Raw genomic sequence first — 45,430 nt, 5'->3', positions numbered from 1 at the left:
ATAAGCTCGCTCATGTTTATCTGGCTACGGTCTACATTGCCTCAATTTGCATCTTACTTAAGTAGTTTTAAGACGGACCCTAGTATTATAAATCTAAAGTTGATATACTAGCAAAGTTTGCTTGTCTGGCAAAGCGCCAAGAAAGCGATTACAAGTACGTCATCTTAATTAATGAAAGGAGTGCGAAAATGAACGATTTAACAAAGGGAAAACCGCTAAAATTAATTTTTTGGTTTACGATTCCGTTACTAATCGGTAACATTTTTCAGCAATTTTATAGTTTATCGGACACGTTGATCGTTGGTCAGACGTTAGGGGTTAAAGCCCTAGCGGCGGTTGGATCAACTGGGAGTGTTCAGTTTTTGATCATTGGCTTTGCGCAGGGGTTAACCGCTGGCTTATCCATATTAACAGCCCAACATTTTGGGGCACGTGATTTTAAAGCAGTGCGGCGCAGTTTTGCGATTAGTATCGTAGTTAGTCTAATTGTTGGGATCATTTTGACGATTCTGTCGTTGATCTTCGTTGACCATATCTTGTTGTTAATGCAAACGCCAACGGATATCATTGCGGATGCGCGGACATTCTTACAAATTATGCTTGGCGGGATGCTGGCACCAATTGCGTTCAACCTGTTGTCAAACATCATTCGCGCACTCGGTGATAGTCGCACGCCTTTATGGTTTTTGATTATCAGCGCGTTAATTAATATTGGCTTGGAATTGTTATTCATTTTGGTTTTCAAATGGGGCATTGCCGGGGCGAGCTGGGCAACCATTTTAGCACAAACCATTGCAACGCTCATGTGTGTGGTTTACATCATCGTCAAAGTACCCATCTTGCACATTGGACGGCGCCACTTCAAGTTAGTTTGGTCGGAAGTGAAGGCTCACCTGAATGTTGGGTTACCCATGGCTTTTCAGATGTCGATCATTGCGATTGGAACGATTGTGTTACAAGCGGCACTGAATAGTCTTGGCACTAATTCAGTGGCGGCGACGACTGCCGCTCAGAAAATCGACCAAGTCGCGACTCAGCCATTAATGTCTTTTGGGGTCACCATGGCGACTTTCGCGGCTCAGAATTATGGTGCTCATCAGTATGAACGGATTATCACGGGAGTCAAACAGACCATGTGGCTGTCGGGGAGCTTTAGTGTGGCTGCCGGTTTGATTGAAATTATTTGGGGTAAACAGCTTGTGGGATTCTTCGTCGGTCATCAGGACATGGCGGTATTGAACTTATCCCAGACGTATTTTAACGTCATCGGGAGCACGTATATCCTATTATCAATGTTATTTATTATGCGTAATACCTTGCAAGGGCTTGGACGCAGCGCAATTCCAACTTTGGCAGGCGCGGCGGAACTCTTTATGCGGGTGTTTGCAGCGCTGATCTTAGTTCGGATCTTCGATTACGCCGGTGCTTGTAGTTCGGAACCGTTAGCTTGGTTAGGGTCGTGTGCCGTGCTTTTGCCTGCTTATATTAAATCAGTCCACGATTTACGACAACAGGCCCGCATGACAAACACGGTCGCAGAAGGGGCCGAACCAATATTAAACGATTCTGAAAAATTGTAATTAAGGCTTGCAACCAAGTGGATTATTTGATAATATTTGTTATCAATTTTATTTTAAAGTCACTCATATAATCTCCCGGACACCTGTGGACGGGGCATGAATTGAAAAACGTTAAGGAGTTTACAAATGGCCGTAGAATTAAAAATTGGCGATTACGTCGCTGGTAAGAAGTTTGCTTCGTTGGAACATGATTTCAAGGGTGAAATTGAAAAAGTGTATGAAAATTCAGTCTTGATCTTAATTAAGGAATTTCAAAAAGCTGACGAACCAATTGTTAACGAGTATAACCACCGCGCAGTTGTTCGTAAGGATGATGCTAAGCTCATTAAAGCGGCTCCAAAGCCGAAAGTCGTCCCAGAAAAAGAAGACTAAAAATTTATAAATAACCATGACAACAGAAAAAATGTATGCTATACTAATTTCTGTTGTCAAATGCGGGTGTAGTTTAGTGGTAAAATTCAAGCTTCCCAAGCTTGCGTCGCGGGTCCGATTCCCGTCACCCGCTTTGCTATTAATCATTTCGGTTAGTAGTCATTGTATTCTCAAGCTCCTTGAGCGCATGGTCCGTTGGTCTAGTTGGTTTAGGACGCCTGCCTGTCACGCAGGAGATCACGAGTTCGAGTCTCGTACGGACCGTCAATAGATGATGATAATCAAGAACGTTAGTCAGCAATGACCCGTTCTTTTTTATTGAGTAAAAATCAAGATGACTAAATAGTTGACCGGATGGGTGATCAACAGTAATCGTTAAGGAGCGCAAATGCAATTTATAACAACATCTTTCGATGAGTTAACTGTTCGGCAGTTACAACAGATTTACAAGTTACGAGTGGCGGTTTTTGTCGTCGAACAGGCCTGTCCGTATCAAGAAGTCGACGATACGGACTTGATGGCTTGGCATTTACGAGGGCTGAATTCAACGGAACAGCTGCTAGTATATGCGCGATTAATGCGTGAAGCCAACCAGCAGGCCCGTATCGGCCGGGTGATCACCAATCCGGCGGTGCGGGGGCACGGCTACGGTCAGCAGTTGCTCCAACAGGCGATTGTGCAGATTCAAGCGTTGTGGCCTTCCACGACGCAAATCAATATTCAGGCCCAGCATTACTTAGATCGCTTCTACCGTGGATTTGGTTTTCAACCAGTCTCTGGCGTTTATTTAGAAGATGGGATTCCGCATCAGAATATGATTTTAACGTTGAACTAGTCAAAACGGCTGAATTCTGTTATACTAACGCATGGTAAAAATATATACGTCTAATGAGAAAGAATAGTACGATGAACGTTTAGACCAGCGAGTTCGGGATGATGGGAGCCGAATCTAAACATTATTGGAAGCGCGCTTTTGAAGACGACAATTCGATAATAAGTGGATGTCATATCAATTAGAGTGGTACCGCGGGCACGTCTCGTCTCTTACATGTTTTTAAATATGTGAGGGACTTTTTTTGTCCCGTAAGACAATCAAGGAGGACAATATGGATTATAAACAACTCGTCGCAGCGGCCTTAGCGCCAGCACTACCAGATTTAACGCAGGAAGTGATTCTAGATAAGATCGAACAACCAAAGACGTCTAAGCAGGGGGACTTGGCCTTTCCGACCTTCACCTTAGCCAAAACGTTACACAAGGCACCTCAAATGATTGCCATCGACATCGTCGAAAAAGTCGATGGCAGTGACTTTGAAAAAGTTGTTGCAATGGGCCCGTACGTTAACTTCTTCTTCAAGAAAGATGCGTTTGCAGCCGATATTTTAAATCAAGTGTTGTCGAATGGTGGCCATTTTGGTGATGCTAAGCTCGGTGAAGCGGGTCAAGTTCCCATCGATATGTCATCGCCAAACATTGCCAAACCAATCTCAATGGGGCATTTGCGGTCAACAGTGATTGGGAATTCTTTGGCAAATATTTTAAGTAAGTTGGATTACCAACCCGTTAAGATCAACCACTTAGGTGACTGGGGCACGCAGTTCGGTAAGTTGATCACGGCCTACAAAATGTGGGGAAGCGAAGCTGAGGTCAAGGCTGATCCAATCAATAACTTATTAAAATACTATGTACGTTTCCATAAAGAAGACGTCGATCATCCTGAAATGGATGACGAGGCGCGTGAATGGTTCAAAAAATTGGAAAATGGTGATGAAGAAGCCACCCATCTGTGGTCATGGTTCCGCTCAGAATCATTGAAAGCGTTCAAGAAGATTTACCAACGCTTGGATATCGACTTTGATTCCTTCAAGGGTGAGGCCTTCTACAATGATAAGATGCAAGAAGTTGTCGACATCTTGGAAGACAAGCACCTCTTGCAAGAAAGTCAAGGCGCCGAAGTGGTGGACTTAAGCAAATATGACTTGAATCCGGCATTGATTAAAAAATCAGATGGCGCGACCTTGTACATCACGCGGGACTTGGCCGCTGCGATCTACCGGAAACGGACTTATGATTTCGTGCAGTCCCTCTACGTCGTTGGGAATGAACAGACCAACCACTTTAAGCAATTAAAGGCTGTGTTGACCGAGATGGGCTTTGACTGGGCTGACCAGATCCACCACATTCCATTTGGTTTGATTACTTCTGGTGGTAAGAAGTTGTCAACTCGGAGTGGCCGGGTCATCCTGCTTGATAAGGTCTTGGACGATGCGGTTGCGTTAGCTCATGAACAAATCGAAGCCAAGAATCCGGACTTGCCTAACAAGGATGAAGTTGCGGATGCGGTTGGGATTGGCGCTGTGGTCTTCCATGATTTGAAGAACGAACGGATGAACAGCTTTGACTTTAACTTGGAAGAAGTTGTTCGTTTCGAGGGTGAGACTGGGCCATACGTGCAGTACGCCCATGCACGCGCTGAAAGTATCTTACGTAAAGCTGGTAGCCCAGAAATTGCGGCAACCGAGCAAACGTTAAGCGACCCAGCCGCTTGGGATACCTTGAAGTTATTGAGTGAATTCCCAGCGACTGTAGTACGTGCCAGCACGGAATACGAACCATCCGTTATTGCTAAGTATGCGATCCACTTAGCCAAGGCATACAACAAGTATTATGCTAACACCAAAATCTTAGTTGAAGATGATGAATTAAACGCTCGTCTGGCTTTGGTCAAGAGTGTCAGCATCGTCCTGAAGGAAGCCCTTCGCTTACTTGGCGTTAAGGCTCCCGATGAAATGTAATTAGAATTAATTAACAACTGTTCAAATTTGAACGCCACGCATACTAAACCGGCCGTTAAAGCCGGGCGAGAATGCGTGGCGTTTTTTTGTTGCGGCCGTAGAGGCACGGAACTCGATATACAACCGATGGCGAACGCAAGTTGTGAACCAATCGCAGAAATCGCAAGTAGGTAGCGGAGGCCCACTATTGTAACTGGAACCAGACTTATCGTGTGAAGTGGATTATCAGTCGACGGATCAAGGCTTTACCGCCCCGGCCGAGTAAAATAAGCCCGATTAACGGCCAAGATAGTAACAATAGGCACCCATGAATGACAAAGGAAACGCTGATCGACATCATATCGTCACGATATTCATTCTGAGAGAGCAACATATCACGGCTACTGACGGGATTGACGGCGTTATGATAAATTTGAGTGATTGTTTGATGTTGACCGGTCGCATCATTCAAGGCACGTGAAGCGACTGAAATCATTTGAAAAGGGTTATGGGTAAGTCGTGGCAATAGGCACATTAGGAGTGGATGGCCGAAGAAGTATGCAGAAGTCAGATAGAGGTTGGTTAACGTCCAATGTAGGTGAAAACGGCCGCTGGGATCTGCGGTGACGGCATAAAAAGCAATCACGAAAAAAATCGCGCAACGAATATAGTCGGAACCGATTAAGCTGAAAGCCTTTTTCATGGTTATCCCTCCGTTTGAGGCTTGGCTGTGTTTTCTTCAGATAAATGCTCAAACTGGGTTGCGGGCGTCATGATGCTTACAAATGACCGCCCATCCGAGTTAGTGAAACCAAGCATGATTTATGTCTGATTATAAGTCGGTGTGATGATCGAAACAAACATTAAAATCTTAATAAGGCAACTTCCAATACTAAAATTTTAATGACCTGTTTAGTCGTCCGGGGTGGTATTCTGAAAACTAATTCAAAATGCCATATTGGGGGCTTGGTGATGAGCTACTTAGAACTAACGAATATTTGTAAGAACTATCAGGTTGGCAAACAAACATTCAACGTCTTGAAGGACATTAACTTGCAGTTTGAACTCGGTGAGTTTGTGGCGATTGTCGGTGAATCAGGTGGTGGTAAGACAACCTTGATGAATATTATTGGGGGACTAGACCATGATTTCACGGGAACCGTCAGTATCGCTGGACAACCACTTGATTATCATTATGAGCGCCAGCTGGATCGGTACCGGCGCGAAGTCATTGGCTATATCTCACAGACCTACAATCTAATCGGTCATTTGACCGTGCTTGAGAATGTCATGCTAGCCTTAGATATGACTAAATTAAGCCATGGTGACCGATTGCGACGGGCACACGAGCTCCTAGCAAACGTTGGCTTGACGGCACAAATAAAAAAATACCCGCAACAATTATCAGGTGGTCAAAAACAACGGGTGGCAATCGCTCGAGCATTAGCCGGTGATCCTAAAATTTTGATTGCGGATGAGCCGACTGGTGCGCTGGATGCAGACAATACCGCCGATGTCATGGCCATGCTTCAAAAAATCGCACGGGAAGGGCGCTTGGTGATTTGTGTGACCCATTCACAGCGCGTGGCGGGTGCGGCGACCCGGATTGCCGAGTTGGTGAATGGACGAATTAAGTCACAACCAGTGACCACCCAAAATGTCGGCACCACGCAAACAGTTGCGTCACTACCTGCGCGGCCACTTTCGTATTGGGTATCAGTCATGATGGCCTTCAAGCATATGCGGCATACGTGGATCTGGAATACGCTAATTGTCGTTGGCACAGCGATTGGATTATTCGCCGTCATGCTTTTCAATGGTCTGGGGACCGGCATAAAAGGGTATATTAACCACGAAATGAATGCGTTGGTGGACCCACAATCAATTATGGTCATGCACCAAGCGGATAACGCGAAGGATCGTGATGAACAGGCTGCGGCCGTCTATGATCCAGCTGTAGCCGGCGGTATCGCAGCCCGGATGCCGGTGTTCACCGACTCACAACTCACAGCGTTGCGTGACCTTAAGCACGTGACCAACGTGGAACCCGGGATTTCAGCTACAAACGCAACGATTGCGATTGGACAACAAAAGTATGCCGCACCTGAACTGACGACCTGGACGAGTAGTGATCCGACCCGGCAGTTGAAAGCAGGCCACGTGGCGGGTGACAATCAAATCGTATTAGATAAGTCTTCAATCGCGCAGAAATGGTCGGCAACGCGTTGGCGTCAGTTAGTGGGTCGGGCTGTGACTGTGAGTTATCAAACCTTCAATCAAAAAGGGCAACCCGTGACCGTGGCGCGCGTGTTGACGGTTGCCGGAATAGTAGATAGTACCTCTGAGGTCGGTTTGAATGCAGTTAACTACACCACGATGCAGTCGATGCGTTCAGCGGCACGTGTCTCAACACAACCAACGTTTGTGAGCGTTAGAATTAAGAGTCGGGTGCAAAATCAGGTCGTGGTAAATGAAATTAACCACTTATCAATTAATGGCAAGCACCCATTTGCCGCGACTAGTATTGCGGCCACTTTGGATTCGTTCAATACTTACGTTAATATTGCCACTAAAGTGTTGGCGGCGATTGCGGGGATTTCATTAATCGTTTCCGCATTAATGATTATTGTAACGATGTTCATGTCGGTCAGTGCTCGGATGCGAGAAATTGGTATTCTGCGGTCGCTGGGGGAGCGCCGGCGTGATATTCGCCGGCTATTTACTAGTGAAGCGCTGATGTTAGGCATTATCAGTGCCACGTTAGCGACTGGGCTGTCCTATTTAGCTGAACGAGGGCTCAATCATGGTCTGGCTAAGCTAACTGGCGGGTATGCGCTAGTTCAGATTCAGCTCGGCAACGTAATTGCAATTTTTGTAATCGCAATTATTATCGCCTGGCTTGCGGCTATTTTACCAGCAAGGCGGGCTGCGCGGGCTAATCCGATCAAAGCCTTGGCCGCTGAATAACAAGTGATTGGATAATTGTCGTGATGGAAAAGTTATGTTAACCAGTCAACTTGTTTGAAGGAGTGGTTAAAAACTGTGCGAGATGTCGCAAAATAGTCGTTTTATTCAGGGGTGGGGGTCATTAATTCATTAGGGCTGGTATTAACGACAGCAGCCAGTTCTAATATTGGCTCGCCCAGGGTACGCAGAAACTTCTGATTGAGAAAAGTAAATTAGCTCGGCTAGGTTCTGCGTTACTAGTCGAGCTAATTTTGATTAATATCTTCTGGTCTTAGGTAACTGGGGATGGTTATTTGGCAGTTAGCGTGTACTTGAGACGTCGATGATGGTTCTTTACAAACCGGTGCTAGTTAGTTAATTGACATAACTAAACATTATTAGTAAAAACTAATTTTTGAGAAGATAAGTAGCAATGGCAAAATTCAATTGTATCCGTTTAAATTGATTACCATACATGTTGGCGCTTACTTTTTATGGCCAAAACCGTGTCTTGTCAACCCTATGCAGAATTAATCCATCGCCCACTTGACTTATTCAACGAGTGAATTAATTCGCCAACAAACTTATCAGTGACTTCTCATAAAAAGCCCAAAGTCCCCCCTGTTATACATGCAAAACACTAGTAATTCAGCGACTGTCCGGGTATGCTGTTGGTGTAAATTAAGCTAAGGAGGGTTTTGTTTTGAGGAAACAACCACAGACACTAGTCATTGGTGGAACGCAGGTTGCTAGTGGCAAGAGCTTGTTGACACTGGCGTTAGCGAACGTATTGACTAATTGGAAAATGACGGTCACCATCGTTAGTTGCAATTATCAAACCGTTACGTGGCGGACCATTCAAAAGCATCACTGCCATGAGTGGCAGTCAGATATTCGAACGGCTAACGAGCTCAACAACTTTTGGATAGCGTTGCAGGGTGTCCAGACGGATTATTTATTGATAGATCTTGATTCTACGGGTCCGAAACACGATAACTATACTTGGTTACTCAACGAGTGCTGGTTGCCATTAGCGCAACAAATTATTTTAACCTATTCGACTGAAACGGATGTCAACACGTTGTTGTATCAAGATTTAGGGGCCTTACAGTTTAGCATGGAATACACACTGACCAATCCTAAAATCTACACCGTTTTGAATCGTTATCCAGCACCAGTAGCTGTTAGGTCAGCGATGACGGCCAGTGACTTACTCCCATTCCATCGTCAATTTCAAACTCGGCACGCAGAATTTGCTGCAATGAATTTAGAGCCATTGGGTATGTTGACCGACGCCCGCCAGCACCCAGAAAAAGTTTTGGCGGATGCCACGCAAATTTTAACCAAACTTGTGGCGTAATTATGGCTAATTATTGATCAAAACGACACGCGCTGTGATGAGCAACGGGTGCTTTTTTGCGGATGCCAATCACAGCGAAATATGTACAAATCTGGTATAAATGTAGTGATGCGAATTTTGTGGGGGAAATCTAATGGAAACGACACGAGAGCTTATTTATGATACGGTACGCAAATTGGTTTTAACGGATACGCGGTATCACGATGGTGTGACAGCAATGGTCATTGCTACACAATTGAAAATGCAACGCACAAATGTTAGCGCGGCTTTGAATGCCTTAGTGCGCAAACAAAAATTGGTCAAGACTAAGACGCGGCCAGTTCAATTTTTATTAGCTGCGTCCCACCTCCAAGAGCCATTTACGGGACTAATTGGTCGTTTAAATAGCTTGCAACATGCGATCAAACTAGCAAAAGCGGCTGTTTTGTATCCGAGTGGTCCTTTGAATATTCACATTGTGGCAAACGGTGGGGCGGGCAGTACCACGTTTGTACACGAAATTCAGAATTTTGTTGAGCAACGGGGTATATTAACGGCAGCTAGCAGCCCCATCATTGTTAAGTGTCGTGATTATGCAGACGATATTCACCAACTTGATAGTCAATTATTTGGTGAGCATGGCCAGCTAGCGCACAGTCTTTGGGCACACTCCGAGGGCGGTATTGTTGTGATTGACCATTACGACTATTTAGATGGCCCGCAACGCGCACAATTGACGAGTGTCATGGAAGCCGTGGCGTCCCATAAGCAACCACTGTTAATCATTTTAGTGAGCGGGATTGATCAGGAAATTCTTAGGACGCAGCAATTGATAATGAAAATTGAATTACCTGATTTTAAGCAACGACCGTGGTCAGAAAGATGGGCGTTGATTCGTCGTTTTTTGACGATTGAAGCTCAACAATCCAAGCGGACGATTCGATTGGAACTAGCCGTTGCCCAGGCGCTCATGCTGGCAAATTATGATCAGAATTTGAAAACGATGAAAGCGACCATCACGATGGCCTGTGCGCAGGCTTATGTCCGATTTATGGCTGATGCTGACCGTGAAGTTCGCGTGTACCTTGCGGATCTATCGCCCGCCGTTCAACAAGCGTTAGCGCACGAACGGGACTATCAACAAGAATTGGCGGCCGTGTTGGCAGCAGCTGATTTATCGTTTGCGGCCAAGTCGTCTTCGGGTTTGAGCTCAGATTCATTGCAAGCGAGTCGGCAACAAGTTGAGCCGGGAACAAGTCCTCGCAGTGTCCAAGTGCCAAGGTCAGTTGAACAATCACCGTCAGTGATAAAACCGAGTATCGTCCAACAGCGTGCGTCCAATACGCAAAATTTAGCACAAATCGTTGCGCCACTAATTATTAAGATTGTCAAAGACTGGCAACCAGATTGTGAACGGTTATTGGCACGGCCGTTGACCGAGAGTGTGTTTAATGGATTATGTTTACACATTAATGGGATGTATCGCCAAATGCCAACGACCAAACCTGCATCAGCGACAATGATCACGCAATTACAGTCACAACATGTGGCCGAATATGAGGCTGCTGTTAAATTAGCACAGGTCTTAGCGACAAAACTAGATTTGACCATTTCACCGGCTGAAGTTGCTTTATTAGCAACGTTTTTAGTTGCACAATCACCAGTGACGCGTCATCACCCGGTTGTGCTTTACGTCATGCAAGGAATGGGGACTGCCCAGGCCCTGATGCGAACAACGAACACGCTCAGCGCTGTCAGCAATACTTATGCTTATGATGTTGACTTATCAGCCGATAGCACGATGGTGATGAAGGCACTGAAGCATAAAATCAGCGAGATTGATTGCGGTGCAGGTGTGCTAGTCATTTATGATATGGGGGCAATCAAATGGATGTTGACGACCATTCAAGGCGAACTCGCGACCAAAATTCGGATGATTCAAGTCCCAGTGACTTTAGTCGGAGTCGATGCTGCTCGAAAGAGTGCGCGCGTAATGGACGTGGACGATGTTTATCATCTAGTGCAAGTCGATCTAAACCAACTGAACGCCGAAAAGACAACAAAAGATGAATTGATTATTACGCTGTGTCATACGGGTGAGGGGGGTGCTGCGCAATTAAAAGATTATATTGACCAATATTCACGGTTACAGATGCGCGTCAAAGCGTTGGCAATTGGGCATCGTGATGAGTTGGTGGCAACCGTACTTAGACTACAACAGGTTTATCAGATTCATGCATTTGTCGGCACCTTTGATCCTCAATTATTCGGCATTCCGTTTATTTCGATGGCAGCAATTTTTGAACATTCACATCAGCAGTTAGATCAAGTGCTGATGTTTCGGCCGGAAGCTGGTCGCTGGGATACTTATAATCAGATCTATCAGTATTTTAAGACGCAGTTCGAATACGCAGAAGTTGCTAAGTTGCAGCGTGTGTTACCACCACTCATGGATGATTTGACAACCTTATACCAACTAACTGAGGATCAACAAATTGGCCTGTTTGTTCACTTGGGTAGCATGATTGACCGTATTTTGGCTGGCAAGATTGTGACGACAACGGCGCAAACGCGGAAATTAGTGACCCAGTATTCGCAAGATTATCAGCAATTACGACGGTGTCTACGGCCGGTCGAGCAGACATTTAAACTGATTGTGAATGATGAGATGATTGGGACGCTACTGGTCATCTTAAAGCAATTACACTAATCTTAAGTGCCACGGATAATCGTTTGAGATTGATATCAGGAAGGTGTCAGCTTTGATTTTGATGGGGAGATGATGGTTGGTTCTAGCATTGACGGAGCAGTTTTTAAATGAGACTTAAATAAGTCGCTTCAAGCAGTGGCGATTGCTTGAAGCGACTATTTAGATGGTCAGCGATTCGTATGAATTTAAAGGCCTAACCGTTGACAAAGTATCTATGGTTGGCTCGGTTTGCAAGTTGTTGTTCGGTGAGCAATGATTTGTTGTTCGAGTTGCAATAACTTGTCAGACATCCGTCCGAGTAGCAGTGCTTGACTAAAATTTCTGAGTAGCCAATGGTGTTGTTGTGGCCGATAACTGTCAACATCTTCTAGAAAGGTCACGGTTGTTTTGGTGCCTTCAGCAATGGTCGAATAGGTCACGGTTACGGTATCCAGTGGTGAAATAGCTGTCATTTGGTACTTAATCCCACGCTGATAATCGTCAATCGTAATTTTAATCTGAGCGGCCGTTTTGGCGGTCGTTTTTGTATATGTCAGTCCTTTCTTGATTGACGTTGCTGTGAGTATTTCACCAGTAGCGGCTTGAATCTCTATGAGTAGTTGTTTTTCTAACCAGTCATAAAATTCCGTGTTTGTGACGGCAAGTGTGCGAATGATTTTCATGATTCGATTATAGCGAGACATTTTCGACAGTTCAAGGCTGAAAAAAACGCGTTAAAATGAGTAAGCTATACAACCCGATGAATCAGCTATACACAATACATAAATTGGTCATTAAACCTATACACTAATAGTGATGAAGTTGGATATTTAGTCTAATTCAGCTATTATGACGCCACGTGTGTGTTGATACTGCTAATTCATGGACCTTAAATCTATACACAAGCATATGTAAGCGCTTTTGTGGTTAATGACAAAACTTGTTACGATATGTTTGTCGACAAATACAGAAAGTAGGTAACCGGATAATGACATTAGCCAATAATACTGAAACTCAAGATATTGCAATGACACTTATCGCGTATTCTGGTGAAGGTCGTACGCTGGCTTTTAATGCGTTAGATGCGATGCATCGCGATGCTTTCTCCGAATCTAAGATGTTATTGAAGCAATCTAGTGAAGCACTGGGGAAAGCACATGATGTTCAAACCCAACTACTGGTGGCTGAGGCGAATGGTCAACAGGTTTCCATTGATATTTTACTAATTCATGCTCAAGATCATTTTATGACGAGTCTGTTAGCTAACGAGTTAATCGCTGAGATGTTAAAGATGTCTCAAAAATTTGAAAGGATGGTCGATTTATGAAGGCAATCAACGTGTTATTAGTTTGTGCGGGCGGTATGTCAACCAGCATTTTAATGAAAAAGTTACAGCAATATCGTGACGAACAAGGTGTTGCAGGGCAAATCCAGGCAGTAGGCTTGTCCGCGTATGAAGATGTCTATCAGGACTATGACGTTATTTTAATGGGGCCGCAAGTGGCTTATCGGCAGGGTGAAGTTGAGGCGGCAACTGGGTTGCCCGTCGCTGCTATTCCACCATTGGACTATGCGGTGGGTGACAGTGCCCATATTTTCAAACTGGCCGAGAACTTGGTGTGATGACGAGGGATTAGTATTCGGGGGTGAAGGACGATGGAACGCTTTTTTAATAGTAAACTGATGGTCGGCTTACAACGCGCCGGCCAGGGACTTGGCAATAATAAGTTTATTACCGCATTACAGGCAGCTATGATGTCTTTGATGGGTATTCTAATGGTTGGCGCGATCTTTCAAATCACGATGTCAGTACTTGGACCGACGATGTTTGGCGTGTTATCAGCAAAGAGTATTCTGTTAGCCTACTTGAAGATTCCATTCCAATTCTCAATGAATTCTTTATCAATTTGGGTTGTTTTATTCTTGGGATTCCATTACGCCAAGAATTTAAAAATGACGGCCCCAATCATGAATGCGATTGACGCATTATTTGGTTTTTGGATTGTGGCCGGTGGGTTGATTGTCAGTAAGACTGGAACAGTTAGCATTGATACAACCTATTTAGGTGCTCAGGGAATGTTTATTGGCTTCGTCGTAGTTTGGATTTCCGTCCGCGTTGAGAAATTATGTACAGACAAGAATATTCGAATCAACATGCCAGATGCAGTCCCCCAATTTCTCCAAGACGGTTTTGCATCCATTGTGCCATTATTGTTTAACGCCGTGATTTTCTTGGGCGCATCGTTATTAGTCACGGTTGGAACAGCCGGTAAGTATAATATTTGTTCGGGTTTTATGGAATTACTGGCAATTCCACTGAGTGCACTGACTTCAACCATAGGTATTTTTGTCCTGTGTATCTTGGGTGCTTTATTATGGACCTTTGGCATTCATGGTACGATGATTTTAGTCCCAATTGTGATGCCGTTAGTGATTCAAGCGGTTTCTGAAAATGCCGCATTGCAGGCAGCTGGGAAGCCGGTGGTGTTTGCACCTGTGATGTTGTTCTCATTTATGACCGTAGCAGGTGGAACTGGGAATACCCTGCCGTTAGCGCTAATGGCGATGCGTTCTAAATCTAAACAGCTGAGTGCCGTTGGTAAGCTGTCAATTATCCCCGGCTGGTTCAAAATTAATGAACCCATGACTTTTGGTATTCCAATTATGTATAATCCGATTATGAGTATCCCGTTTGTCCTGAATATTCCGGTAGTTATGTTGTGTGCACTCGTACTATACAAGATTGGATTTTTAACACCGGGGTGGATTGTAATTACCGCGATTTTACCCATGGGTTTTGGAAGTTATCTCAGTACGCTCAGTTGGCGCAACGCATTGACTGACTATTTGATGCTGATTCCGTCAGCGCTTATCTGGTATCCCTTCTTTAAAGTTTATGAAAAGCAACTGATTGCCAAAGAGGCGGCAGTTGAAGCTGAAGAAAAGCGGGCGGCAGTTTCGAATCAAGGTAATGCGCCCATGCAACCTGTGAAGCCTGAGAAAGAGGTGTGAATATGCAATTTCCGGCTGATTTTTACTGGGGTGGGGCTACTGCCGCTAATCAATGCGAAGGTGCTTATGATGTTGATGGTCGGGGCCTGACTATGAAGGATATTACGACAATGGGAGGCCTTAATCAGCGACGGCAAGTCACTTATTTGCAAGCGGATGGTACTCCTGGAAAAGGGGATTCAATTCCTGCTGGAGCACACGGAGCGGTACTGCCAGATGACTATTATCCTAATCAGACTAGTATTGACTTCTATCATCGATATCAAGAAGATATTGCGCTGTTTGCAGAGATGGGTTTCAAAATGTATCGAATGTCGATTTCCTGGTCACGGATTTTCCCACGCGGCGATGAAAATGAACCTAATCAAGCAGGGTTGGATTTTTATCGCCAGGTGTTCGAAACTTTGAAAAAATATGAAATTGAACCATTGGTGACGATTTCACACTTCGATATGCCACTGTATCTGGAGGAAACGTATGGTGGCTGGAATGACCGTCGGATGATTGGTTTTTACCAGCATTATGCGGAAACGCTATTTACGGCGTATCGTGGGCTGGTAAAGCACTGGATTACCTTCAATGAAATTAATAATACGATCATGTTTCTGGCATTGCGTGCCAAAGCCGGTGATGCAGATTACCAACGCGCTTATCAACAATTACATTATCAATTTGTCGCTAGTGCTTTAGCCGTACAGCAAGCACATGCGATTGATGGCGAAAATAAAGTTGGTTGCATGATTTGCGGTATCACGTCTTATCCGTTAACCTGTGATCCGGCGGATGTCTTGCAGAATCGGTACGTCTGGGAACAAAACATCTATTACTGTGGTGATGTGCAGTGCCAGGGACAGTATCCAACCTATGCACGACGTTTATGGAATGAGCATCAAGTTGATTTAGACATTACGGACAGTGATTTAGAAGCCTTGAAAGCCGGTACGGTTGACTGGTATACCTTCTCGTATTACATGTCAACGGCAGTTACAACACATGAGGTCAGTGCAACTGTTGGCGGTAATTTTTCGATGGGCGCGCGTAACCCATATCTACAATACTCTGAATGGGAGTGGGCGGATGACCCGGCTGGTCTACAATATTATTTGGAGCTGATGAATGATCGATATCATTTACCACTAATGGTTGTTGAAAATGGATTGGGTGCCAAGGATTATTTGACAGTAGATGGTCAAATCCATGATGTATACCGGATTAGCTATCTACGTAAACATATTCAAGCAATGGCAACGGCAATTCACCATGGCGTCAAACTGATTGGTTATACCAGTTGGGGCTGTATTGATTTAGTTTCTGCAGGTACAGGGCAAATGTCTAAACGATACGGATTGATTTATGTGGATCGTCAAGACGATGGTAGTGGAACTCTGGCCCGAATCCCGAAGGACTCTTTCTACTGGTATCAGCGAGTGATTGCATCCAATGGTCAAGATCTAGGTCCCTCGGCCTCAAATTAAATGACTGTTGCTCAGCAGTTTTCGTCGATATCGGATGAAGACTGCTTTTGGTTGTTCAATAAGATAATTAGCCGCGTCAAACAAAACAAGAGGATACCACCACCAAGCAAGGGGAGGGTCCAAGAACCGAGCATTAAGATCAAACGGGGTGCTAGCAAACTACCAATAACGGTAGTGGTGTCGATGACGGTTAAGACCCCCGTCATTAGAGTATTACGATTGTTTGTGGGGATTTGTTGGATAGTGGTGAAAAAACTAATGTTGGTCTGTCCGCGTAATGCACCAATTAAGAACATGGTAATCATAAGACTGGCAAAGGTCGGCCACATAAGTAGTAAGCACCCACCGGTGAAGGCCGTCAAAGTTAGCAGGGATTGCTTTGACCATCGTTTTAGCAATAGTGGTGCCAATAAGATACCTGTGGCGTTAGCTGTTAAGAACCAGCTAAGTGGCCAGTGACTATGCAACTTGCTGACGACGAGCCAAGGAACGGCTACTGCAATCGTCGCGTCGACCAGATAACCGAGAACGGCGTACAGTAACGACCATGTCGGCCATGATCGATGGCGGTCTAGCTTGACGGTGACAACCGAATCCGAGGAGAGATTGGAACGTGTTCGGAATTGCCAATCGAAGCCGGCTGAAACCAAGAACGCTATCCCCATTGTTAAGATTAGGGTAGCCGGTGTTACCCATAGTAATGCCATCGTGACGAGCATTGTCGCGCTAACGATGGCCAACTGGCGAATCTGAGTTTGATAGCCGTTGACGATTTGAATATTTACGGGCGCAAGAAGATCTGGCAAAATCGTTTTGTTACTGAGCTTATAAAAGACCCCAATTGATTTATTAAGAACGGCGACGATGACTAAGCAAGTGATTTGCCAACTAACCGTATTTAGTGCGTAATAGGCACCAATGAAGAGTATTCCCGTCAAAATATCCGTAATGAACATCATTTGTTTGGCTGAGTAGTATTTAAGTACCCGACCAGCTACTAGGTTCAGACCGATTGCCGGCAGCATTGTCATCGCCATGACGTTGCCGAGTAACTGGGGATCACCGGTCTTTTCAATCGTTAACCAGGTGACTAGGTAAGTAAAGCCATAGAAGCCAAAAAAGGTAATTAACATGCTGCTGAGATAGCAGAGTAGATTATGGCGGTCGTTAGGATGTGGCCTAAATTCTTTTTTCATTAACTGACAACCACCGGTGTATGGGTTGAAATGTTTTCATAGAGCCATTTGGCATCAGCAATCGTCAGACGAATACAACCATGTGAATTGGCGACTTTACCAAGTTGCTGGGCTTCTTTAACGATGTATTGATCGTTAGCATCGACTGGGACTGAGTGAAATAGGTAAATCCCATGATCCTTGAATGAGACCCAGTAATTGGCGCCTTCACCCGATTGCGTGTTAAAAAAGTGTTGTCCTCGTTCGGCTTGGATTTCAAAGTGTCCTTTGGGGGTATCAGAGCCATGTTTGCCCGTAGAAGCAAGCATGGTATAAAGGGTCTGATCGTGGTTTTTTAAGTAGACTCGCTGTTTTTTGATTGAAACCTGAATGTTGATGTCATCGTATTTAGCCAGTTTGGGATACGGCCGTGACAGGGAGGGCTTGTGCCAGTCAACGGTCTCCGGGACTGGCGTGGTTACCTTAGTTGCTGAATGACTAACTTTAGTGATTGGCCGATTACTGGCAATAGCCTGGTGGTGCCGGGCAAATAGGTGTCCGAATCCGGTAAAAATAGTTAAGCTAATTGCGCCAATCGTGACCCAGATGAGCTGATGAACACTGATTTTCAAAATACCATCCCTTACAAAAATGATTTTAGTGATTTTAGTTTACTCAGTTAGCGAACGTTTGTTTATCAAAATTGTGTAAACTTTGCATATCATTTTCGTAAAATTTTCCAAAATGAGTTGTGATAGCCATTATTGCTGGTGCCACGGGTAATGTCGGAAATCGGCAAATTAAAGTTATTTGCAGTAAATCAGCTGTTAATTAGACAATTTTTCCAGCTAATTAAAAAATCGCCATTAAGCAGCGTGCTTAACGGCGATTTGAATTTTTATTTATTGTAAACTAGCGACCTTAGCTACGATTTTAGCAGGCGTTTCCCATTCAGAACGTTCAAATTCGGAAACGGGCACTTCAATACCAAGCTGATTTTGAAGTTCTAGTAACAGTTGTACGGAACCCATGGAATCTAAGATACCTTCATCAAATAAATTGGCATCCATATTGTTTGAAACATCTTCCCCAGTTAAATCTTGCAAGATCGATAGTACCGTTGCTTTAACATCATCCATGATCAAAATACGCCCCTTATCATTATTGTGAATTATTCAGTCTTCATTCTAGCATAGTTTTATCATCGATGATGGTTAATCAGGTGTATTAACGAAATCTTTACTTGATTAAACGTTAAAATTGGCGTGAATTAAATCAGTTAAAATTTTAATCCCCTGTTCAAAGCGATCGCTGGATTCATAAGAAAAGCTCAGACGAATGTACTGATTCGGCTGGAAATCGTAGATACTACCAGGGTTGAAGAGAACGTTGTGCGCAGTGGCAAGGTCGAATAATTTGGGAATATTAATGTTGTCGGCTAAGCGGACCCACAGATAAAAGCCACCCGTGGGCGTCTGCCAAGTCGCAAAATCGTCCCAGTAATGATGCAGAATTTGTTCTGCCGCCGCGGCCTTCTTGACAAGTACGGACCGGAAATCAGCTTGATACGTTTCATATTCAGGATCAGCTAAGATTTCTGCCAGTACAAGTTGTGACAGTGAGCTAGCGCCGTAATCGGTTTGCATGCGCACGTCAGTCAAGCGATCGATGACCGGTTTGGCGGCCACCGTCCAGCCGATGCGTAATCCCGGTGCAAGGGACTTTGAGATGCTACCAAAATAAATAACGTTGCCAGTCTTATCGAGTGCCTTCAGTGGCTGTGGCGGCTGCTGATCGAACCAGACATCTTGATAAGCGGCGTCTTCTAAGATTGGTAAGCGGTGTTCTTGTGCGGTTTGTAAGACCTGTTGACGTCGCTCGGCACTCATGACGATTCCAGTCGGGTTATTGAATGTCGGAATCGTGTAAAGAATGGCATGGTGTCCCTGAATGGGGGCGTTCATCTGCCAGTACGCCAAGCCCTGACTGTCCATCGGGATGCCAGCGAGATGGGTGTGGGCCGATTGAAAGACGTGTAAAGATTTGACATAAGTAGGTGCTTCCGTGTAGATGGTGGCATCTTTGGGAAATAGTGACATTGAGACCAGTTGGAGCGCTTGTAATGATCCGGAAGTAATCAGAATGTTTTCCGGATGGGTATGAATCCCAACTTTTTCCAAGTGACGTGCAATTTGTTGTCGCAAAGCCAAAATGCCCGCAGGCTCGGTATAGTTCAAACTCGTTAACTGTTCGCCTAGATGTGCAAAGGCCCGTTGAAAAAGTGGACGGGGAAATTGTTCTGGTGCGGGTTCACCCGTACTTAAACGAATAACCGCATCGGTTTCAAATTGGTTGATTTTTTGGAGCGCGTGGGAATTGGGCTTGAATTGGCCTGCTTTAACATATTGCGACCAGTTGACGTGTTCCGCCAATAAGCTGGACCAATGGTTACCTGAAATAACCATCCCAGAGCCTGGATTGCTCGTAATTAAGCCGACTGCCATTAGTTCATCAAGTGCCGTAATTAGGGTGCTACGATTCACGCCGAATTGTTCGGCCAGTTTACGCTGCGCAGGAAGCTTAGCCCCAACGGCCCAATTGCCTTTCGCGATTTGTTCTTGAAAATAGTTAGTAATTTGTTGGTAAATTGGTGTGCTGACCTGTTTATTTGGTTGCCAGTTGATCGTTAAAATTGCCATGGCAAACGCCTCCTGAGTGCCCATGCGGGCGAATTAAGCTGTCATTCTACTAGCCAGAAATTTGATGATTGATTCAGGTGGTTGGGTGAAAATTGTTAAATTGGTTGGCTACAAATGAAATTATCTCTATTATAATCATCTCTGAATTAAAAGCTAGTCGGATATGACCAATTGATTGAACGATAATTGGTTGGTAAAAGAATCGAATTGGCTGGTCTTAAGGAGGTCAAAACATGCAAGTGTTTTTACAAGGATTATTATTTGGAATTGTTTACATTGCACCAATCGGGATGCAAAACTTATTTGTGGTTTCGACAGCTATTGAACAACCATTGCAACGGGCATTGCGGGTGGCTTTAATTGTAATTGCGTTCGATACGTCGCTCTCCCTGGCTTGCTTTTATGGGGTGGGCCGATTGTTGCAGACCACTCCCTGGCTCGAATTAGGGGTGTTGTTGATTGGGAGTTTATTGGTCTTTTACATTGGCTGGAATCTGTTGCGGCAAAAGGCCACGGCAATGGGGACCCTCGACGCGGACTTTTCATATAAAGCAGCGATTCTGACCGCTTTTTCGGTAGCATGGCTGAATCCGCAAGCACTGATTGATGGTTCCGTGTTGTTGGCGGCGTTTCGGGTGTCAATCCCGGCGGCACTGACCCATTTCTTTATGTTGGGGGTCATCCTAGCATCCATTATTTGGTTCATCGGTCTGACCAGCTTGATCAGTAAGTTTAAACATCTCATGCAACCACGAGTCCTACTCTGGATCAATCGAATCTGTGGTGGCATCATTATTCTATACGGCGTGAAGTTGCTAGCAACCTTCATCACGAAAATATAGTTGCGGTTACCTCTGACAATCGGTATGCTAGTCGTATTGGACTTTTTATGAGAGGGACGATACGCATGAAGATTGCTGGTTTCGGAGTGGAGGCCTGGTTAAACGCACATGAGCGTGAAGCAACCACTGATATTAGTCAAAGCTCAATCGCAGCCTTAACGATGGCAGAAATTGCGGCTTTAGACGACCAACAAGCACCACAGGATTTTTACGAAGAACTAGGGGCGGCCCGGATGGATTATGGCTGGATCGAGGGCTCACCACGATTTAAAGAACTCGTTAGTCAGTTATACGAGCAAGTGCCAGCAGCCAATGTTCTCCAAACAAATGGGGCGACCGGGGCTAATCATTTAGCAATCTATAGTTTGGTGGAACCCGGCGATCACGTGATTGCACTGTACCCGAGTTATCAGCAGCTGTATGATATTCCCAAGTCATTGGGCGCTACGGTTGATTATTGGCATATTCATGAGTCAGCGGGCTGGTTGCCGGATATTATGGAACTGCAACGCTTGATCCGGCCGGAAACAAAGATGATTTTACTCAATAATGCCATCAATCCGACTGGGAGTTTACTAGATCGAACACTGTTAGAACAGGTCGTCACATTAGCTCGCTCAGTTGGAGCGTACGTTTTGGCCGATGAGGTCTACGAGCCACTGGATGAAACCCCGTTCGTCTCAATTGCCGATTTATACGAGCGTGGAATTGCGGTCAACAGTTTATCCAAGACCTATTCAGCGCCTGGTATCCGGATCGGGTGGACGGCGACACCTAGTCAAGCCATTGCTGATATTTTTCGGAAGTATCGTGATTATACGATGATCTGCGGGGGCGTTTTGAATGACCAACTGGCCGTTAGAATTTTAGCGCACCGCCAACGCGTTCTGGCGCGAAATCGGGAGCTAGTCAGTCGCAACCTCAAAATTCTGACAGAGTGGGTCGCACAGGAACCGCGGGTCGAATTGATTACGCCACATGGCATTTCAGTGTCGTGTATTAAACTAATAGTACCGATCGATGATGAGACGTTCTGTCAACAATTACTGCGGGATACCGGTGTTTTATTAGTGCCTGGTTCACGTTTCGATATTCCGGGGCACGCCCGCTTAGGTTACTGTACGGATACGCCGACGTTACAACGGGGTCTGGATTTATTAGGGCAATATTTACGCCGCTTTGATTAGTTACTAGTGGACTGGTAACCGTGGTTGACTCATTACTTTTAAATAATTATACAAATTTGTTTAAGCACATTTTCCTAATAGTGGCGGAAAATGTGCTTTTTGAAGTTCTGTGCGTAGTTTGCCAAGTGAATATTTGCTATAATGTATTCATTACAAGATTTGGGGAGGTTTCGCGACATGAAAAAGTCAGAGCGCCAAGCAGTTATCGAACAATTAATTAGTGAATATCCGATCGCTACCCAGGAAGAATTGATGGCTAAGCTTAAAGCAGAGGGCATTGCTGCGACGCAAGCGACGATTTCGCGCGATATCCGAGAGATGCAGATCGTTAAGACGCCGGATGAGCACGGTCAGACGCGGTACGCGATTTTTAAAACAACTAACAAAAATGAACAGGACCGGCTATTTGAAACGCTACACGATGTGGTGACGAGCATTGACCGTGTTGAATTCATGAATATTATTCATACGTTACCGAGTAATGGGAATCTATTGGCGGCGATCATTGATGATTTGAACTTGCCAGAAGTGAGTGGGACCTTGGCTGGTCACGACACGATCTTTGTCGTGAGTCCGAATACGACGGTGGCAAAGCAGCTATACGAATCCTTTGCTAGTCACATTAGTAATGAAGACTGACTGTGGTGAGCAGTCTAATTGGTTGCACTAGGCCGTCGTTCACGGTATGATTATTGTCATTAAAAGAGGTGTGAGATATGAAATATACGAAGAAACGGGCGCCTCGAAAGAATCAAAAACAACGCGATGCGACCTTCGATAAATTTAAACAACAACAAAATGAGCTCAACGCTAACCGCCGGGGTGTCCGGCGCAAGTAATGGCTGAGCTAGCTTTCAAGTATGTCATATGGACGGCTCGGAAGCTTTTTTTGTTTATGGCCGTTTTATCGTAGTGACCTTTAATCTGGTTACAACACGTGGCCTAAATCAGTGATTTCGGCAACAACTGGCAAACATCGGGTTATCTACAAAATGAGTTGCGTTTGATTGTTGAAGATTTTTTCAAGGTTGTGGTCAATTACTGAGCATCGGAAAATTTATGATACAATTGTAAAAGCTAACAAGTAACGCGGACGTTGTGACAGGTGCGTCGGCTGAACAAGGGGAAGATTATGCAAAAAAATGGTTTTTGGGCCACGATCAAAGACGGCTTACGAGTCATTGGCAATTGGTTAGCACCCTATTGGCAGCGATTCGCTGCCGTCGTCGGCTACCAATGGCACCGGCGACAAATCACACGGTGGCTAATTGTACTCGTCTTGACCGTCATCTTAATTGGGAGTGCCTATTTAACTTATGAAGCCAAGACGGCTAAAGTTGGTAATTTACAGGCGGAGTTAGAAAAGACAACTGAAATCTATGATAAGGACAATAAAAAGGCCGGTTCACTCTATTCACAAAAGGGAACCTATGTCCATTTGAGTAGTATTTCAAAAAACTTACAGAACGCGGTAATTTCGACTGAAGACCGTAATTTCTATAAAGAACATGGTTTCTCAGTCAAAGGAATCGGGCGGGCATTTGTCCTGCTCGTTATCAATAAGATACTTGGCCGTGACTACATTAGTGGTGGTGGGAGTACGTTGACGCAACAATTGGTCAAAAACGCCTACCTAACACAACAACAGACCTTCTCACGTAAGTTTCGGGAAATCTTTTTGGCGATTGAAACTGAAAATGTCTATTCTAAGGGCCAAATTTTAGCGATGTATTTGAATAACGCTTATTTCGGCCACGGTGTCTGGGGAGCTGAGGATGCGTCTGAACGATATTTTGGCGTACACGCGTCAGAGTTGTCTGTTGACCAGGCGGCGACCTTGGCCGGAATGCTGAGCTCGCCCAGTGGTTATGATCCAATCAATCATCCGAAAGCGTCTACGGCTCGTCGAAACGTCGTCTTGAATAACATGGTCGCTAATAATAAGCTTTCCAAAAGTGAGTATAAGCTTTATTCGCAAAAGGCGATGACGCTGACGAATAACTACCATTATGAAAGTGGTTATAATTATCCATATTATTTCGATGCGGTGATTGATGAAGCAATTAATAAGTACGGGCTAACGGAATCTGACATTATGAATCGGGGCTATAAGATTTATACGTCGCTTGATCAAGATGATCAGACACAGATGCAAGATTCTTTTAAGGATAGTACGTTGTTCCCGGCCAACGCGGACGATGGTACGAAGGTCCAAGGGGCCTCAATTGCGGTTGATCCGTCGACGGGTGGTGTGTTAGCCGTAGTCGGTGGTCGGGGCAAACACGTCTTCCGGGGCTTTAACCGTGCGACTCAGATTAAGCGGCAGCCGGGTTCGACGATCAAACCGTTGGCAGTGTATACACCAGCACTACAAAATGGTTATACGTATGATTCGAACCTTTCTAATAAGAAGCAAACTTTTGGGGCCAATAAATATGCGCCCAAAAACTATGATAATGTTTATAGTAAATCGGTCCCAATGTATACCGCGTTATCGCAAAGTATGAATATTCCGGCGGTTTGGTTATTGAATAAGATTGGTGTGAATAAAGGGTATCAATCGGTGAAAAAGTTTGGCTTACCCGTTACCAAGTCGGATGATAACCTGGCACTTGCCTTAGGTGGTTTGACGACGGGGGTATCACCCGCTCAAATGACCAGTGCCTATACAGCGTTTGCGAATGGTGGTAAGAAAACGACGGCCCACTTTATTACGAAAATTGTCGATGCTAGTGGCAATGTCGTTGTCGATAATACGAAGACTAAGACGAAGAAAATTATGTCCGCCAGCGTTGCTAAAGAAATGACCAGTATGATGCTTGGCACGTACAATAGTGGGACCGGGGCTGCGGCCAAGCCGTATGGATACTCGGTTGCTGGTAAGACTGGGAGTACGCAGGCTGATTACAGTACGGGTTCGGGAACGAAGGATCAGTGGATGATTGCTTATACCCCGGACATTGTGGTCACGACCTGGATCGGATTTGATACGACGAACAGTACTCATTATTTGAAGAGTTTATCTGAAAATCAACTTTCCTCGTTATTCAAGAATGAATTACAAAATATTTTGCCGAATACGAATAATACTAGTTTTGGTACGAAGGATGCTGCGACGCTGGCAACCGAATCTAATAGTAGTGATTCGGATAGTTCTGATAGTGGATCATCCGTATGGGAAAACGTTGAGAAGGGCGCTAATGCAGTTAAGAACAAGGCTAAAGACTGGTTCTCCAAAGCCAAAAGTTTCCTTGGCAACTAGTAAAGCTAGCTTCTGAACGTACTAATGCTATTCAAGTTCCGTTAAAAATGCTAAAATAATGACGACACATACTTCGAGGAGGAACTCACGATGGCCGTAAATATTTACGATACTGCGAACCAATTGGAACAAGAATTACGTCAGACTAAAGAATTCAAGGAATTAAAGGTCGCTTATGACACGATGAAGACCAATGACAGTGCCTTTTCACTGTTTAAGGACTTTCAAGAAGTTCAGATGCAATTGTCACAAAAGCAGATGAATGGGGAAGAATTGACGGATGACGAAGTTCAAAAGGCCCATGATTTAGCTGATAAGGTTGGCAACGTTGACGAAATTAAGTCCTTAATGGGTAAAGAACGTAACTTGAACCAATTGATGAATGATTTAAATCAAATTATCACTAAACCAGTTCAAGAATTATACCAGAACTAAGTAAATTAAGGATCGAGGGGCAATGACGGAATCTGTTCCGTGATTGCCCCTTTTTTAGTGGGGGTTATCATGAAATTTCTACACGCGGCAGATTTACATTTAGATACACCGTTTCAAGGACTGAGTGGCTTAACACCAGCTTTGCAGGAACGGTTAGTGACGGCACCACTGAGGGCACTCAGCCGACTAGTCGATTTGGCGGTGGCTGAGCAAGTCGATTTCGTCCTGCTCGTTGGTGACTTGTTTGACCAACAGGGCCAAAGTGTTCAGGCCCAGGCGGCACTGATGACGGCGCTAGCGCGGTTGAATACGGCTTCGATTCCGGTGCTGCTATCGTTCGGTAACCATGATTTTCAAGCGGATTTAAGTCGCTGGCACTTTCCGGCCAATGTGCACGTGTTTGGCTCGCAGGTAACAACGGCTACCTTAACGACTGTGGCACAAGAACGGGTCGCGATTAGTGGGTTTAGCTATGCGCAGCGGTGGGTGACGACGGACCCAGTTGATGATTATCCTGTTAAAGCCACGGGCGTTGATTATCAGATTGGTACCTTGCACGGTCAGATTGGTGTGGCGGGTGACCACTACGCCCCGTTCAACGTTAGTGAATTATTAACGAAACATTATGATTATTGGGCACTTGGTCATATTCATCAGCGGCAAACGCTCAATTCGCAACCACCAATCGTATATGCCGGCAACACGCAGGGGCGCCATCGCGGTGAAACTGGGGCGAAGGGGTGCCTCATTGTGAATAGCCAGGCCGATCAGACCTTGCAACCAGTATTTCACGCCTTGACTGATATTGAATGGGCGGATTGGACGCCAACGCTCACTAGTCCAGAACCCATGTCCCGTTCACATATCGTCCATCAGTTAGCTGATCAATTATCATTGAAGATGGTTACCGGCTTAAAATTAGTAACGATTACGTTACCAGCTAGTCTTCAACTGAGTGCGATGGCGGAATTAGCCTTAAATCAGGGGGCCATTCTAGCCCAGTTGCAGGAACAGGCAAATGAACATTGGTGGCCGGTTGCGATTGAGCAAGCAACGACGGATACGATGACCCCCTTGTTTGGTATTAACGCGACGACCTGGCAACAAGTTGGTGAGCAGGTCGTAACCGATCAAGCAGTCGCTGAACTTGCAGGCAAACTCTTGGATGAAGACTTTCTGAACACCGCGTTGCTGGAAGATATGTCACCCACTGCTTGGCAACAACAAGTGGTGCGACTCTTAAATGATCAGTACCATTTAACGACGGGGGTGAATGATGATGCAGATTAAGCGTCTTGAAATTGCGGGCTTTGGCAAATTTCAACAGCAGCAGTTCGAGTTTGGTGATGGGCTTCAAGTGATTTACGGCCTCAATGAAAGTGGTAAATCAACAATGCGGGCCTTTATTCTCGGCATGTTATTTGGTTTTCCCTCCCGCCGTCACCCACTTGAACGCCATGAACCACAAGGTACGAATCAGTACGGTGGTTCGATAGAGCTAGTGGTTGACGAGACGACATACCGGTTGACCCGGTTAGGTGATCAACCCGCTACCTTGGTGAACGTGCAGACGCAGGCCGCTCAACCGCTGGCCTTACTTGACAAGTGGTTAGCGCCTTATGATCGTGACCAGTATTTGCGATTGTTTACGTTTAACCAGGCTGAATTGACGGCGCTCAAAACTATGCACGCCAGCGATTTGAACGTGCAATTACAACAAGTCGGATTGGTGGGCAGTGCACCATGGCGAGAAACGGCGACTACGTTACGGACAGATGCGGAGGCGTTATATAAGCCCCGCGGCCGCAAACCCAGGTTGAATCAAGCATTGCAGCACTATCGCATGTTGACAGAACAGGTCAAGGCGGCCAAGCAACGGTACCCAGAATACGAAACATTACAAAATCGATTGCTGGATTTGCAGGCACAACGGACAAGTACCCAACGTGATTTAACCAAGTTGGATCATGAACAACAACAGCTCGCCAATTTACGAAATCAGTGGCCGGTCTATCAACAATTGCAGCAACTGCAAGCCACTAATATGACGACGACACTAACTACGGCGACTAGGACACGCTATCAACAATTAAGCCAACAGCGAACGGAATTGCAACACGCCTTGGCGAGTGCACGTCAGCAATTAAGTCAGCAACCAGTTGATACACAATCTCAAGGACTAGTTGGCTTCTACGTCCAACATCAAGACCAGTTTGACCAATTAGAAGCTCAGTTACCAACCCTGCAACAAACCTTAGGCCAATACCAAACGTTGACCCAGCAGGGAAGTGCTGCCAAGGCTGATTTTCAAGCGCAAAGTAATGCACATCCTGAGCTGTTAGGTTGCCTCTCTCCGCACAAACAGGCCGCAATCGAGACCTTGAAGGCGACGTTGGCAGCGACGGCGAACACGCGTCGCCAACATCCGGCCCCGAATAGTCCATCGCTTGATTGGCGCTTGATTGGTGGTGCAATCGGGATTGTCGCGGGATTATTGCTACCATTAGGCGGCTTTAAATGGATCTTGATGTTAGCAGGTGTGGCCCTACTTGGTTGGTTTGGGATGACCCGTAGTCAGGGTAAACCGGTGCAAGCAACCGACCACTTATCAGACCAATTAGTGGCTGCTGGTCTGGCACCGAATCTGACTGCCAGTGAAGCCTTACAGCAATTGGAACTAGTCGCGGCACTGCAACGCGCACAAGCTGCGGTCACGACTGCTGATCAAGCATTAGCAACACAGGCTGCCAAACTCTGGCAATTGATTCAGCCTTATCAATTTGCGGCAGGATGGATTCCTGTTGATCAGGATCATTTAACGACAAGTGTTACTCGAATTGCCCAATTCTATGATCAAGTCCATCAAGTGATGCAACAGCAGACCATGTCCGGCCCCGACTTTGCCTTTGTCCAGCGGCAGGTCCAGCAGTTGACGCAGCAGGTCCGTGATCTGACCGAGCAGCTACAGGCGTTAGCAACGACTAACGGTTTAGCGGATGTAGACGCGTTGACGCAAGCGGTTAGTGATGCCGAAAAGCAAACGGCCAACGCCACGAGTCGTCACCAATTACAGCAACAACTCAGTTCTGCTGAGCTATCGGCGTTAAAGCAGTATACGTCGCTTGAAGCGTTGCAAGCGGTACTGGCTGAAAGACAGCAACAACGTACCCAAACGGCGCAGCAACTGACACAGTTAGCTACGGACATTGCCACGGCGCAAGCACAACTCAAAGAGTTGACGGCGGATGGCCAGTACGCTACGCTACGTCAGCAACAGGCGGATCTACAAACGGAAATCACAGTCATGGCACGTCAATGGCTAACGCGGCAGTTGGGTGCGAACTGGATCGATATGGCGCTACAGGCATTGACACAACAGCAATTACCAACTGTTTTGGCCGCAGCAACCACGATTTTCGCGCAATTAACGGCACAGCGGTATAATAAGATTGACTTAGACGGTGATGAAATGGTTGTGAAGACGGCAACAACGCAGTTCATGGTCGCGGAACTTTCAACGGCGACTAAGGAACAGTTGTACTTGGCTTTACGGCTAGCGTTGATCAATCATTTGGGCCAAGCAGCTCAGCTACCACTAATGATTGATGATGGCTTGGTGAATTTTGATGAGCAACGTAAGCAAGCTGCTTGGCAAGTCTTAGCAGCAGTTGCTCAGCATCATCAAGTGCTCTACTTTACGAATGAGACAGCGGCACTGACCCAACTGAAGACAGCGACTGTACAGCAGTTAACCTAGGGGGGATAACATGGCAAAGAAGTTATTTGATTATCAATTAGATGAAACCGTGGATGGCTATTTTTTGTTGAAAGATTCGGAAGTTCGCATCGCCAAGAACGGCAAGAAGTTTTTAGCCATTAATTTTCAGGATACTTCCGGCGAGATTTCCGGGAAGTTTTGGGATGCAAGCGATACAGATGTCGAAAACTTTCAGGCAGGTCGGATCGTTCATCTGAAAGGTAAACGCGAAAACTATCAGGGTAATCCGCAAATCAAAATTCAACAAATGCGGCTCACTCATAGTGGCGAACCGCAAGAAGTGCAACAATTTGTGGAACACGCACCACTAAAGACCGACACGATGGCGGATGAAATCAATCAGTTTGTCTTTGAAATTACTGAACCTAATTGGAATCGAATTGTTCGCCACATGTTAACGACATTTCATGACCGGTTCTTTAGCTATCCCGCGGCGAAGAAAAATCATCACGCGTTCGCCGGTGGCTTAGCCTATCACACGTTATCAATTTTGCGCTTAGCTAAGGCAGTTGCCGATCAGTATCCCCACGTTAACCGGGCCTTACTATACGCCGGTGCGATTTTGCACGACATGGGTAAGACGATTGAAATGTCGGGGCCGGTCTCGACGACTTATACGTTGGCAGGGAACTTGGTCGGTCACATTGTCCTGATCGATGAACAAATCGTGGAGACTTGTCAACAGTTGAAAATTGACGAGCAGTCGGAATCTGTTTTAGTCTTGCGGCATACGATTCTTGCGCACCATGGTTTGTTAGAATATGGGTCACCCGTTCGGCCTCATATTATGGAAGCTGAAATCTTACATGACTTGGACGAGTTGGACGCGTCGATTCAAATGATGCAGACTTCACTTGGACACGCAGAGCCGGGCACGTATACGGAGCGGATCTTTGCTATGGATGGTCGTAACTTTTACCGGCCAACTGGTGATCAAACGAAGGGCGAATTACCAGACGAACAAAACTAACTAAATCGATACGGTGTTTGAAAGAACTGTTGAAATCAATGATTTTAACAGTTTTTTTGTGACCTTTATTTTTGATGACGAATTCCATTGGGGTGGGTGAGACGGTGCACCATTAATTAGCGTGGGCCGTCATTAAAGATAAAATAAAAATTTTAATTGCAATTAATATCCTGACATGATAAGTTACTACGAGTGATTAGTTGTTATCGTTGACCATTGCATACGTGTTGAATTAGGGCACGTTGAGCAGTATTGGCGTGCACGATGCGCGTAATCTAGCGGCCAGACTGATTGATTAAACGATAATCCGGCAACTGTGGCACGTGACGGGACCGTCACAGAGACAAATGATTTAAAATTGCACGCATTAGGGGAGATTATCGGGATGAACGAACAAGAAGCATATGTAACGACATTTTATTGGCTCGCGGATTGTTGGTTGGAAACTAGCTATCTGGGACTTGAGGGTGAATTTGACGACGATGAAATCGATGACGCCGTCAAGTCACTACTAAATCGGATGCAAGCCGGGGCAATTTATGAGGTAACGGCGGATGATCCAATGTGGCAAGCATGGAAGCGGGCAGTTAGGGCCGTGCTTACGCCCAATGATCATGCTGAACATGAAGTTGATGAGACCGACGGAGAGGATGAATTAGTGCTGCCAGCTGGGGTACGACCAGAACGTCAATTAGAAGAAGTTCAAGCCTATGCAGCGATGAACGCGTTTTTGCAGGCACAAGATCAGGAATATCTGCAAGAAATTGGTAAACGGGCGGCCACTCAGGTCAGTGGTGCCGGGTGGCAAGTGTGGCGTGCACATCGCCAGAGCATGCATCCGGAGTTTGCCGCCCCGCTGACGTTGACTGCTGAACAATTACCAGCCGTGATGTGGGCCTTTTTCGATAAGTACCAGGATACTGAGGACTCTTTTGAGATTTTTGAATTGGTTAACCAGCTTGAACAATGGCAAAAAAGTGCTGATCGAGATTTGGACGCGCAATGGTCACAGCTTGTGGCGAAAAGTCAGATTGATCCGGCCGCAATTACGCGCATGCAGGGCTTGTCGTTAGCGATTGAGTTATTTGATCAGCTTGAGTGGGACGGTGATTTGACTGCCAAGGCAACTTTGCAGAATAAATTGATGCAACGCACGCTCGATGACACGCTCAATGATGAGACGACAGCCAACTGGGCGGATGCCTGGCAACACTGGGATTTAGCAGATCCGTTGACAACTGAACAGTGGGCCCGACGGTTTGATCCGGCGGACGACTATGAAGACGAGAGTGAAGAAGATGGCGCGGCTCGGCCAGCTTGGCAACTTGGTGCGAGTTATAGTACCGTTTTGATTGCAATGCGCTTAGTCGCTTACGGTGTACTGCGGCCTGAGAGTGTGCCTGGTATGGCAACTGTGAAGATGGCGAACCGTGCACTGGCAGCTACCGTCAGTATTGGTATCGTGTTAGTTGCTTGGCTGGTCACAGCTATTCTGATTACAATTGTAATTTGGGGATGGCGGTGGCTGCGTAAGCTGATTTTTTAGTGCAGCTGAACGGCCAACTGAATCACAATAGTGCCGATTGACTAGGCTGAAGTTTGTGAATCTAGTAGTTGAAGCTGAAAGGACGGGGTGTCAGTGGTAGTGCTTCATGATGGTTCGTAACTCGGACAGAAAGTCGGCATCTAAATGGGGCGATTGTCCTAATTGTAATGGTGCCAATGGCTGATATAACGTTGGTATGTCTGGCTTTAACGGCTGGTTATTGAAGTATTGCTGACCATGGATTTTGACGGTCGCTTTGAGCGTGCCAATCGTCATGACGGCCACGGCGGTATTTAAAAAGACGCCACCATTGAGACTAGTATATCCAGCGGAAGAACGCCCAACTAAAGTAACGTGCGGGTTACGTTTTAGCGCCATGCTGGTCACCTCCGCGGCACTCGCTGTCTGGTTACCAATAATGGCATAAATATGACGAAAGTGGGCCGCTGTTGGTTGCGAAAAGTTAAAGTCATCTTGACCAAGTCCACCAGTGATGCGGCCATGGTACATCACACGCGGCCGGTTGCGATGATGGTTCGTGATGCCGGTGTAGAGGAGGCCGTCGGGAATGATGGCGGCCAGGCCAGCAATCATCGGTGCCGAACTACCACCAGTATTGGCTGCGAAGTTTAAGATTAAATCGGTTGTCGGCTTAGTTTGTTTAATCAGGTGCTGGAGTTGTGTCCAATACTGTTTTTGTAATTGGTGCTGACTGCTGTAAAATGCTGGCACATTGATGATGGTGAGGCCGGCACTCATTGTCTTGGTCGGACGGGTGGCATGTTCGACTTGGCGGAGATTGGCGACGGCGAATGAATGTAAATTTGCAGCGCGCAGAATTTGATTGAGTTGGGTCAGTGACGTGATTTTGCGACCATGATCAGTCGCATGTAGCATGGCTTGCCATTGCGTGCGATGGTTGATAATGCCATATTTTGACATGTAGGTGATAGCCGGCATAGCGTTGAAGGACGCACGGAGCCGATTAGAAGCGGAAAGACCAAACGTTAGGACTATCGAAATTAGACCTACCAGTCCGTAACGGCATTTATTCGTTATCATGATAAGCCATCCTTACTTTTCGTGACTAGATTAGCATGTATTGGTTAGCTAAAGTGTAGGCGTGGCGTCAAAATTTCGCAACGAAAAGCATATCTTAACTGGTGCGTCTTTGAAATAATGGTTACTGTTAAAATACCCATCTACATTGGCCGTCTTAACGGCTAAGCAGATGGGTATTTGTTGTATCATGAAATTGTTGACGATTGTGCCAGATCGGCTTCTAACTGGGTTAAGAAGATCGTCACCAAGTCTTTTTCCACCTGGTTCAGTGAATGCTCGGCTGGAAAGGCAATGAAATAATTCAGGGACATTAACGCTTGGGGCAAAGGTAAGATGTTATAGCGTTCTGGATCAGGCTGGGTATGCACACTGTCTGGTAAAAAGGTAATACTCAGTCCAGCAGTGGCTAGTTTGGTGATGGTGGCGGTATTCGTGCTCTCAATTACGATATTCGGTGTCACGTTGTGCTTTTGTAATAAGTAGTCAACTTGGCGTCGAATCGATGACCCGTGGGGAGACAAGACTAGAGGCGCTTGTAGCAGGTCGTTAAGGGGTAGCGCTCCCGGATTAATGAAGGCCTGATGGGGTTGGTACCAGTTGACGGTGTTCGGGATAATCGCGTAGTACCCGTCCCGACCGCGGTCATAACTTTCAAGCCCCGGCGCGATGGTTTCCGGATTTTGACCAATTAAGAAGTCCAGCTCACCGTGGAGCACGCGCTGTTCGTTGCGACTAGCGATATCTTCGGTTAATTCGATCTTAGTGGCCGGGTGGGCTTTCAAAAAAGCAGGTAAGAATAGGGGCAATAAGTAATAGCCGAGGCTAGATAAGACGCCCAGCCGAATTACTTGCTGGTTGGCATGTGTGTATTGCCTAATTTGCTTATTAAAGTAATCCTTCTCGTTTTCGAGCGCCGTCAAATATTGATAATAAGTCCGCCCAGCCGTGGTCAGTCGCAGTGGCGTGACTTCACGATTGATGATGGTGACGCCCAATTCTTTTTCAACATTGCGGATGCTTTGGGTGAGGTAAGGTTGTGAAATGTAGAGATCTTTAGCCGCCCGGGTAAAATTGCCGTGCTTGAGCAACACATCTAAAAACCGTCGCATTTCGCTAGAATCTGATTTTGGCATAAAGCGCCTTCCTCTCGCATTGTGATTAGGTGAGTATTCGTTTGATTGCTGATTTGGTCATGTTGAGTTAGTTGCATCGCCATAAGGACGTTCAAAACATGTTCAATAAGTTCTGTCAACATCCTGGCGATAGTGGCTAAATAGCATTATGACCAACCATTTTAACATGATTAATTTTAACGCGAATCGTCGACATAGTAAATTTGTTATCGGGGTATAGATAAATAAATATTTCACAAGCGGAGCGCTTTCACGTACACTAATCAGTATTAAGAGTGGCCAATCATTCAATAGCTACTCGTCGAAAACGACTGTTTAAATCATCCTGAAAGGATCTGAAATTATGAAATTTGTTGGGATTGTTGGGACGAATGCAACCAAATCGACCAACCGGCAGTTACTGCAATATATGCAACGGCATTTTCAGCAACAAGCCACGATTGAAATTTGTGAAATAAAAGATTTACCGGCTTTTAATGAACCGGAAGACCGAACAGCACCAGTAGCAATTCAACAGCTCAGTGATAAGATCACCGCAGCAGATGGCGTGATCTTTGCCACGCCGGAGTATGATCATTCAATTCCGGCCGTACTAAAAAGTGCAATCGAATGGCTGTCATATACCACGCGGCCGTTAATTAATAAACCAGTTATGATTGTTGGGGCCTCGAACGGCTCACTGGGAACCTCACGCGCTCAAGCGCACTTACGCCAGATTTTAGAGGCGCCGGAATTAAAAGCACTGGTGATGCCAAATATTGAATACTTACTAGGCCGTTCACTACAAGCTTTTGATGATCAGGGCGACCTGACTTATCCGGATAAAGTTCAGGAATTAGACAATGCGTTTGGCGAATTCATTGATTTTGTAGATTTAACGAATAAAATCATGCCGTCGAGTCAGTTTTTCGAAAAGAGTAAGCAGTTCTCGTGGCGGCAAGTGACTGGGGAGGAATAAACATGAAATTTGTTGGAATTGTTGGAACGAATGCTCAGCATTCGTACAATCGGATGTTGCTGGAATTTATGCAACGACATTTTGCGACACAAGCCGAAATCGAAATTTTAGAATTGACTGATGTCCCGATGTTTGATGAATCGAATGATCAAACTGACAGTACCATCATTCAAAACTTTGCCACTAAAATTGCGGCGGCTGACGGGGTTATCATTGCCTCACCGGAACACAATCATTCCGTGCCTTCCGCGTTGAAAAGCATTATTGAATGGTTATCATTCAAAATTCACCCATTAGATGGTCAAGCAGTAATGATTGTTGGGGCTTCATACAGTGTCCAAGGATCGTCACGCGCGCAACTACACCTGCGCCAGATTTTAGACGCTCCCGGTGTTAACGCCAGTGTCATGCCCGGTTCAGAATTCTTATTAGGTCGTGCCCAAACGGCTTTTGACGATCAAGGTAATTTAAAGGTGCAAGGGACGGTTGATTTTCTGGACAGTTGTTTTGCAAAGTTTCAGAAGTTTGCGACCATCGTCGCCGAGATGCGGGCACCAGAAGCGCTTAGCTTTGCCCCGGGTACTTATCAGGTGACGGCCACTGGACATAATGGCGAATTGCCAATGCGAGTGACCCTCTCCGCTGACCGGATTGAAAATATTGAAATTGATACCAGTAGTGAAACGCAGGGGATTGCCGATGTGGCTTTTGAACGCATTCCCAAGGAGATTATTGCGGGTCAAACGCTCGCTGTTGATGCGATTTCCGGGGCTTCAATTACCAGTCATGGTGTTATCGATGGGGTCGCTCGTGCGGTCAAAGAAGCTGGTGCCAATCCTGATGATTTGAAGAAACGGCGTGCGACTAAGCAGGTCGCTCAACCTGCTGTCAAAGAAGTGACGACTGATGTCGTAGTGGTTGGTGCTGGTGGGGCTGGTATGACGGCAGCGGCCAAAGTGTTACAGGCTGGTCATCAAGCCGTTGTCCTAGAAAAATACCCAGCTGTCGGTGGTAATACCGTTCGCGCTGGGGGGCCCATGAATGCGGCTGATCCGGATTGGCAACGACAGTTTGTAGCTTTGCCAGGTGAAAAGCAAACGTTGAAGGATCTGAGTGAGCGTGATGAAAGTACAATTGCACCTGAATATCGGGCTGATTTCCGTAAATTGAAACAGCAGATTGACGCATACCTGACTGCCAATACCAATCAAAAGGGCACCTTATTTGATTCAACCTTGTTACATCGGATTCAAACTTATTTAGGTGGTCAACGGACTGATTTGAACGGTCAAGAGATTCACGGTCAGTATGATTTGGTAAAAGAATTGACGGATAACGCCCTGGATTCAGTCAAGTGGTTACAATCGATTGGTGTGAAATTTGATGAAAGCCAAGTGACAATGCCAGTTGGAGCCATCTGGCGGCGCGGGCATAAGCCAATGGGCGATCTAGGGTTTGCTTACATCAAGACTTTACGGGCCTTTGTTGAACAACAGGGTGGTACGATTATGACGGAAACGCCGGTAAAAGAATTACTGGTGACAGATGGGCAAGTTCGTGGCGTCATTGCGACTAATGCGGCTCATGAAAAAGTTATTGTCCATGCTGATGCGGTGATTTTAGCTTCTGGTGGTTTCGCAGCGAATACTAAAATGTTACAAAAGTACAATACGTACTGGACGGCCATCGACGATGATGTCAAGACGACTAATTCCCCCGCAATGACTGGTGATGGAATTCGGCTAGGGACTAGTGTTGGTGCAGCATTAGTTGGGATGGGCTTCTCACAAATGATGCCGGTATCTGATCCGGAGACCGGCGAATTATTCAGTGGGCTCCAAGTGCCACCGGCAAACTTTGTGATGGTAAACCAGCAAGGAAAACGGTTCGTCAATGAGTACGGCAGTCGTGATGAGTTAACTCAGGCGGCCATTGATAATGGGAGTCTCTTCTATCTAATTGCCGATGATGAAATTAAAAAGACGGCTTACAACACGACACAAGCTAAAATTGACCAGCAGGTGGCGAATGGGACCTTGTTCCGTGCTGATACTTTGACAGATTTAGCGCAACAAATTGGCATGGACCCGGCAGCCCTGACCAAGACGATTGCGGATTACAATCGTTACGTTGATGCCGGCGAGGATCCTGAATTTCATAAGACGGCCTTTGATTTGAAAGTTGCCGTGGCACCATTTTACGCAACGCCGCGTAAACCAGCAACCCACCACACGATGGGGGGCTTGAAGATTGATCCGGATGCTCACGTTTTAAATACGGACGGTCAGATTATCGACGGGCTATACGCGGCGGGAGAAGTAGCCGGTGGAATTCACGCGGGTAACCGGCTAGGTGGTAACTCGCTTAGTGATATCTTTACGTTCGGTCGAATCGCGGCGGCTCATGCTGTTGCTGAGCACGTTGATCCGGTGACGGCCTAAGGCAATTATTAAGTCGCTACGTTGGTTGAGTCGTGTTAGTGTATAATCGACCGTAGAGAGAAGCAGATCGACAAGGGAGATTATCACATGCAAAAACCAATGCCAGTCGCGGTGACGAACATTGCGGACAATATTACGCACCAACCAGCTTATATGACGATTGTTTTAAATGATCACAAGTATTCGACCGCGCGCAAAAAGACGCCGTTTATCTTGAAAGCGTTGAATGAGGGCGCGGCTGCTCATGGGCGTTTGACGATCACGCCTAGTCGGCTGAGTTTGGCCGATGAGCGCGGCACAGTCTTTCAAACCTTGGCGCCAATACCCACAGTCATCACGGACGTCGAGCTGGGATTGTATCGCTCAATCGTGCGGCAACTTGGTAATGGCGTACGAATGAAGGCCCGTTACACATTGGCGGTGACGTTGACCAGCGATACCGCTACTTATCAGATGTTAAATACCGATTTGTCAGTGTTGAAACCGCTGTTGGCTTGGATCACCGACTTTCATCTTCACTTAACCGATTCGTTACAATTGGCAACCAGTGACATAGACTGGCCCAATTTGACGGCTGATCAATTTGAAGCATTGACAAAGGGCACCCCGTACTTTGCTTGGCAACAGACGATTGGGGCCCACTGGTAAGTAAAATTAAGAACTACAAAATATGAAGCCAGACTTTCGATAATAGTCGAAAGTCTGGCTTCGTTTTTTATTATAAAATTTCACCGATAAAGTCGCCTTTAGGTAATTGTTGGAAGTCGTAAGTTTCAAAATCACTCACTTGTTTGGTATACCAGTGTAAGCTTTCGGTAATCATCAGGTTGACGGCCTCATCTTTTTCCTGCAAGGCGATGATGGGCAAGTCGCGCATGGTAGCCACACCTAGCTCGTAGGCGGTACCAGAATCTAAGTTTTTGGCTTCAAAGTCTAAGACAGTCACGATGACTTGCGCGGCCGCAATTTGGGCCATGTCACGGTGGAAAATTTCGGTCGCCCAAGTTTTGGTGAACTGTTCGGCTTGAGCGTCCTGGTGTAGACGTGGTGAATAAAAATCCGTGACCGTTGGATTTTTTGCTAAAGCTTCCTCAAGTTGTGTGACCCGCGTCACTTGTTCGGGACTGAAAAACGGACTAGCAATATAAATTTGTGCCATGAAGATACTCCTTAAAGTTAATTTAGTAAAAAGACTAATGGCTTAATTTTAGAGATTTTGGGGGTCAACGTCAATTTGTTTTTAACTACTAGCTTGTGGCCACAGATCAATCCGGTCAAGTTCCGAAGGCAGTAACGTTACCACAAACGAGCGAGAATCACCAGAGCTTGCTCATTGCAATACTTGGACTTGCCTTATTGTTGTTGATGCTTGTATGGTTACCAGCTAAATAAGTTATTGTTTGACTGAAATTAGAATGCAATGGATTTAGAGTTATACAGTGGGGTTTCAGAAATTATGAAGGCCCATTTTTGTGAGCTTAAATGAATTGTTGTGGTTAATAATAAGTCCGTCACTTAATCTTAAATAAACCGGTTTTGAAGATTCGGTTGGAATTCTGAATGGTTCGTAACACAAGGTTATTTCCGCATTTTCTTTGTACCGGTTCGTAATAATGGGTGGTACTAGCACGGGGGTTAAGTTCGGATAATTTGTTAATGGTTGGTACCGAAATCGTTGCTTTGTTTGAATTGCGAGGAAGATATTGGTACTATCAATTTGAACTATTGAGCTGTGTGACCACTGACAGTTGCCTAGGTCAATGGTTGGATGATTGAGATAAATAATTACAGTAATAGTCGTAAGCTTGCCTTTGAGGATTGTGGGTGTCAGGCATTAATGATTATAAAATTAGTCGTGGATAGTTGTGGGGGCAGATATTCTGCGTTATTAATGATACCGGAATGTTTTTCGTTAAGTGTCTAATTTGGGCCACAATCGAATGGCGCTAATGATACCGAAAGTTGCAATTATAATTGTTATTTCGTAAAACTATTTGAGTCATATTGGGGGAATTAGCATGCAAAATCCACGGTTAACCATTATTGTGCCTTGCTACAATGAAGAAGCGGTGTTACCTAAGTCTGCACACATCTTGGATGGTATCTTGACGGATCTGATCCAACACAAACAGGTCAATGCGGCAAGTAAGTTATTATTTGTTGACGATGGTAGTCAAGATAAGACTTGGAAACTGATTAAGTCGTTGGAAAAACAGTACTCAACCGTGACGGGTCTTAAGTTTAGTCGTAATTTTGGTCATCAAAACGCGTTGATGGCTGGGATGCAGGTCGCCAGTCCGACTGCTGAAATAGTCATTACGATTGATGCTGATTTGCAAGATGACCCACAGGTGATCCCAGAAATGGTGGCACGCTATCGTGCTGGTAGTGATATTGTATTAGGTGTCCGCAATGATCGAAGTAGTGATTCACTTTTCAAACGATGGACCGCGGACGGCTTTTATCGGCTAATGAAGCGTATTGGTGTGCAATTAGTACCTAATCATGCCGATTTCCGTTTGCTAAGTCAACGGGCAGTTCAGGCACTGTTAACCTATGAGGAAACCAATTTATTCTTGCGTGGAATCGTACCACGACTAGGTTTTCCAACAACTAAACTTTATTATCATCGCCAACCACGTTTTGCGGGTGTTTCAAAGTATCCATTACGTAAGATGGTGGCTTTTGCTTTTGATGGGATCACGTCATTTTCAATCGCACCGATTAAAGTAATTTTATTGTTCGGTATGGTGATTAGTGGCGGTAGTTTGATGATGATGCTATATGCGCTAATACAAGGATTACTAGGGACCGCAACGAGTGGCTGGTCCTCACTCATGACAAGTCTATGGTTTTTAGGTGGGATGCAATTGATTGGTATTAGTATTGTTGGCGAGTATGTAGGAAAAATTTTTGCGGAAGTCAAGCACCGGCCCCGCTATATTATTGAAACGGATGATTATACGGCAACTCAACAGCCAGCTATTGTGAATTCGCAACGGGTGCACGGATGAAGGCCGTGGTTAAGAGCGTCAATTGGCTGGCGGCCGCGGTATTGGTCGTCGCAGTTGGCATGGCGTGGTTGCAACCGATTCACTTCTTCGGCAACCCGGACTGGGCGTCACCGGTCGTTCAATTAGCCATGGTTCTGGGATTATTGGTCATGACGATGGCTGGCCGGCAGGTGCTCAAACAGTTATCATCTCGTCAGTATCGTTGGCTGTTGATTGGGCTGGTCGGCTTAATCGCCATCGTGCAAATATTGATTGCCACTAGTTTTGTTGACGTGGCGCGGGCCGACCCGTTTTTCGTTCGGCAGCAGGCACTGTTATTAGCGCAGGGTAGCCATCATTGGCAACATTATTTTATGATTTATCCCAATAATGTGAATTTTACGTTATTAGTTGCGAATCTGCTCAAGCCATTATTGAAACTGACGCAGACGCCCTGGGTATTATTAAATGTCATCCGATTTATCTGGATCGATACCGGACTAATCAGTGGGTTATATTTACTAAACCGTTGGCGTTACTGGCAACCGGGGGCGGTCTCATTTAGTTTGTTGTGGCTCGTCAGTGTTCCCGTGGCCGCATTTGGACTATTTGCATATACGGACGCCCTCGTTTTGCCACTACTTCCAGACAGCTTGGCCTTGCTCACACTCGGACTAAGCTTAACCGGCTGGCGTCGTTGGGGCGTTTTGATTGGTGATGGGTTATTGGTGGCCGTGGGCGTGGTGATGAAGACTAATCTCATTGTGCTCTGGCTCACTCTCGTATTGATGGGGATCATCTTGTGGTGGCAACGACAATTCAGTGGTCGGCAAATGTTAGGCTGGCTCGTTAGTTTAGTGATGACACTCGGGGTGATGTTTGCGGTGATGCGAACTGCCCAACAGCAAGCGGGTTATACGCGCCAAGCTGATGCCGCCTTACCGGCAACCAGCTGGATTGCGATGAGCTTGAACCCCCAAAGCTCGGGTGAGTACCGACATGGCGATTTTGCGCGCGTTAATCAGATGCCAACTGCGGCGGCCAAGCGCCAACAGACCCAGCAAATAATTCAGCAGCGGTTACATCAGATGGGCGTTACGGGGACCCTCGTACATTTACTCAAAAAGATGCGGGTCTTCTGGGCGACTGGCGATTTTGATAGCTTTAAGTTGACCACCCAGTGGATTCGTGCGCCCCGCTGGTATTTGAATCATCAACGCCAGCTTCAATTTTGGCTGGTTCTAATGACGCAAACGATTTACCTGACGATGCTGGTGCAAGCAATCGTGACTTTGATGAAGCGGCGCGAGTGGGCCGTGACGTTCGTCGCCCTGGCAATTCTCGGTTTAACGGCTTTTCATGTCGGACTTTGGGAAGTAGAAGGGCGCTATGCGTTGCCGCTATTACCGGGATTGATGCTCCTCAGTATTGTGGGTGGTCGTGAGTTGCCGGTGTGGCACCTTAACCGAGTAATGCGGCGCCAACTGACGTGGTTGGTCGTCGTATTGGCGGCAATCAGTGTGGTTAGTTTGTGGCAGACGAGTCAGGCGACGCGGATTACTGATGTGGTACGTGGCAATCAGGGAAATGGGCGTTATGTTGTGTCCACGGTTCAAAAAATTGGACCGGGTCACGCTGTTACAACGCCGTTAGCCGTTAGTGGTAAAAGTAATGTTTTACGGTTGAAGCCAGTTGCGACGCATGGGCGCGTAACAATTACCTTGACTAAGGGGGCGCATGTTGTCAAACGGTGGCGGGGCTCGGCCAATGAGCTGACCACTTTGAATTATCCGTTGACAGCGGCGGGCAACCTGCGATTAGCGATTAAAAACATTGGTCAGACGCCCGTCCGGTATGGTGTGATGGCGACCAACTACAGCCCGTTAACAGGCCGGGTGACGGCTAAGCGGCACGCGTACTTACAAGTCGTGATAAAACAGCAGTTTATTAAGCCGCACGCGTTAACAACGGGTGCCGCCAGTCTAGCAGTTGTCGGCTGTGTGGCGCTGGCGACCATTTTGGCGTTAGGTCGGTTACGGCCAGAAACTGAATAATAAAACTTGAAGCGAAAGTCTTAATAACTGGTGTTGCCAGTGTTGGGACTTTTATTTGTGGTTAAACGAAATATAATAGCCGTTAATTTGGGTGACTTATCAAGGTGAGGTGAATTCAAATGGTTCAAATTATTGCGCATACTTTAGTGACTGCCGGGCACGACGTTTTAATTTTAAAACGCAATCAGTTTGAGCGTGGGCGGCCGAATGTTGATGCCAGCTATTGGGATCTGCCCGGTGGGAGTGCATTAGCTAATGAATGACCGCAAGTAGCGGCCAAACGCGAGTGTTGGGAAGAGACAGGCTTGAAAGTTCAAACTGAGCGCGTTATTTGGGAAGATGCCACCTTTGACAAGGCTAAAAATCAGGTGTACACGCGTTTAGTGTATAGCACACAGGCATTCGTTACTAGACCGGCAATCAACTTAGAACTTACTGAACATATGGCCTTTCTTTGGATGAAACCTGAATTAATTTTGACTAATATAAGAATTGTGTCCTATCTAAAACCGATATTAACGCGACTGGTTTAGCAGTTACGGCGACCATTAAAACAACAATCGGACTGCCTAGCAGAATAGCTTGGCAGTCCGATTGTTTTGATTGACACGATTCTAATGGTGGCGATATCGTTGACGCCAAAGAATGAAGCTAAGTCCACTTATGATTGAAATCAGTAGTCCGCCCAGCAATCCCGGGACGTGGTAAGTTAGCTGAATCTGATTCTTACCGGGCTGAATCGGTAGGGCTAACATCCCACCAATGACCGTTTTAGGAGTAACTTTGACGCCGTTGACCGTGGCGCGCCACCCCTTGTCGGCTGGAATAGCAACGTAGAGCCACTTTTGCTTGGAGCGATTGGTGACTTGACCACTGACCACGGTATGAATGCCCGAGACGTGGTAAGTCGGTGTAAAACGCGTGGATAGCAGTTGCTGTTTGACTTGGTTGAACCGGGCTTGATCCAGGCTGGCGATGTGGACATGGGTGCCAAGCGTTGGTTGGGTACGTTTGACCGTTAACGTGACGACAGCGCCTTTGTCAAAATAACCTAGCGATCGGAGCACTAACTCACCGTTGGCATTAAACTTAGTCGGGACTAAGTGACCGTTGACCCGCATCGTGGTGTATTTTGTTTGACGAGTCGTGTCGTTATAATACAGCGTCCCGGTGCGTGTCATCCTTAATTTAACCGTATGCAAATACGGATAGCGTTTGGCCTGTGAATCTTGGATGACGTGATCTGAGAGCGTCGTGGCGTTGCCAAAATAGGCGCGTTTCGATGGCCGCAAACTTTGTAAGAGGCGTTCTTGATTGATAATGGCACTATTCTGACGAAGCTTTAACTGTCTAAATGCTGTTGGCACGGCAAACCCTAACCCGTTTTGACTACGGAGCCGCGTTGTCGCTTGACCCACGGCGTTTAATTGCACAGCGCATTTTACATCTAAGAGTAAATCAGTGACCGGATTTAGGCCTTCTGAACTGACACGCCGGGCGTTTTTAGAAAATAGCCCAAGTGACTTCAACATGAGACGTGTTTGGTTCGCAAAAGTTGAACTGTAGTAGGTAATATCGTGAAAGTTAAATAACATCGGGTCGTTGTAATTACGATACTTGCTATCATAATTGTAGGCCTGATTGATTAGCGTATTTTGATTTTCAACGCGGTATAATTGACCATCAGGATCGTTGACGGCTTGCATTTGGCGGTATTCGGTTCGATAGGCAGTTACAAATTTAGCCTGATTCCCTAGTGGTGACTTCGCCATCATGAGGGTACTGTTAGTCCCTAATTCTAAGGCGACGATACCTGCCAAGCTGAGCGTTTGCCACCGCTTCGCCGTTGCGAATAAGGCAATTGCGGTTAAGATGACAGCGACTAAGCTGAGCGCCAGCGTTGAAGTTGTTAAGGGGTGCTTAGCAGTTCGTTGGGCAAACCAGCCTAATATCAGCGCACTGACCATGAGTGTCGGTAACAACCATTGCCAGCGCAAGGCGATCCGCCGGGGGCCTGCTAACCAGGCTTCAAAAGCGATCATGATCAAGACAAAGCTAAAGAAAAAAGCATTGCGGTATGGAAAGCCAGCGGGCGTTTGAAACATGTGCCAAATCGTATCTAAGGTACGAATGTCCATACTCAAGAAGAGTGCAAGTAATAGTCCGAAGCTATGCCATTTGTGAGCTTTAGTCAAGTTGGGCTGCACCCAGAAACTTAGGGCCAGCAAGACGACCAGACTACTGCTGAAGACGGTTGGTGCGTGTACGAGCCGAGTCGTAAAATTGGCGGCACCTAAGCCAAATTGACTCAAAACAGCTAAACCGAATTGTGGGACCGGTAAGTAGCTCGATAATTTGACCGCAGATTTAGCCGTGGTCAGCATGCCTAAACCAGTGGGGATCAGGACAAACATCGTGCTTAACCCACTGAGTAGCATGGTGACCACGACGTGCCGAATTAACGAAAATTGATGACGAACAGTTTGCCAAAGACTGTCCTGAGGGCGTTTGCGTTCAAATAGTTGATAAATAAAATAGTAAATCACAAATAGGCAAGTCATATAGCCTAAGTAGTAATTGGTGACGATACTGACCCATAACCAGCCGAAAAAGCGCCCGGGATGACTAGGGACTGTCTGAAAACTAAAAATTCAGGTATAATCTGAGGAAAAACGAATCGAGGCATTCCGATGACAACACCTAAACGA

Annotated in this window: 37 protein-coding genes, 2 tRNA genes and 2 pseudogenes; 31 read left to right on the top strand and 10 right to left on the bottom strand. The window is 45.9% G+C overall.

The annotated features are described in order from the left end of the window. The first annotated feature begins 188 nt into the window (after positions 1–188). From ACOV1R_RS12370 to argS, 6 genes are all read left to right on the top strand, one after another. Positions 189–1,580: an MATE family efflux transporter gene (locus ACOV1R_RS12370; protein WP_003643131.1), complete on the top strand. Its 1,392-nt coding sequence runs from the start codon at positions 189–191 to the stop codon at positions 1,578–1,580. Between the two features lie 126 nt (positions 1,581–1,706). After that, entirely contained in the window at positions 1,707–1,952 is a 246-nt protein-coding gene (locus tag ACOV1R_RS12365; protein ID WP_003643130.1) for a hypothetical protein, read from the top strand. Positions 1,953–2,014: 62 nt separating this feature from the next. After that, positions 2,015–2,085 (top strand) — tRNA-Gly (locus ACOV1R_RS12360). A gap of 56 nt (positions 2,086–2,141) precedes the next feature. Continuing rightward, positions 2,142–2,216 (top strand) — tRNA-Asp (locus ACOV1R_RS12355). 124 nt (positions 2,217–2,340) lie between these two features. Continuing rightward, positions 2,341–2,787, top strand: coding sequence for a GNAT family N-acetyltransferase (locus tag ACOV1R_RS12350; protein ID WP_003645239.1), 447 nt, complete (start codon positions 2,341–2,343; stop codon positions 2,785–2,787). 271 nt (positions 2,788–3,058) lie between these two features. Next, complete coding sequence (gene argS, locus ACOV1R_RS12345) at positions 3,059–4,747, top strand: arginine--tRNA ligase (RefSeq protein WP_003645238.1); 1,689 nt, start codon at positions 3,059–3,061, stop codon at positions 4,745–4,747. Between the two features lie 205 nt (positions 4,748–4,952). On the opposite strand, the gene ACOV1R_RS12340 is transcribed toward argS, so the two are convergent. Continuing rightward, complete coding sequence (locus ACOV1R_RS12340; RefSeq protein ID WP_003645237.1) at positions 4,953–5,429, bottom strand: hypothetical protein; 477 nt, start codon at positions 5,427–5,429, stop codon at positions 4,953–4,955. A gap of 269 nt (positions 5,430–5,698) precedes the next feature. Here ACOV1R_RS12340 and ACOV1R_RS12335 point away from each other — a divergent pair, with 269 nt between their 5' ends. The 3 genes from ACOV1R_RS12335 (at position 5,699) to ACOV1R_RS12325 (ending at position 11,721) form a co-directional block, all read left to right on the top strand. Next, positions 5,699–7,693, top strand: a complete 1,995-nt coding sequence (locus ACOV1R_RS12335) for an ATP-binding cassette domain-containing protein (RefSeq protein ID WP_003645236.1) — start codon at positions 5,699–5,701, stop codon at positions 7,691–7,693. Positions 7,694–8,375: 682 nt separating this feature from the next. Continuing rightward, positions 8,376–9,032, top strand: a complete 657-nt coding sequence (locus tag ACOV1R_RS12330; protein WP_003643125.1) for a hypothetical protein — start codon at positions 8,376–8,378, stop codon at positions 9,030–9,032. Between the two features lie 133 nt (positions 9,033–9,165). Further along, positions 9,166–11,721 carry a PRD domain-containing protein gene (locus tag ACOV1R_RS12325; RefSeq protein WP_128485048.1) on the top strand — a complete coding sequence of 852 codons (2,556 nt, stop codon included), beginning with the start codon at positions 9,166–9,168 and terminating at the stop codon, positions 11,719–11,721. A gap of 212 nt (positions 11,722–11,933) precedes the next feature. Here the strand turns inward: ACOV1R_RS12325 and ACOV1R_RS12320 are convergent, their stop codons facing one another. Continuing rightward, on the bottom strand, positions 11,934–12,404 hold the full coding sequence (locus ACOV1R_RS12320; RefSeq protein ID WP_003643123.1) for a DUF3284 domain-containing protein: 471 nt from the start codon (positions 12,402–12,404) through the stop codon (positions 11,934–11,936). A 284-nt stretch (positions 12,405–12,688) separates the two neighbouring features. On the opposite strand from ACOV1R_RS12320, the gene ACOV1R_RS12315 reads away from it, so the two are divergent. The 4 genes from ACOV1R_RS12315 to ACOV1R_RS12300 are packed head-to-tail and all read left to right on the top strand — an operon-like array spanning position 12,689 to position 16,187. Further along, positions 12,689–13,027, top strand: coding sequence for a PTS lactose/cellobiose transporter subunit IIA (locus ACOV1R_RS12315; protein WP_003643122.1), 339 nt, complete (start codon positions 12,689–12,691; stop codon positions 13,025–13,027). Continuing rightward, complete coding sequence (locus ACOV1R_RS12310; RefSeq protein ID WP_003643121.1) at positions 13,024–13,323, top strand: PTS sugar transporter subunit IIB; 300 nt, start codon at positions 13,024–13,026, stop codon at positions 13,321–13,323. The genes ACOV1R_RS12315 and ACOV1R_RS12310 overlap by 4 nt, the downstream gene beginning before the upstream one ends. 33 nt (positions 13,324–13,356) lie before the next feature. Next, a complete protein-coding gene (locus tag ACOV1R_RS12305) occupies positions 13,357–14,712 on the top strand; it encodes a PTS sugar transporter subunit IIC (protein ID WP_003643120.1) in 1,356 nt (451 codons plus the stop codon). Positions 14,713–14,714: 2 nt separating this feature from the next. After that, positions 14,715–16,187 (top strand): glycoside hydrolase family 1 protein, encoded by a 1,473-nt coding sequence (locus tag ACOV1R_RS12300; protein WP_015380213.1) that lies wholly within the window; start codon positions 14,715–14,717, stop codon positions 16,185–16,187. Positions 16,188–16,198: 11 nt separating this feature from the next. Here ACOV1R_RS12300 and ACOV1R_RS12295 read toward each other — a convergent pair whose 3' ends face one another. The 4 genes from ACOV1R_RS12295 to ACOV1R_RS12280 form a co-directional block, all read right to left on the bottom strand. Beyond that, complete coding sequence (locus ACOV1R_RS12295; protein WP_015380214.1) at positions 16,199–17,383, bottom strand: MFS transporter; 1,185 nt, start codon at positions 17,381–17,383, stop codon at positions 16,199–16,201. Next, complete coding sequence (locus ACOV1R_RS12290) at positions 17,383–17,994, bottom strand: L,D-transpeptidase (protein WP_011101393.1); 612 nt, start codon at positions 17,992–17,994, stop codon at positions 17,383–17,385. The genes ACOV1R_RS12295 and ACOV1R_RS12290 overlap by 1 nt, the downstream gene beginning before the upstream one ends. Before the next feature lie 270 nt (positions 17,995–18,264). Continuing rightward, positions 18,265–18,507: a D-alanine--poly(phosphoribitol) ligase subunit DltC gene (dltC, locus tag ACOV1R_RS12285; RefSeq protein ID WP_003644263.1), complete on the bottom strand. Its 243-nt coding sequence runs from the start codon at positions 18,505–18,507 to the stop codon at positions 18,265–18,267. Between the two features lie 102 nt (positions 18,508–18,609). Then, positions 18,610–20,061, bottom strand: a complete 1,452-nt coding sequence (locus tag ACOV1R_RS12280) for a PLP-dependent aminotransferase family protein (RefSeq protein ID WP_003644264.1) — start codon at positions 20,059–20,061, stop codon at positions 18,610–18,612. A 233-nt stretch (positions 20,062–20,294) separates the two neighbouring features. Here ACOV1R_RS12280 and ACOV1R_RS12275 point away from each other — a divergent pair, with 233 nt between their 5' ends. From ACOV1R_RS12275 to ACOV1R_RS12230, 10 genes are all read left to right on the top strand, one after another. After that, positions 20,295–20,903 (top strand): LysE/ArgO family amino acid transporter, encoded by a 609-nt coding sequence (locus ACOV1R_RS12275; RefSeq protein ID WP_003645229.1) that lies wholly within the window; start codon positions 20,295–20,297, stop codon positions 20,901–20,903. A gap of 65 nt (positions 20,904–20,968) precedes the next feature. Next, positions 20,969–22,090, top strand: coding sequence for an aminotransferase (locus ACOV1R_RS12270; RefSeq protein WP_003645228.1), 1,122 nt, complete (start codon positions 20,969–20,971; stop codon positions 22,088–22,090). 177 nt (positions 22,091–22,267) lie between these two features. Beyond that, complete coding sequence (gene argR / locus ACOV1R_RS12265) at positions 22,268–22,729, top strand: arginine repressor (protein WP_003644266.1); 462 nt, start codon at positions 22,268–22,270, stop codon at positions 22,727–22,729. A gap of 77 nt (positions 22,730–22,806) precedes the next feature. After that, positions 22,807–22,929: a hypothetical protein gene (locus ACOV1R_RS12260; protein ID WP_003643109.1), complete on the top strand. Its 123-nt coding sequence runs from the start codon at positions 22,807–22,809 to the stop codon at positions 22,927–22,929. A 293-nt stretch (positions 22,930–23,222) separates the two neighbouring features. After that, positions 23,223–25,352 carry a transglycosylase domain-containing protein gene (locus ACOV1R_RS12255; protein WP_003643108.1) on the top strand — a complete coding sequence of 710 codons (2,130 nt, stop codon included), beginning with the start codon at positions 23,223–23,225 and terminating at the stop codon, positions 25,350–25,352. A gap of 90 nt (positions 25,353–25,442) precedes the next feature. Beyond that, positions 25,443–25,787: a YlbF family regulator gene (locus ACOV1R_RS12250; RefSeq protein WP_003643106.1), complete on the top strand. Its 345-nt coding sequence runs from the start codon at positions 25,443–25,445 to the stop codon at positions 25,785–25,787. 69 nt (positions 25,788–25,856) lie between these two features. Next, complete coding sequence (locus ACOV1R_RS12245) at positions 25,857–27,077, top strand: metallophosphoesterase family protein (protein WP_217203280.1); 1,221 nt, start codon at positions 25,857–25,859, stop codon at positions 27,075–27,077. Further along, positions 27,064–29,544: an ATP-binding protein gene (locus tag ACOV1R_RS12240; RefSeq protein ID WP_064578263.1), complete on the top strand. Its 2,481-nt coding sequence runs from the start codon at positions 27,064–27,066 to the stop codon at positions 29,542–29,544. Before ACOV1R_RS12245 ends, ACOV1R_RS12240 begins: the two co-directional genes overlap by 14 nt. 10 nt (positions 29,545–29,554) lie before the next feature. Next, complete coding sequence (locus tag ACOV1R_RS12235) at positions 29,555–30,535, top strand: 3'-5' exoribonuclease YhaM family protein (RefSeq protein ID WP_003643103.1); 981 nt, start codon at positions 29,555–29,557, stop codon at positions 30,533–30,535. A 316-nt stretch (positions 30,536–30,851) separates the two neighbouring features. Further along, a complete protein-coding gene (locus tag ACOV1R_RS12230) occupies positions 30,852–32,081 on the top strand; it encodes a hypothetical protein (protein ID WP_128485047.1) in 1,230 nt (409 codons plus the stop codon). Positions 32,082–32,171: 90 nt separating this feature from the next. Here ACOV1R_RS12230 and ACOV1R_RS12225 read toward each other — a convergent pair whose 3' ends face one another. Together ACOV1R_RS12225 and ACOV1R_RS12220 are read right to left on the bottom strand one after the other, a co-directional pair. Continuing rightward, complete coding sequence (locus ACOV1R_RS12225; RefSeq protein ID WP_217203282.1) at positions 32,172–33,143, bottom strand: S41 family peptidase; 972 nt, start codon at positions 33,141–33,143, stop codon at positions 32,172–32,174. A gap of 185 nt (positions 33,144–33,328) precedes the next feature. Continuing rightward, positions 33,329–34,276: a LysR family transcriptional regulator gene (locus tag ACOV1R_RS12220; RefSeq protein ID WP_217203284.1), complete on the bottom strand. Its 948-nt coding sequence runs from the start codon at positions 34,274–34,276 to the stop codon at positions 33,329–33,331. A 343-nt stretch (positions 34,277–34,619) separates the two neighbouring features. Here ACOV1R_RS12220 and ACOV1R_RS12215 point away from each other — a divergent pair, with 343 nt between their 5' ends. The 3 genes from ACOV1R_RS12215 (at position 34,620) to ACOV1R_RS12205 (ending at position 38,323) form a co-directional block, all read left to right on the top strand. Beyond that, positions 34,620–35,234 (top strand): NADPH-dependent FMN reductase, encoded by a 615-nt coding sequence (locus tag ACOV1R_RS12215; protein WP_003643097.1) that lies wholly within the window; start codon positions 34,620–34,622, stop codon positions 35,232–35,234. Between the two features lie 2 nt (positions 35,235–35,236). Continuing rightward, entirely contained in the window at positions 35,237–37,675 is a 2,439-nt protein-coding gene (locus tag ACOV1R_RS12210; protein WP_015380220.1) for a flavocytochrome c, read from the top strand. A gap of 87 nt (positions 37,676–37,762) precedes the next feature. After that, complete coding sequence (locus ACOV1R_RS12205; protein ID WP_003643095.1) at positions 37,763–38,323, top strand: hypothetical protein; 561 nt, start codon at positions 37,763–37,765, stop codon at positions 38,321–38,323. A 70-nt stretch (positions 38,324–38,393) separates the two neighbouring features. Here the strand turns inward: ACOV1R_RS12205 and ACOV1R_RS12200 are convergent, their stop codons facing one another. Continuing rightward, positions 38,394–38,834 (bottom strand): nucleoside 2-deoxyribosyltransferase, encoded by a 441-nt coding sequence (locus ACOV1R_RS12200; RefSeq protein WP_003643094.1) that lies wholly within the window; start codon positions 38,832–38,834, stop codon positions 38,394–38,396. Positions 38,835–38,929: 95 nt separating this feature from the next. Here ACOV1R_RS12200 and ACOV1R_RS12195 point away from each other — a divergent pair, with 95 nt between their 5' ends. The 5 genes and pseudogenes from ACOV1R_RS12195 to ACOV1R_RS12175 form a co-directional block, all read left to right on the top strand. After that, a complete protein-coding gene (locus ACOV1R_RS12195; protein WP_128485046.1) occupies positions 38,930–39,067 on the top strand; it encodes an LPXTG cell wall anchor domain-containing protein in 138 nt (45 codons plus the stop codon). Between the two features lie 626 nt (positions 39,068–39,693). Further along, complete coding sequence (locus ACOV1R_RS12190; RefSeq protein ID WP_003645220.1) at positions 39,694–40,689, top strand: glycosyltransferase family 2 protein; 996 nt, start codon at positions 39,694–39,696, stop codon at positions 40,687–40,689. Continuing rightward, on the top strand, positions 40,686–42,722 hold the full coding sequence (locus tag ACOV1R_RS12185; protein ID WP_015380223.1) for a hypothetical protein: 2,037 nt from the start codon (positions 40,686–40,688) through the stop codon (positions 42,720–42,722). The genes ACOV1R_RS12190 and ACOV1R_RS12185 overlap by 4 nt, the downstream gene beginning before the upstream one ends. 119 nt (positions 42,723–42,841) lie before the next feature. Beyond that, positions 42,842–42,985, top strand: a complete 144-nt coding sequence (locus ACOV1R_RS12180; RefSeq protein WP_003645216.1) for a hypothetical protein — start codon at positions 42,842–42,844, stop codon at positions 42,983–42,985. Positions 42,986–42,997: 12 nt separating this feature from the next. Next, positions 42,998–43,255 (top strand): annotated as a pseudogene (locus ACOV1R_RS12175) (NUDIX hydrolase); the annotation flags it as partial. 81 nt (positions 43,256–43,336) lie between these two features. Here the strand turns inward: ACOV1R_RS12175 and ACOV1R_RS12170 are convergent. Beyond that, a pseudogene (locus tag ACOV1R_RS12170) lies at positions 43,337–45,349 on the bottom strand (YfhO family protein); the annotation flags it as partial. Positions 45,350–45,430: the final 81 nt, after the last annotated feature.

Source organism: Lactiplantibacillus sp. YT640, from assembly GCF_049745435.1.
In the GTDB taxonomy this organism is placed as follows: Bacteria; Bacillota; Bacilli; order Lactobacillales; family Lactobacillaceae; genus Lactiplantibacillus; species Lactiplantibacillus plantarum.
The sequence above is the reverse complement of the archived record's forward strand: the minus strand, read 5'-3'. Positions and strand labels throughout refer to the sequence as shown.

Excerpts from the sequence above, each read along its gene's own strand:
- ACOV1R_RS12370 (WP_003643131.1), top strand. The coding sequence starts at position 189 with ATGAACGATTTAACAAAGGGAAAACCGCTAAAATTAATTTTTTGGTTT.
- ACOV1R_RS12365 (WP_003643130.1), top strand. The coding sequence starts at position 1,707 with ATGGCCGTAGAATTAAAAATTGGCGATTACGTCGCTGGTAAGAAGTTT.
- ACOV1R_RS12350 (WP_003645239.1), top strand. The coding sequence starts at position 2,341 with ATGCAATTTATAACAACATCTTTCGATGAGTTAACTGTTCGGCAGTTA.
- argS (WP_003645238.1), top strand. The coding sequence starts at position 3,059 with ATGGATTATAAACAACTCGTCGCAGCGGCCTTAGCGCCAGCACTACCA.
- ACOV1R_RS12340 (WP_003645237.1), bottom strand. The coding sequence starts at position 5,429 with ATGAAAAAGGCTTTCAGCTTAATCGGTTCCGACTATATTCGTTGCGCG.
- ACOV1R_RS12335 (WP_003645236.1), top strand. The coding sequence starts at position 5,699 with ATGAGCTACTTAGAACTAACGAATATTTGTAAGAACTATCAGGTTGGC.
- ACOV1R_RS12325 (WP_128485048.1), top strand. The coding sequence starts at position 9,166 with ATGGAAACGACACGAGAGCTTATTTATGATACGGTACGCAAATTGGTT.
- ACOV1R_RS12320 (WP_003643123.1), bottom strand. The coding sequence starts at position 12,404 with ATGTCTCGCTATAATCGAATCATGAAAATCATTCGCACACTTGCCGTC.
- ACOV1R_RS12315 (WP_003643122.1), top strand. The coding sequence starts at position 12,689 with ATGACATTAGCCAATAATACTGAAACTCAAGATATTGCAATGACACTT.
- ACOV1R_RS12310 (WP_003643121.1), top strand. The coding sequence starts at position 13,024 with ATGAAGGCAATCAACGTGTTATTAGTTTGTGCGGGCGGTATGTCAACC.
- ACOV1R_RS12305 (WP_003643120.1), top strand. The coding sequence starts at position 13,357 with ATGGAACGCTTTTTTAATAGTAAACTGATGGTCGGCTTACAACGCGCC.
- ACOV1R_RS12300 (WP_015380213.1), top strand. The coding sequence starts at position 14,715 with ATGCAATTTCCGGCTGATTTTTACTGGGGTGGGGCTACTGCCGCTAAT.
- ACOV1R_RS12295 (WP_015380214.1), bottom strand. The coding sequence starts at position 17,383 with ATGAAAAAAGAATTTAGGCCACATCCTAACGACCGCCATAATCTACTC.
- ACOV1R_RS12280 (WP_003644264.1), bottom strand. The coding sequence starts at position 20,061 with ATGGCAATTTTAACGATCAACTGGCAACCAAATAAACAGGTCAGCACA.
- ACOV1R_RS12275 (WP_003645229.1), top strand. The coding sequence starts at position 20,295 with ATGCAAGTGTTTTTACAAGGATTATTATTTGGAATTGTTTACATTGCA.
- ACOV1R_RS12270 (WP_003645228.1), top strand. The coding sequence starts at position 20,969 with ATGAAGATTGCTGGTTTCGGAGTGGAGGCCTGGTTAAACGCACATGAG.
- argR (WP_003644266.1), top strand. The coding sequence starts at position 22,268 with ATGAAAAAGTCAGAGCGCCAAGCAGTTATCGAACAATTAATTAGTGAA.
- ACOV1R_RS12260 (WP_003643109.1), top strand. The coding sequence starts at position 22,807 with ATGAAATATACGAAGAAACGGGCGCCTCGAAAGAATCAAAAACAACGC.
- ACOV1R_RS12255 (WP_003643108.1), top strand. The coding sequence starts at position 23,223 with ATGCAAAAAAATGGTTTTTGGGCCACGATCAAAGACGGCTTACGAGTC.
- ACOV1R_RS12250 (WP_003643106.1), top strand. The coding sequence starts at position 25,443 with ATGGCCGTAAATATTTACGATACTGCGAACCAATTGGAACAAGAATTA.
- ACOV1R_RS12245 (WP_217203280.1), top strand. The coding sequence starts at position 25,857 with ATGAAATTTCTACACGCGGCAGATTTACATTTAGATACACCGTTTCAA.
- ACOV1R_RS12240 (WP_064578263.1), top strand. The coding sequence starts at position 27,064 with ATGATGCAGATTAAGCGTCTTGAAATTGCGGGCTTTGGCAAATTTCAA.
- ACOV1R_RS12235 (WP_003643103.1), top strand. The coding sequence starts at position 29,555 with ATGGCAAAGAAGTTATTTGATTATCAATTAGATGAAACCGTGGATGGC.
- ACOV1R_RS12225 (WP_217203282.1), bottom strand. The coding sequence starts at position 33,143 with ATGATAACGAATAAATGCCGTTACGGACTGGTAGGTCTAATTTCGATA.
- ACOV1R_RS12220 (WP_217203284.1), bottom strand. The coding sequence starts at position 34,276 with ATGCCAAAATCAGATTCTAGCGAAATGCGACGGTTTTTAGATGTGTTG.
- ACOV1R_RS12215 (WP_003643097.1), top strand. The coding sequence starts at position 34,620 with ATGAAATTTGTTGGGATTGTTGGGACGAATGCAACCAAATCGACCAAC.
- ACOV1R_RS12210 (WP_015380220.1), top strand. The coding sequence starts at position 35,237 with ATGAAATTTGTTGGAATTGTTGGAACGAATGCTCAGCATTCGTACAAT.
- ACOV1R_RS12205 (WP_003643095.1), top strand. The coding sequence starts at position 37,763 with ATGCAAAAACCAATGCCAGTCGCGGTGACGAACATTGCGGACAATATT.
- ACOV1R_RS12200 (WP_003643094.1), bottom strand. The coding sequence starts at position 38,834 with ATGGCACAAATTTATATTGCTAGTCCGTTTTTCAGTCCCGAACAAGTG.
- ACOV1R_RS12190 (WP_003645220.1), top strand. The coding sequence starts at position 39,694 with ATGCAAAATCCACGGTTAACCATTATTGTGCCTTGCTACAATGAAGAA.
- ACOV1R_RS12185 (WP_015380223.1), top strand. The coding sequence starts at position 40,686 with ATGAAGGCCGTGGTTAAGAGCGTCAATTGGCTGGCGGCCGCGGTATTG.
- ACOV1R_RS12180 (WP_003645216.1), top strand. The coding sequence starts at position 42,842 with ATGGTTCAAATTATTGCGCATACTTTAGTGACTGCCGGGCACGACGTT.